Here is a 54182-nt window from a genome sequence, read left to right as displayed (position 1 = left end):
TAGGAGTTATAATAGTTCCTGGGCAAACAGCATTAATTCTAATACCATCCTTAGCATATTGTACAGCTAAAGATTTAGTCAGCCCTAAAACTGCGTGTTTGCTAGTACAATAAAAGTGATTGTTATGTTGTGGTTTATTTTCCGCTCCATTAGTTAAATTAGCAGCAACTAATCCTCTAATAGAAGCATTATTTACAATGGCACCGCCACCATTTTTAAGCATTTCCGGAATTTGGTATTTCATACACAGCCAAACTCCTTTCAAATTAGTGTTAATAATTTGATTCCAATTCTCTTCCGAATCATCCATATTGACTTTGAGAATTCCAGGAGTTCCAGCATTATTAAATGCATAATCTAAACGACCAAAAGTTTTGACTGTTTGGTCTATTAAATTTTTCACTTCTGTTTCTTGCGTAATATCTGTAGGGATAAAAATACTTGAACTACCTGCTTCTTCAATTAAATTAACAGTCTCTTCGCCTTCAGTAATTCTCCTGCCAGCGATCGCTACTTTTGCCCCACATGAAGCAAAAGCTAATGCTGTAGCTTTGCCAATACCAGAATTACCTCCTGTAATCAGAACAACTTTGTCAGTAAATTGCTTCATAATTAAATAGTTTTACCCTTATTTAGAATTTAGTTGAAGTCAAAACTTTTGACTCCCGTGTTAAAGAAGAAGCATTATACTTGGCACTTCATATTCTTTAAAACCTCAGCTATTGTCTTAAGTGTGTAAATTATATAGCGATCGCCTGTAGTTGTATGTATTCTCGTTTATTACAAAACTTTACAATAGTGTGCGAGGTTCTTGTTGGGCAATCGCATGGGGTTCCTGACTTGTATGATGTTTCGCTGCATAAATTGGGCATAATAAGAGTGGCGAATTGCCGATAATAAACCAGTCACTGTCATTTCAATTGATTAAAAACCATGCAAAGAGCGGTGTTTTTTGATATTGATGTTTTGCTTTCTTCTCCATATGTAGAACGTGGCTTAAAACATCACCACAATCAAGTTCCTCCGTGGCTACTAGTAGGAATTAGTCTCCATGTTGAAAATAAGGACGTTAAAGAAGTCACTGAGAAGATGAGAGGTATGCTTGAGCAGTTCTCTCAACGAGCGTGCAGTTTACTTCTGTCCTGATGAACGTGGGTTGGTATGTTGGCGAGTGACAAATAACGGTGCATCTGAAATTACCAATCACCCTCAGGTAGAAGAATTGTCTTTACACGAAGAATACAAATTTAAAATTCCTGGTGCGGGAATGATTTACCTAGCCTCGCTCGATTTTGGAATTGAATTATCAGAATCATGGCTGATAGCACCAGAGAGCGAAGATAATGACAAATTGGCTGTCAATGCCAAGCTGGGGGGCTTAATGCCATCTGATATTTGGCTGAATCGGTTTAAACCGGGTATGCATGAAATTAGGCAGATAACTGTTCCCCAAATTGAATTTTTAGAAGGCTACAGAGCACCAAATAATAATAATTAAAAAGCAAGGAATCTAGGTTTTTCTATGATGGGTTTATGATACAGATGCAACTTCTATCAGTGCTCTCTACCCTTGTTTTATCACAGTCTGTATGGTTAGAAGTTCCAGAAACTAAAGAGTCTTCTCTTGGCGATCGACAGCCTTGGTATGTAGAAAAGACTGTAGAGCGCAACAGCAATAAAGTAAAATTTGTTGCTTTTAGTTCTAGCAACGAATATTTAGTCTTTGAAGGAAATTGTACGAAAACGGCTCTGCGAGTGCTGTTTTTAGGTCAGTTTAATAGTGAAAACAAACTAGAATATCTGACCGTTCCACATAAACTTTGGCACTGGCACAAAGCAAAAGATGTGGAACGCAAGGTTCTTGAGTACGTTTGCTCTACTGATTTGAATCAACTGAGGGGAGCTTATCTAAGTCCAGCCATTCATCAACTGTAAAACCCGCTTCTCGACACTTTGCTCATTTCAGGTCATTTAGTCGAAGATTCACCAAACGCTCGACCGATGCGGGATTTTGCGGGCGATCGTATTTTGTTACCTTCTCACTCACAGTACTATCCCAGGCTTGAAGCGTTACGATGGCATAGAGAAAATGTATTTGGGGAAGCTTGAGATGTAGGACTGGGGAATACAAGATGCAGTATGAAGAGCGACTTTTCCGGATTCGGTTAAATTGGCTGGTCAAAATTTACAATGTTTTTACTTGACCAAAAATCAACTTCTTATGTCCCGTCCCAAGCGTAACTTTCAACCAGGTTTTTGCTATCACGTCACAATCCGGTGCAACAACCGTGAATTCCGTCTCACACGGTTGGAATGTCGTGAAGTACTGCTTTATGCCATCAAAAAAGCACAACAAAAGTATAAGTTTAAACTCTATGCCCTATGCATAATGTCAAACCACGTCCACTACTTAATTGAACCAAACCAACCAGAAGACTTGCCCAAAATCATGCACTGGCTGAATTGGTACACTGCTATGTGCTTCAATCGAATGCTCAACCGTACCGGACACTTCTGGGAAAAGCGATACCACAGCACGGGCTTTGCCAACACAGACCAACGCCGCGCATTAAATACCTTGCGCTACATCCACGCCAATCCAAAAGCCAGTGGGCAGCAGCAGGGCTTTTTCTACGATTTCAGCAACTACGGCATTCATGACCGCTTAAGTGATGACGGTATCACCCAATGGCATCCAGCATTTTTAGCGTTGGGACGGACGCTGGAGGAATGCGCTGCTAAGTACAGGGGATTTTGCAAAAAATATCGACCACAACCAAAACCGGAGAAAAGGAACCACTGGGGAAGTCGTTTTCTCCCGTCAATGAAAAACAAAGGCAAAGCGAAGAAGTCTCCGGGGCAGATGAGTTTGCCTTGGGACAAGCAAAGGGTAACGGAGAGTACGGAGGTGCATGAGGTAGCAGAAAAATTTATTCGGGCAAACTGTTATGACCCGACGGTGCCAGGTATCGAATTTGCGTAATGCTGATTCTACCGTGGAAAGAGGTGCTGTTACAAATATTAATAAAACTGGGAAAGCTTTACAGGTTACAATTTACAAGTCTCGACGCGAAAGAAGAGCCCGAGAAAACCGGAACTCCACCCACCCCAGGGAGATGTCTTCCTAGGGAGATGTCCAAGGGGGGCTTTGGTGTTATAGGTTACCTCATCCATCCTAATCCACGTCTTTCTTTTTACTCTCTCTTTCTTTTTATTCATCCACCATCCCTTTTCTATTTCCTCCTCTATTTCACGTCTCCATCCTATCGCGTCACCAAACTTTTCGTAGTCTTTGCCAACGCTTTCCCAAATGCGCTTTTGCACGCTAAAGCCAAAGCGCCCATTGCTATATTTTACCCAAAGTTGGTCAATAGTGCGTAAGTCAGTACAGGGAAAATTTTCGATAGACTCAACATCTAGCCAACCTTCTGTTTCTCTACCAGCCACTTTGAGCATGACAGCCAGAGTTTCTTCATCTGCTTCTTTCCATTGTCCTGCTTTCAATAAATCTCGGAGTTTGGTGTAGTTTACATCGCGATCGCTGCTTAGGTCATGCGGGGGTGCAGATTCAAGTTGTTCGGCTTTCTCAAACAGAAGGTCACCGCCGCGATCGCTCGGTAGGTCGTCGCCTGATGTATGTTGCTGTCGTCTTGACTCAGGAGTTTCAGCAGGAGCAACTCTGTTCTGATTGGAACTAAAATTATCGCTTGGACTTACGAGAGATTCAGTATTAAGGTCATCATCTGAACGAGCAGTGACAACAGTACTTCGAGTTTCAATAACTACATTTGTCTGTGGGTTAAAATTCTGTTGGTTAGCACTAGGGGAATCTACAATCTGTTTTTTATCCAACAGATTGGGAGTCAGTTCCTCCCCAATCCCCTGTATCTGAATTAGCGTACAACCGAGTTCGTGAGCAAACTCAATAGATCTTCCTGCACCTAAAGCATCATAAAAACCAACTGCGAATTCAATGGCTGCTCTATCCCCAACTGCTTGGCTCATTCCAATGACATAATCAATATGTCGCGCTATTGCCTTAGCTTGAATCTCTGAATAACAAGCATTTAGAACTACACATTTAACGCGGTTGGCAAATAGCTTAAACAGTCTAGCGAGAGCCAAAGCATCGACCAGCTTTACTTGCCCTGTTTCATCTTCAAAAATTAGACCGTCTTGTCCTGCTCCATGCCCGGAGAAGTGAACGATATTTGGGTTGAAATCCAAAATAGAGCGATGAATATCTCTAGGGCGTACTGCTAACGCTGACTTGATTTGAAATTGCTCGCGTTGCCTAGCCCTTTGTAAACCTTGTTCGATTTCGCGTAACTCCTCATCTAAGCGCATTCTACTGGTGTTTTTTGGATTTGCTGCCAAAATCAAAATTTTCTGCTGCTGAGTATTTGGCTGGGTGAGGATGATAGGCGGGGGAACATCATGTGTTTCTGGTGGCAGTAGTTCAGTTGCGATCGCCTCCAACTGAGAATTTCCTGGGTTTTCTTTGCATGCAGCCCGAACTAGCTCAACAAGCCATCCCTCAGCTTGCGCCCTTTGTATCAACTGATAGACAACGGTTTTTAAATTACTATCTTGAGTGATTTGGTTTAATGTTTTATCTAGCTCGTAATCTAACAATTGTTCCAACAATGACCTTTCGGGAAAAGCACTCATTAAGGCATCTTGTAATTGTTTGCGCTGCTGGGAAGTCGGCATTATCTTTTTTCAAAATAAATGATATTTTTTACATATATTTCAGCAAGTAACCATACTAGCTGATCACTTGCCTTCCTTGAGTCTCCAAAGCGGCTACTCGTTCCTCAAGTTCAAGAACTCTACGTATCAGTGGCACATCATCAGCGCAACCCAGGTAATGTGCCAAAGCATCAATCATGACCTTGGTCTTAGTCGTACCTGCTTGCTTTGCATAAGCATTAAGCCGTTCATCCAGTTCTGGAGGGATTCGGACGCTAAATTGAGGTGAAGCCATGTGGTGTGTAGCAGTACATTCAGTGAATGACAATTATATTGTGTACTCTGCAAGAAAGAATTTGCAACGCAGAAGAACATCTGTTGAGCGTGCTTGCTTGTGGGATGGTGGCATCGCCCCACGGTTAATAACCCTGCTTTGATAAACTAGAATAAAGGTGGGGAATGCCCACCTTATAACTATATCTGTGCTATCCAAACGCTACTGCTTATCTACCTCCTTCCCCGGTTCAAGTTGCTTTTCATGGGGTGTGATATTCCCTTTCTGAAATTGGTACTCGATACCCCAAGCTCTGAGGTAAATCAATACTGCGTCTTTGGAGAAAGCAGCGACTAGGGTAGGAGGTACGATCAACGAGGCAATGAGCAGCAGCCGAATCAACCACCAAGGTAAGGGGTTTTTCTGGGGTTGGCGATCTAGTTGAGAATCAGACTTTTTCAGATTGTTCATGGGTATCATGGAAGTAGTTAATGTTGATATGCCTGGTAATCAGCCAGGTTTTTTCCTGGCGTGCATTACTCTTTCATCATGACCTCAAATACTTGGAACCCTGACTGCACAAAGGTTTTACTGTGATTGTGTTTTGAGTTCTTTATGATTGTTCTATGCTTGAGTTGCGATACGGCTCAATGCCGTTAAGCTTCGCTTATCGCCTCCCTTGGGCGCTTCGTGCGATCGCTCCCTCGGCGGACGCAAGATAATCAGTTGCGATAATTATATGCAGCAACCTGAAGTTGTTTATTCATTTCATTAAACTCCTTAAAGATGTGGTTTTTAACCCTCTAGTAGGTGAGCAAGACTTTCTACTCTATCTGTGCAGTTATCCATTTAGTACTTCCTATAAAGAAAAAAGCACTGTTTTGATAGAGCTTGAAATTCAAGATGACTGTGTAGGCTTTTGTTTTAGACAATTCTACTGAGTCAAAAAGTTTTTAGCTTAATGACACTTTTTACTGTAACAAAGCACCATCTATAAATTACCCGATCTAAAAAAACTGTTAATACTCAAATCTTCTAAATATATTTAAAAAAGTCTCTTTATCATCTATTGATAATTATCAAAATTTTGATAATTTAATTTTCCGTTATATCTTGAATATTACCTGTAAATTTGCTAACCTCAAATAGTTAGTGTATTACTTTCCATAAAACCTTATTAGCATATCATAGTTATGAGCAATTGAAAATAATTAGAATCGCCAGAAGATAGATATTTAATGAATATCGGGGTTTATCAAAAATTTGATACTACTTTGTTAAGGGAAATTTAGTGAATTTTGTTAGCATGGGATACATAAAATCTATCTAGCTATCAATAATTCTTGTCTTATGAAAAAGAAAACTATAACTCTTTCCGATATTTCACGCATACAGGAAATCATAATTCTAGCGTTATATCGAAAAGAGCTTTATGGCTTGCAAATTATTAAAATTATAGAATGTGCAAGCTGTAACACACGTAAAGTTGGATACGGTAGCCTTTATCCAGCTTTAGATAACCTTGAAAATAAAGGTCTTGTTCAGTCTCGTTGGGGAGATGATAAACCACAGGAAAGGCATGGTGCAAGAAGAAAGTATTATACTCTTACTCATGAAGGAGAGCGGATATTTACTGAAATTAATGATTTTCACCGCAATCTTCAAAGTCAGGATCTACCATTGGAGGTAATTTAAAATAAAGAAGTTATATATAGGAGAAAAATTATGCGTTTAACTATTAAGATAGATAAATTTTTTCAAATTTGTGTTCACAATATTAATAGAATTTTAACTTCTTTGATAAGAGAAGAGCTTCGAGGTGACTTATGGGAGGCTTATTACGAATTACTGAATCAAGGAAAACCAAAGTTAGTTGCTGAATTGATAACTTTATCCAGATGTATTCAATTGATCTGGTCTATGAGGTCAATTCAGATTTACAATAAAAAACAGCATAAAAAATACACTCGTATTCATTTAAATGGAAATCAAAGTCAAAAACCAGTCTCTCAAGACTATCATTTGAATTCAGGACAACTTAAGTCACAATTAGTTTATCTTTCAGAAGAAAGACAGATAGTTTATATCCCTAAAAAAGGGGAGGAATCTGATGTTATACAATCCAGTTATTTATTTAGATTGACTGTTAAATTTTTCAAGTATTTTTTGTCAGCAGTCTTTGGGTTTGCGATCGCTTACCTTGTCTCAGTAAGTTTTGGGACTTCAGGTGTTGTCATAATCATATTACACTTTATAGGCCCTTGGTTTGGCAGGTTCGCAATTCTCTTATTCTGTTTAATGATTGTGACAACCCTTCTTGAATCTCTACGTTAGGGGTTAGGAGTATCCTTATTAAGACCAACCACCAAGGTAAGGGGTTTTTCTGGGGTTGGCGATTCGGTTGAGAATTGGACTTTTTCAGAATGTTCATGGGTATCATGGAAGTAGTTAATGTTGATATGCCTGGTAATCAGCCAGGTTTTTTCCTTGCGGTGTATCACTCTTTCATGATGACCTCAAATACTTGGAACCCTGACTGCACAAAGGTTTTACTGTGATTGTGTTGTGAGTTCTTTATGATTGTTCTATGCTTGAGTTGCGATAACGCTCTTGCGTTCGCTGTAGGCGAGCAAGTAAATTATTGGCTAAAAACCTAACCGAAGTATGACAAAAAAGAGGATAACTGTCATAGCAACAGCCGAAGGTATAAAGAAAGCTGAAAAGGCTATGATTAGGTTAGGCTTTGATTCAAAGGCTAACTTTGCTAAATCTCAACTACTATCCCGTAGTACTGTGACAAAGTTCTTTCAAAGAGAGCCAATTCAGCGTGATTCCTTTGAAAGGATATGTGAGAAACTGACATTGAATTGGAAAGAAGTTGCTGACATACTAGAAGAAGAGCTAGGAACAAATGAGGGGGAGGAGCAAGTGCAAACAGTTCGTCGAGTGACTGTAATAGATGAACAAAGTCAAACAGTTAAAGCAGCGCTCGTATTGAATGGTGATATAAATTCAGTTTCAAATTTAAAAATTATTGAATCGATTTTACGAGAATATTCAGGCAGCACTATCAAAATTATTGATATTCAAGAAGGCAGTATTAAATTAATTGTAGAGGGTTTTCAAGAGGATATAGAGCGGCTTATATCTCGTATTCAATCGGGAGAACTAGTAGAATTAAACGGTTTTCCTGTTGAAGACATCCAAATTTTAAGTGATGAAAGTACTAAGGTTGATGATAAATGGCAGTTGGTACAGGAGATTGTCAGTCAGCCCGTTGCAGGGCGAGATTTACGGGGTGCTGATTTAAGCGATACAGACCTAAGTGGTGCTAACTTGAGTGGTGCTGATTTGAGCGATGCTGACCTAAGTGGTGCTGATTTGAGCGATGCCAACCTCTCAAATGCCAACTTGATGAATGCTAACCTAAGTAGTTCTGACTTGAGTGGTGCCAACTTAAGTAGTACCAACTTGAGTAATGCTGGTCTAAGGTTTACCGATCTAAGTAGCACCAACCTAACTAGTACTGACCTAAGTGGTAGTGACCTGAGAGATACTAACCTCATCAATGCCAATCTGAGAAATTCTAACTTGATAGGTGCTGATCTAAGAAATGCGATAATTAACACTTCAACAAAACTTGATGATAGGTGGTATTTAGTTTGGAGAATCGTTACTCACGGAGCAGAAGGGCAAGACTTGAAACACGCCGATCTAAGAAGTGCTGACCTAAGAAGTGCTAATTTCAGAGGTTGTGACTTGAGATATGCCAACCTTAGGGGTTCTGACCTGAGAAACGCTAACCTTATTGATGCTGACCTAAGAGGTACAAACGTTCAAAAGGTTCTATTTGGAGATAATGCAGGCATTTCAGAATCCTTGAAACAGGAGCTAATTCGACGAGGCGCAATTTTTCAAGACTTTTCAGGGAACCGTTCTGAAATTTTAGCTACTGGCTAGTGATTATTGCTTTGGCTTGAGAAGGTCTTGTTCTCTTTCCTAGCGATCGCACCTGTAAAAGATACAGCAGCTGCTGTGCGCCCAACAGATAAGTCAAATCTAACACATACGCATTCAGAGCGAGCCCGCCTCAAGAATCCCAATACACGCGGTTTTCGGGGGTTCTGCAATCCCCGATTTTTCCATCATGTCAGTGCAGTAAAGCCGTGACCTTTATCCAGTAAATATTTGCAAGTTTTATACCTGCATAACACCCTTTATGCAGAGTTTTTTGCACTCCTTTTTGGTAGAGTGCGATCGCTGAAACGTTGAGATTACGTTTGTAGTACAACTTGATTATGTATTTTGCACTGTATTGGAGTGTTAAACAGTAAAAAAATTTAGTGCTGCTACAGTAAAAATTGTCTGTCGCCATGCACTCTGTAACACTACTTATAAAAATGTATTGAAATACTCAACTAATCCTCTTCTTCCTGCGTTTTCTTCAGGTCTTCGATGTCCTCATCCGTGATTTTGTAAGTTCCCGTTCTGAGTTGGTGCCACATTTCATTAAAGGTTACACCGCGTTTGTCAGCCAAATACTGAACCTTTCTTCTTCGTTTTTCTTCCTCTTGGTCAAGCATTAAGCACAGTAAGTTAGCAGCCTCTACCGCCCGTGTTTTGTCCTTAAGCGCTGCTTCTACCTCTAGACAATCCATGTAGTACTCACCCAGCCAGGAAACCTGGAATCTTTTGCTTGCCAACGCACTCACCTTTTAATCACTTAATGATGCACTCATCACTTTAGCTTACGTTCGTACTTTATTTTTTAAGCGTTAAAAGCCTAAAATGCTTTACCCGAGCTGGTTTCAGGCATTACGTTATAAAAATAAGCGTAAAGTGAGCGCAAAGTGAGTGCATAGTGCTAAAAACGTGCTAGCATCCAATTAGTGTAAAACAGTAAAAACTTGTTATGCCCAAAACTGAGCCTGACTTGCTTATCGATAAATATCGCAAGCGATTCGAGGCTTATTTAGGTCGAGAACTAAACTTTCCGCAATGGTGTCGGTATAAGACCGAATTCCTTGAAGCAGGACTAACTTTAAACGACAGCAGCTTTAAGTTGTTTGCCCGCTTTAAACGCAGATGTCCTCGAAAAACTCTGGACAAGTCCACACTCGACATCTTGAAGTCCTTTCAGATTCAACATAGGACTAAAGAAGCATGGCTTGGGTCAGAAGTTTTTGACTCTATAAAAAAACTCAATCCTCATATTGGGGAATGGCAACTTTACAGGGCTTTCTACCGTGCAGGGCTTTCTTTTAAGTCTTCACGGGAATATCAGAAAGACCAAGTATTTAGCGTAGTGTTTTATGCTTTAGTGTACGGAGATGCTGCGAATGAGCGAAAGTCAATTCATCGCATATAACTGCCAAAAACAAGCTTCACCCGTCAAATCATTGCTAGACCAATCGGTAGAAGCAGGTCAAGAGCTTATCGATCGCATCGATATCATTGCAGAAAATCTCATTAACTATGCAGGCAACCGGGACGAAATAGCGATCGCAATAACCGATTTGCGTAAAGCCAGTGCTTGCTATCAACGAGAAGTTATCAAAATTTTGAGAGAGGAAAAAAACGATGTCTGAACCTTGGAAGCGTGGGGATGTAGTTTCTTCCACGTACAGAGAAAAACACCTTGACGAATTTCCTCGCTTGACTGTTGTTTCTAATGTTAATGGCTACGTCAAACTTGAATATTATGGTTGGGGTGGAACTCATGGGATGCAAGACAACCTTGAAAAAGATGGTCATTTTAAAGTGGAGGCAACTCCTGACCAAAAAACTTTAGATTATTATCAGGAGTAAATTATGCATTCTGGAACTGAGTTTACTAATTTTATTAAGCGTTTGCAATCAGCGCTTAAACGTCGAAATATAAACCTTACTTCTTCCGAAATTAAATCCTCAATTTCCGATTTAATCTTTGGCAAAGAGCTAAATGACGATTTGCAAGCTACTTGCTTGAATGCTTTACTTGAGAAACATCAATCAACTTCTTTAGTACAGTTATCAGAGCCAGAGTCTGTTTTACAACCCGTTATTCCGCCTAAAGAAACAGAGAATGCTATTGTGCAATCAGAAAGGCTTGCACGCGACCTTGTCTGTTCTAAAGCATCCTCCATGGGTATTGTGCTGTCGGAAGCTGATGTTGTTGCGATCGCAAACCAACTCGACTACCAGGTTGATTCTTCAGTAGAAGACGTTATAGCTGAAGCAGAAGCACTGTTAATCGCTTATGCTGACCACGTAAAGCAACAGAGTAAACAGAAAGTAACAGCAATGATTAATCGTGTTTACTCTCATGTAGGCAATAACAATACTGAAGTTTCACAGCATTTATCAGAAGGTTTACAGCAGTTTGCTAGTGACTTAGGAGTATCGCAGCAAGAATTTAAAAGACAAGCTCAGCAAGCTCTCCGTCGCCTTAAAATTTCAAAGAATTCAGCGTAGGAATGCGTTGATAATTGTGGGTTTTCTTTGGTTTATAACTGGATGTCACTTTATCTACGCAAGGTTTAACACTCAGTTTATTAACCAAAGAAATCGCGAACTAAGAGAGTATCACAGACAATTCACGGAGGATTGGAATGAGCAATAAAAACGAGAAAATATCGACTACTACTCAAGTTGTTTTAGCTGCTAGCTCGTTTGCGATCGCTGGTGGTACAGTCGCAGGAGCTATTGTGGAACCGCAGCAACTAATCAATTCTGTATTGCCCGTCCATGTAGAAATTACTGTAAAGGGAAAATGACAATTAACTGGAAATTAAAAGGGACACGGCTTAATCCTTACGATTGGAATGAGTTTCCTGAACATCATTTTATTGGGATATCTCAAGAAAAAAAAGCTCTCCTTAAAAAAGTTTGGGATTCCAATCCTCAAATTTGGGAAAGCGAACAGCCAAACTTTGAATTGCTTTTTGAACTAGCTAATCGGGAGATAAATTAATGACAAGTGAAGGTTACAACGAAGAGGTTCAATACGTTAGAAACAGAGTTACGGAGGATTTAGAGCGAATACAGAGAGAAATCGACGCAAGAGAAGTTCAACAATCACAAAAAGGACAAAAGACAAGTGAAACTGAAAAACCATGTAGCTAAAAAAGCTAAGCGATTGCAGAACTCAATGAATACGAACTTCGGAATCAGTACCGAATTTCTTATCAAGTGCATGCAAGGCGACCATGAATCTTTGAAAACACTAGGACAAATGGGACGAGAAGGAGCCTTAATCTCCAGGCTTGCTCCCAAGGTTCGCGAAGCCGCAATGAACACTATCAAAGGAACTGAAGACCTTAACGTTGCGATCGCGAACATCGTTACTCAGTCTGCATCTTCGTCTATCAACATTGGCAAAGCTTTAACCGACCAAGTACTAGCACAACAAAGCTATCAGAACCAGCGTCAGGAAATTGCCATTGACTTTGCTAACAGTCGGGACATCGAGCGCTTGCGTCATTCTTTGGCTGTCGATTACCTCAAGCTCCAAGCCTGGATCGATACAAATCTCATGACGGTTGATGGAAAAACTCAAAAGCTCGAACAACTCAACCGTCCCGAATTCAAGCAGTTGGATGCCGATCTCAGATATCAGGAAAAGGTTGCCGAACATTACCTGAAATATGGTGATGCTGAACGAGCCGATCTCATTCCCCAACGAAACTATTTACCTAGTGGCGAGGGTGGATTTGGGGATATTCTTGGAAGGCTTAAGAGAGCAGTTGTAGGATTTTAGTTAATAGAGGAATTAGAAATGCTTGATTGGATTTTTGGCTCGAAACAAGTTTCAGCTATAAATAAGGATGATGCTTTAACCCCTGGAACTGTAACTAGAGTTTATAGAGGGGATTATCTTGAGGCAAGGGAACTAGCTGAAGAAAACGGTGGAGAGATTTCTGAAGTAAAACCAGTTCCAAATAAGTCTCACGAGTTTTATATAAAAGTCAAGAGGAAGAAATAGTCAGTGAATAACACATAAAACTTCCCCTAGTTTACGTTGCTGGCTTAACTAGGGGAAACATCAAAAATTTGTGTAAATCCATGATACCAGAGCAAGAATTCGAGATAAACGACATAGAGCAGAGCGCATACGCTGAAGACACAGCTTTACCCAAGGATTTAGCTGAAGCACTACAACTTGAGAAACAACGCCGTGAAGAAACTCTCTTTCTTAGGAAGAAAATCTTGAGCTTCTTCATCAGCTGGACCTTTCACTCCACTGGAATTGCGATCGCCAAGTGGTGTCTTGTCCTTGGTGGAAGTTCTGCTCTGTGGACGGCGGCGTCTTTATGTTTCACCATTAGCTTTGTCCCTACTGCTTTCTTAGCGACTGGTATCAATATCAACTACACGGACGGACAGTTTCAAGTGACGAATATGCAAAAGCTAAGTAACTTGGGGATAGGTTTGGTGAGTGCCAGCGTTACGACTTATCTTGCTGTTAAAGACTATCAATACCTTCAGGACTTATCGAATCAAACCATAGTACAGCTCTCGGAATCCATTCGCGAGGTTCAGCGTCAGCATCCAGAAACTGACCCATGGCTGGCGATCGCTGTTGCTGGTGCTCTGTTTGTGGGTTCGATGTTCGCAATATTTGGAGGTCGAGGAAAATGAGCAAGGGTACGGGTGCGGCAATTGAACTGGGTGCAATTAGCGCTTTGTTTATCGGTGCTGTAGCCTGTACCCTCTCCTCACTTTCCAAACAACCATACGATTTAGTTGAGATTCGGTTTTGTCCCCCTTCGGCTAATGGTCTTAATTCCAAAGAACAGAAGGAATTAGACGAGCACTATTGTCGAGTCCCCAGATATGTCCTTAAAGAAGCTTGGGATAGTCGTGGGTTATTCGGTAGCAGTGTCCCCGTCAGGGATGACGTAAAATTCAAGCGTCTCCTGCCAACCGATAACCTTTACCAGCACATTGCGCTAACTGGAACTGCGTTGTGCTTGGCGGGAATTAGTTTCGCGATCGCAATTCGCAACAATTTACTCCAGAACAAATATTACAACTGGCTTGAGGAGTTAAAAACTGCTGGGTTTACCACTTGGAATCAGCAAAAGTCTCAACGCGAGTTAATTGCATTTAATCAACAATTGAATACCCAACTAAAAGCGGATGTTGCAGCTGCACTGGACAATCAAACTAGAGTTCAAGCTGGGCTAACTAATGTTGAAAGTCTTGAAAAGCAACAGCAAAAGCAAGAGACTTTGGCGAATACGCAATATGACTTGATGATTGCTGAACTAAGAAGAAAGATAGCCGAAGAAAATAGTAAGGCTGTGAAGGCTGAAAAGGAAATAAATCAAATGACATCTATTAAGGTGACTTTGAGCGAATTACCCACTATAGAAGGTATTGATTGGTGGGATTGGGGATGGCTTGAAACAAAGTCTCCCGACGATTTACCACATCTCCGCTTAATTGGTGCTACTGGTTCTGGTAAAACTACGTTAGCTGATTGGGTACTTGATAAGCTACCAGGTGATTGCAAAGTGCTGACTGTTAAGCGCAAGCCTCAACAGTGGCAAAATAAAGTTGTTGTTGGCGTCCCTGAAGATTTTGAATCAATAGAATCTGAATTGATTGAATTTGAGGCAGACAGAAAGAAGCGGTTGTCAGATGTAGCTGCAGGTATTGAACCCGAATTAATCAACATTTGTATTGATGAATGGAGAGCCATTAAAGAAAAAGTTGAGCCAGCCGTTGACATAATTCGCGACACTCTTGCTCTTTCTAGAGAAGCCAGACAGCGCTTAATCCTTATGGCTCAAGGCAGACAAGTTAAAACATTCGGACTAAAAGACGAGTCGGATTTGGAAGAATGTATGGCTAGTTTCTACATCGGTAAATTCGCGATTGAAGAATCAAGAAGCTATTATTCTTCAGCAAAACATCTCACGGAAGAGTCTAAGAATGAAGTTATTCAACTGCTTGAAAAATCGGGTAACAGGGCTGTGTGGGTAAGTACCAGCTTTGGTGTGTTCCCTGGCGTGATTCCAGAAATTAAGTCGAATTAATCATAGAGGACTGGCATGAGTAAAAACAAGGACTTCTTCACTCATTTGTTGACAGAGATTTTACAAGAACAATCTCGCCCAAATTCCAGCCATGATCCTGGCTACATCTATTTAATTAAAGCTGTCTGTTTCCATGGCATTATTCCTGGGTTTTACCTTGGACGCTACAAGATTGGGCTTTCCCGCAAACCTGAAGCGAGGGTTGATGACTTCTACAGCAATCAGCCGCCTTGCGATATGGAAATTGTCAAAACTATTCATGTTAAAGACATGAAAGCGGTTGAAACTATTTTACACAAGCAATTTCACAAGCGTCGGGTCACGCTTAAAGGCAGACGCAGTAGTGAGTGGTTTGATCTTAACCTCGTTCAGGTTTGGCAGGTCAAATGGGCTTATTCGAGGTGCGAAAGACATCCCAAGCTTGGGACACTAAAACCCTCTCGCATCCCAACTTCAGCTTTGATACTAGCTCTTATAGCTGGTTTGATTGCGATTACAACCCTGTCCAAACAAGTTTCAGTTCAGTTAGAGCCAGTCACTACGGAGCAAAGCAAATGAAAAACTTTTTGTGTGCTGGAATAGCGATCGCAACAATATCGGTATTTTTTATCCAACCAACGCAAGCCCAAACCAGGGGACAACAGTACTGTAGAACTATTGCAGGTTGGAACGGAGTTTTGGAGCGAATATGTAACACCTCCTATGTCGGGACTGGGGACTTTATCGATAATGGACTATTCTTCAACCGAAAACCCACCAAGCACATTCTCAGAATTCGAGTGAGGCAATGCTCAATTATTGGGTATAGAAAAGACGGAACTCCTATTACTAAGTGTAGGAATAGAGTGAAATAATTAAGGAGTTGAAATGAAAGCTAAAAACAGATTTATTTTATCGGTCGCTACTAGTGCCGTATTTTCTTTCTCAGCAGGAGTGTTGGCAGGAAGTTTAATCTGGTTCGCGCAAAGCCAATCTCCTTTCAAAAAAACTCTTACTTATAGCATCATTGCTGGCTCTTTATCTATGGTTGTTTGTGGTGCGTCTCTGAACTTTAAAAATGCGTCGTTGAACTTAGAAAATGAACAATCCGAGCAAAAATATCAAAAAATTATATCGGCACTGGAACGGGCGCAAGAGTACAGAACTAGAGCTTGTAAAGGGTGCAAGTACTGGTATGGCGAGATAAATGGCGGAAATTTATTAGTTTGTGCCATGCATCCTTATGGATGTAACAGTGACACTTGCCCCGATTGGGAAGAGGAATAGCGATTTTATACAGTTTGTGGGAATTATAAATTTAGATTTGGAGATGGTATGACTGGAATTAGCGTAGCTGTGGCTAACCGAATTTTCAACAAGTTTGGCATCAGTTTTAAAAGGCATGATGTTGCTGGTTTCTTGGCTTGTAGAGGAGGTCAACAAATTCATACAAGCACTCTTGTCGAGGCGTGTCAGAAAGTTCTTGAGCAATGGTTTGTTTTGAAAGAATTGGACAGCAATGGCCAGATTGATACTCGGAATAAAAAACCTTTAAAATATGCGCCCGGTGACGAAGAATGAAAATTAGACGGATAACCGCAACTTTCCATTATTGCAACTCAGGCACAAAGGAAGAAAAAACAGTCACTTGTCTGTTTACTGACCGTAATGAACAGTACGAACTAACAAAAGTTTTTGTCGTGGAATTTCAAAAGTCTTTAGTCTTTTCTAAATCTGATAACGAGTTTTTGGTTAACGATTAATTATGGGAAATTCAAAAATTTTGTATTGCCGAAACTGTGCATCTCAAACCAACCATAGAAAAATCCTCAAGTACGACTGGGGATATACTTGCGCTCGCTGTGGTACGTGGCAACATCAAAGCGTACTGCTAGAACTTCAACAAAGCTATGCTGCTAAATCGATCCTTGATGCAATGGGAGATGAGTACGTCAGCTATTGTGATGGAGAGTTAGAAGAATTTATAGAAGCGTCTCACGCCTTAAATTTGGAGTTTGACTATCAAGAAAACGGAGATGGAGGATACGATTTCATGGCGTGGAATCCGTCAGAAGAAAAAATAGCGAGGATTGTTCTTTAAATGAATTATTCAGACATTCCCTATAACAATCCTTTACCAAACAATTCTGAAGAAAATCCGGTTATCTACACGTATGATTCACCGTATTTTGCTGATACTACTTGTTACAAAGGGTTCCGTAATGAAACGGCTACTCCAGAATCTATTCAAAGATTGGAAGACGCAAAGGCAGCCGTAGGGGATAGCCTTTCAAGGGAAGAATCCGCCGTTTAATTACAACTGACTTTAATAGCTGTGCAACTTGCACACTAAAGATTGTGAGTCCAACATCGGGTTTTCTTTTGAAGCGCGATACGGCTGTACTCTGCGATACGGCACCAGCCCGTAGCGTGCCTTATCGCTTCTTTATCGCACAGTTCTTTGATTCAGTGGCTGAATTGCGAATCGCGTATTTGTCACATCTGTTTGCTTGGTAACGGTTAACCGGGTTCCACAGTGAAGTGACATCATAATTAATAATTGCCATTCCCAACAATCTCGTATGTCCGACCAACAAAAACAATCAAAATTTCCACCTACCCAACAGGGCTTGGAATATCACTGCGCGTCACAATCAATTGAATTGAGTGAATGCTCTGAACCTGAATTCCGATTGGAGTTGGTGGAAGGAAAGTTTTTGGTAGGTGGAACTATAGAAGGGAGTCGTTGGCTGCTTAAAGAAGCTTTAATTGGTTGGGGATTGGAAGCAGCCGTTGCATTTGCTCCTTTGCAAAAATGGTGGGAAGCGTTAAAAGTGGCTTATGAAGTTCCCCATACTTTGCCAGATGAATGGTTAACTTGGGCGGAAGATTTACCGCTTTCCCCTGACTACCAAGATAGATGGTATCCACCTCTTGGGTCTCGATTTAAAGGAGAACACCGTTGGGTACTCGATGACCTACGGCAAGGTTTATCCACTGCTATCAGTCAAGCTGGTTTGGGCAAATGCTTTGGTCCCAATTATGGTATGCAGTTGGGAAACCATGTGTTCACACCAGATATCCTCATGTGTACTACCAGCCGCTTGGCAGAAAACACTTGCCATGACTGTTATATGGAAGGGGCGGCTGATTTGGTCGTTGAAATTGTGCTGCCAGAACAAGCACTTCTATACGAACAGGTAGTGAAGCAGTATTACGAACAGGGTAACGTATTGCATTACTGGGTTGTGAATCCGGTAAGCAAACAATTCCAGTTTTGGCGGTGGTCGCCGCAAGGGTATCAGTTGCAATCGTTGGATTCGGATGGCTGCTATCGGGGAGTGAGTGGTCTGACCTTCAACCCGGAGTTGTTCCGGTCAAAAGAACAAGGGCTACCAGCTTTTAGTAGTATTTGGCAACCGCGACGGTGGGAGATGCGGTATGAACAAGGAGAAGAACTGGGTTGGGGTAGTCTTGAGTTGACTCCCATTGTGGAAAAGCAACCTCATGCCATTCAACCCGAACAGTTTATTGCTTGGTGTCCGGAAACTAAGCTTGAGAGTGGACCCTTGATTGGCGGCGGTGAGATTGGGACAAGGAATGCGATCGCTATGCTACTGATGAGCCTGGGTTTGGTTGAAACCGTGAAGCTCATGCCCGGTTATGAATGGGTACGGATTCTGCGACGCATCGAACGTCAACAGCAGCAAGATGCTCGACTCAAGCAAGAATGGTGGCAGTACGCTCAAACATTGGCTCAACAATTGCAATCTGAGTATCAAGTCGGTGGAGTTGGTATTATTGGTGACTTAATAAAAGATTTACCCCTCAACTTTTGGTCAGAAATTCATCTAGTTCTGTGGGAAGTACCCGAACAATTTAAGAAGTGGCGCTTTTTGCAAGGTTTGCCAGACAACCCTCGGATTTGTTTAACGGAAGTTGAACGGGCAACGCCAGCCCAATGGCAAGCTCTTTGTGAGAATATGACGGTTTTGGTCGGGCAATGGCAAGGTATCGAGCAACCGCGTAGAAGGAAAAAACTGCAATTTTATTGGTTAAGCGACTAGACAATAATGAAGGACTTACCTGGAGTTCAAATTGGCGATCGCTCCCAGGACAGCAACCACTCCTTCTAACCCGTCAGAAAAAGTTAGTTTCCGTCAGTATCCGTAAGAAATAGTATCTATTTTATACAATTGACTTCAAAAATTACGTAATCGTCCAGTGGAAGTTGAATCCTAAATCATGAGACAAACGACAACACAAAGGGGATAAGACCAATGGACGCTAACATGATTCTTGAACAATTCCAACTGATTAACAACCAATCCTCGAAAAAGCACATTACAATCTTAGGAGCAGGAATTGCAGGTTTGGTAGCGGCATACGAACTAGAACGCTTGGGACACACCGTTGAGATACTAGAAGGTAGCCCTCGCATTGGCGGACGGGTGTGGACACATCGCTTCGGTAATGAGCCAGATGCACCTTACGCTGAACTCGGCGCAATGCGTATTCCTAGCGACCACGAATTGACATTACATTATGTTCAAGAAATGGGATTAGGTGACAAGCTGTGTAAGTTTATGACCGTGTTCGAGGAAAGCAATGCCAAAATGAACATTAACGGTCAAGTGTTGAAGATGAAAGACGCACCAAGAGTGCTGCAACTTTCAGAAGGTGGTCTGTTAACTGATACTCGTTACAGCGAACAAACTCGCAATTTTGCGGCTTGGCTCAAAACCATCATTAATACGATCGCACCTGGTAATCTTCGTTCTGATTTTGAGCGCGACTTGCAATCTCACTTAATGGATGAGTTGGAGCGCTTGGATTTAGATCCCTATTTCAGTGAAGATGGTGAAACAATAGATTTGCACTCCTTCTTAACTCAAAACCCCAGTTTCCGCGCCAAGTGCTCCCAAGGATTGGATATCTTCCTTGGCGACATCATGACTGAAACCAGCCACGACTTGTTACAACTTAAAGGTGGAATGGATCAATTAATCCAACGCTTGGCAACTTCCATCAAAGCGAATATCCAGTGTAATGCTGAAGTTGTTGCTTTGCGTGTAGAAAAAGACCATACCCAAATCACCTGGAAACAAAACGGTCAACTCCACACCACCAAATGCGACTACGTATTATGCACCATTCCCTTCAGCGTACTCCGCAAAATGGAATTGAGCGGTTTCGACGAGCAAAAGTTAGACTCTATCCACAACACCGTTTACTGTCCCGGTACTAAGGTGGCGTTTCATACCAAGGAAGCCTTCTGGGCAAAAGAAGGTATCAAAGGCGGTGCTTCTTTCAGTGGTGAAGGCGTGCGTCAAACCTACTACCCCTCAGTTAAGTTCAATCCAAAGCGCGGAAGCGTGATGTTAGCAAGCTATACTATCGGTGATGATGCTGATCGCATGGGTAAAATGTCCGAAATTGAACGCTTTGACTACGTACAAAACACAGTTAGCAAACTTCACCCAGAACTGAATGAGACTGGTGCGATCGTAGACAAAGCATCCATTGCTTGGGGTGAGTATAAGTGGAGTGCAGGCGGATGCACAATTCATTGGGATGATAGCGAATCCAATTACTTGGCAGCACAAAGACCCCAAAATACCCTGTTCTTTGCAGGCGAACACTGCTCTAGATTCCCTGCTTGGTTACAAGGTTCTATCGAGTCTTCTCTGGAAGCTGTTCTCGACATTGTGAAGCACAAGCCAGTGACAAAATCCACTACAGCCAACACTATTTCTCGCACCAACCGTCAGTTGGTAACAGTTTGAGCACCTGACCAATGACCAATGCCCAAGATGGAGGTAAGTATTAAGAAAATTTAACAGTTTGTCTGTGTTTTATACCCTTTATTTTGTACCCGCCACGAGCGGGTTTTTTGATATGGGGTGAAAAAGAGAGCGATACGGCACCCATCCGTTAGGCGCTTCGCCTATCGCCTACACCATGTCAGCACTTGGGACGTAGAAGAATCATCGCTCCCCGTTTATAGTATATTTGTATTAATAAAGAGCTAAGGTTAAACTCATATAGAGTAAGACCTCTTGGTTAATTTCCGGGCGAGTCTCATGAAAAATACAGACTGTAAATTAACAGCAGACAATTTTGAGTATGCTGTCAGCCTAAACGCGCTTCTGGTTGCTCTGTTTCGCTTTAATGGCGAAAAGTGGGAGTTTGTACGAACTGCCAAGCGCTCTTATGGAATAGCTATATGCCATCTAGAACAATTTTGTGGTGATGACACCTTGTTAGTTTTCCCAATAGGTATGTTGCCTGACCAGATTTGGGATTTGCTGCACAGGCTGGAAAACAAAAACTGAGGAAAGTTTTTTATACTTTCTGTAATTCTTTCAACAAGAATTAATGAAGCCCCTGGAATGTAGTAGCCGTTAGGGGTTTTTATTTTTTAGAGTTTTCTTAAGACTTGATATTAACAGTGTAATAACTATATGAATGAATTAGAGCAAGAAAAGACAGCATCTCAGGCAATGAGAAGGGATGCGACCTATATATGGGTAACTTGGCTAACACCTCTTTTAGCAGGTAGTAGTTTTTGTCAATGGGCAGCCTGGTTTCAAGCTAACTACACATTTGAAAAACCACAATCTGATTTTAGCGAATGGAGAATCAAGCATGGAAGATTGCTAAATAAACGTGTAAGAAACTTAGAAAATCAGGGGTATGAAGTTTATATAGAAGATGAAAATAAGTTCACTATTACTGGACAAGATGGAATCACTAAAGTAGCTGGTAAAGCTGATATAGTAGCTATTAAAGGAAATCAGGTTATTGTTGAAGATTGCAAAACAGGGCAAAAAAGAGATGCCGATGTCATGCAGGTTTTAACTTATATGTTGTTACTTGCCGCTCCAGGAGGACCATCTCACTGTCGGGGGAAAAAACTTGAAGGACGTTTGATTTATGGCGATGAGGTTATAGATGTCCCTTCCGAGATGCTCGATCGCGATTTCAAAGACTCTTTTCGTGAGATAGTTCATCTTGTCAGCGCTTCTTCTGCACCTAGAAAAGTACCCAGTTTTAAAGAATGTCAATATTGTAAGGTTTCAAGTAAATACTGCCCAGAACGTATAACAATGCAAGAATCCGAGGATCTTAAAGAACATGACCTCTTTTAAATAACAGATTCATTACTTATGCCTGAGCGTTGGTATTAACAGCGCTTTAAGACGAATAGCGATAGCTTTGTAATTAAACACAAAGCAGTATTTGAAAGCAGTCAGGGAAGAATTAAGCGGACTTTCAGTAGAAAAAATTGCTGACTTGCAACTTGCGTTAAGTATTTTTGGCTCGTTGTCAGTACTTTTGTACTTGACTCGTGCTGTGCAACTTGCACAGTAAACCCTGTGACTTGCTCATGGGGTTTGTTTTTGGGCGATCGCTCTTACGGATACCATTAACCCCAACAACAACCGTACACAACCGTAACTCCTGCTACACCCTACGGTTGTGCAATTACTTTCCAGAATATTAGTTTACAGAGTAGTGCTTCCTAGAAGACAATTTCTAGATCCAAATGTCCTCCACCACCTCTGTATCACTGGTTTTGACGGTTCCTTTGGCGCTGACAGAACATCCGGCTGCTGTTTATCTAAACACCTTATCGCCCGGTTCTCAGGAAACTATTAGGCAATCGCTTAACTATGTTGCTGGGCTATTGACTGATGGGAAAGCCGATTACTTAACTTTGAATTGGGCTGAACTTAGGTACAAACATACTGCTGCTGTTCGCGCTGCACTGGCGAAAAAGTACTCACCTGCAACCACCAACAAAATTTTGTCGGCTGTGAGGAGAGTTTTAAAGGAAGCGTTGAGGTTAGACTTAATATCACCAGTCGATTACTCTAAAGCAGTTGACTTAGAAAGTGTTAAAGTCCGCAAAACCCTTAGAGGTCGGGCTTTGAGTCAGGACGAAATCAATAAACTGATGTCCGTTTGTTTCTCTGACCCAACACCAGGGGGTTACCGTGATGCAGCAATGGTCGCAGTTTTAAGAGGTGCTGGGTTGCGTCGCAGTGAAGCAGTTAAATTAAATGTCAAAGATTTCGATCCGGAAACTGGTGAATTAAAAATATTAGAGGGCAAGGGGAGAGTTGACCGGGTTGTGTACTTGCCTGAGACTGCGATCGCAATCGTTCAACAATGGCTGGATATTAGGGGTACTTCGCCGGGTGCTTTGCTGTGCAAAATCAGTAAGTCAGGACGAGTGATTCGGGAGAAGTTGACACCCCAGGCGATCGCATTCCTTTTGAAGAGACGGGGCAACGAAGCTGGGCTTGAACCGTTTTCAGCACATGACCTGCGGCGGACTTTTGTATCGGATTTGTTAGACTCAGGTGCTGACATCGTAACTGTGCAGCAGTTAGCTGGGCATTCAAGCATTACCCAAACAAGTCGCTATGACAGACGGGGTGACGAGAAGAAGCGTAAGGCGGTGCAATCGCTACATATTCCTATAAGATAAAAAACTTATTAATTTACTCATTAGTTCGATTGTATGGACTTAAATTTTTAAGGAATTTCTTTTCAATTAAAAATGTAGAAAGCTTATGTTCAGTGAACTCCGGCTTTTTCAAAGCTGAAATTTAAAGTTTTGTAAATGAGAAAGAGGTAAATATTTATTAAGGAGTTTTTTGTATTAATAGTTGCATTTTTATTTTTGCTTAATTTTTGTCTACAAAGTTTATTCATAGGTATCATTCTTTAGGAACAAGTAGAATCAAGCCATTTCAAGGCTTTATACTCTTGTAACTACTTTTGTAGAACTACGAAAGGTAAAACCCACTATCATAGCAGACCGTTCCCAAAAGAAGAAAATGGCTGAATGTTATACTTAAAGAGCGACAGATTTCTAAAATTCCGTTCCCGTTAGAATAGTAATTAGCGGGACAATTTGTTATTGCCTATGTGCCAACCAAAGCCGTCCCTTTGGGTAATCCCCTCCTGGCGACGGCTTTGCTTGTAGAAGTAGTAGTTAAAGTGAACGGAGTTTTAGAAGTCTGTCGCGATTCTTCAAAAATTCCTCCTCACTGTGACTTCGCTACAAGTCCCGCTTCACAGTTTCTTAGATTGGAGGATGTTACATACATATGAATGTTTTTAGCTGGATTCGTCAGAAAGTTGGTTTAGCCAAAGGAAGAAATTCTACTAAACCAAGCCCTAAGACACTTTTGCTGCTCTTAGGTTATGGTTTGGTATTTTTCTCAGGGTTAGTAGTTGGTAACTTGCAGACTCAAGCTCAAATGCAAAGGCAAGGACAAACGCAAGTGAATAGCTGCAACTTCATTCAAATGACTAACCCAACTCCACAACCTGCTGTGGATACTAGGGTAACGACTAACCCAACTCCACAAGCACCACCACAAGTGAAACAATCCCCTATTCCAAAAAGGGAGGTAAAGGATTAGTCTGTGCGTTCAGGTGATGTAGTTTAACAGCGCCTGATGCTGAATGTAGATTGAACACCTTGCTGTTCAATCTACATTCCACTGCTTATACATTCTTATGTTGAATCCAATTCAATTAAACCTTACTCTTGAAGCGTTTGTAATTTTTCGTTTTTATTTGACGGGATAATAAAGTTTGTCCTTTTCCGAGTAGCGCCACCCCACGCTGTTAGTATCGCGAGATCTGGACCATGATAAAAAATCCTTTGGATTGAGAGTTTCGCGTTGGTTGCGTAGAGTGGCGACAGTGACTGCAAGTCTCTTGACCAGATTTTCTTCTAGCATGGGTTGTAGTTCTATACTGGGCTGTTGATAATGCGAGTAACCGGACGATCTGCGACCCCTGTAACTCCCTGGGTTGCTTTGCATCTGTATTAAGGCAGATTCAACAATTGACAGTCGGTTGGCAAGTTCTTTCATCTGTTGTTCCAATTGACTGAGGCGTTGTAGGGAGGGAGTTTCTGTACCATTGTCTGCACGATTTTCTCTACTATTCGCCAATTGCTTGAGTTCTGCTTCCATCATCTGCAGACGGGTATCCATACCGCTTTCTGTACTGGGAGCCAAATCCAAAACGTGTTCCAACCCCTGAATGACCAAATCGGTAGCGGTGGTGTTGAGTTCGTGAGCTTTTTCTCTAAGTACTTTGGTTAGTGTTTTGGGTAGTTTAAAGTTAATGGACTCCCGTTCAATCTTGGTCATCTTTGCACCACTTTATGTACCAGGTGTAGATAGTGTACAGCTTTTTGGTGGGGCGTAGTAGCAGCATGAACCGAATGAGCGATCGCCAACCCCATTCCCAGTTACTGAGGTTTCTGGAGCAAGAATACGGAATTGGGTAAGGGTTGCGATTCGCTTGTGGCAAAGACAGATGTTACCTTAGTTACAACCGAATATGGGAAAGCGATCGTGAGTAACCAATTAGAAGAGCTAGAAGCCAAGAAATTTTTTGCAACAGCTTTAGACAATGAGACTTTGTTTGAAGAGTTGGAAATTGCTTTGCAAGCTGAGGACTATGAGAGGATTGTCAAGTTGGGTCAGATGTGTGACTATCACTTTACCGTGAAATCTTTGCTCCCAACTTTGAGTAGGATTACCCAACTTCTCTTTCAAAGATCCGCATCATAATCAAAACGTTTTTGTAAGGCGATAGGGCTGCAAGTGACGAAGCGCGAAGCGATAAGCCAACTGCCTACGGGAGTACAGCCGTATCGCATAAGTACATACTACTATTGTCGCTAAATTATAAATGCTGCTGGGGCGAAGTTACGAAATTGGATACTTCAGTTGGGCGATAAGCTAACTGCCTACGGGAAGACAGCCGTATCGCAACTCGCCCTTATTTCATCGGCGGCGCGTAATGAAGTTAAAAGTATCAGTACCTTAATTATCCTGTTGAGGCTCCACTCCTTCATCAATCCAAACATCAATGGCTGCTTTTACTTCTGATTCAGTTATGGCAGACCACTCTCTTTCATTAATAATTGTCCTAAATACGGCTCTTTTACCATGACCAACTTTTTCTATTGAGTGTCCGCGATACACTAAATTTTTAGGCTTAATCATTTTTCTCTCAATTGTACTGACTATTTTAACCGCTTCTAAAAACCTATGAATATCTAAGGCACGAGTCCGGAAATATGGACAAGTAAAAACGAAAGCGTTGTAAGTTTGTAAACAGTGCATTCTTACTGCGAGCGAAGTGCGTGAAGGACGAAACGGCTCATCGCACTTTGCCACAACCTATTCTTCTGCTACCCAATCTCGTAACACCTGATTTAGCTCATCAACCCATTGCTTGTCTTAAGCGGTCAAACACTTCACCTGGGCAGTTGGAGTTGCCACTTTTTTGATGTATCAAATTTTAAGTGTTACCAACAGAGCATTTCCTCAAACCTACAACTCATCTTCCCGGTGCTGCTTGAAATTCGGGCGGTATCCGCACGCATCCTCCCACACTGCCATCAATTCTTCCCACTCCTCCTCGGTTTCCGGCGGTTTATCCTGTAACAACCCAACAAACCGTGCTAAATGCCTCGCTTGGTCTGGATTCTCACCTAGCTCAACCAACTGCTGCTCAAAAGCGGGGTCATAGCCTTTGGCAATAAGGGCTGCATACTCGGTGTCGGTCATGTTGAGGTGTTGGATGGGCGGGTCTGTCATATAGAAGGAGTGCGTCGCTTCGTGTGCAATTCCATTTTGGCAAACGATCTGTGCCACTTGCACAGCTGACAGGTTTATTAGTTACCCCTGTAGACCGTACTTGACGATGAGCAAGCAATTTCTTTCGTCTGTACTTCGTTCGTAGAGAACTTTATCTGCCAAGCGCCTCTGATGTTAGGAGTCTTGCTTTTTGGAGTGTGGGGTACAAGAAAGCAACTGTTTCGCTCGTCAAAAAATATATAAATGCTGTAGTGCAATCCAATTCGCTTGTACTTTCTACATATACTAAGTATGAAAAACTGTTTCATTCCATTGGCGATCGCATAAAAGTACAGTTGCTTCCATTTTGGCTAAAGAAGGGTCTGGAATTAACAACAATACAGATGTAGTTAATGTTCGAGTGTCACAGCAGTCACAGAAAATGGCTAATCGCAAAGCTTGGATAAAGAGCGCAATATCAATGTATACTGAGGTTTTTGAGACATTGGGAGAAGATCCGAGAACGATGCATTTGGGACTTGAAGAGCGCAAACTAGTTGCGGGGCAGTTGGCTTCTGCCTGCATGATTAGCAATGAAATCGCCAAACTGAGAACCGAGATAGGACAAGCTACTGACGATATTGGTAGATAAAGCAACCCCCTTGCTCCGCTCAAACCACCAACTCTTGCAACAGAGCGTCATTCATCTGTTGCACGTTGTCGCCCGTACTCTCCATGACTTGATAAGCAGCTTTGACAAACTCTGGTAGGGACTCAAACTTTTCAATGTTAGCAATTAGAATGCGGCTGCCCGGATACGGAGTAAAGTCTACAAAAAGCTCCATCCCGTATTCCAGCAAAGTTTTACACAATTCGGCAATGGGATGATACCGATAATTGTCCTCGCTGCGATTTATTTCTGATGCCAGGTATCCGCACAACCAACCTATTGAGTCAAAATCGTTGTCTAGAATTTTCAAAGCTCCAGCTAGTATGCGATCGTTTGAGTGGATCGGTAAATTGTCAAAGATTTCGTCAAGTGCTTCTGGATGGCGAGTTTGACAGTAATGAACAACTTGTTTGATTAACTTATCGGTGGGTTGAAATGGCATCGGTTTTTCATCTCTAGGAGTCCAGTATTTTAACAAAATGAGTATAATAATAAACTAGAAATAATACTGAACTTGCCAGAACTGCGGAGCGATCGCTACTCAATCCACCAACTAAAGTGCAATGATGCTTCTACAATGCAGAGCACTTGTGCAAAACGACAAACATTTGGTATGGTCTAGTGTTGGCAATTATTGAAACCTGAAATGCTTTACCCTAACCAAACACCGAACTGGCAACCTGTTAGCAAACTGCCTCTAATTGCACAAATGATTGATGGGGGACTGGCACAAGCTTTAACACAGTATCAAAACCTGCAACAAGCTCAAAGTCGTTCTCATATATTAGATAGCCAAACCGTTGAGCGAGTCCTGAAGGTATTTGGCGAGCAGATGAAATTTACGCAGATCGTCTATTCAGAGCAGCTTTCAAGGTGGAAGGCAGAAAATCTCAATGCTACCCAACAAACAGAAATTGCCAGATTGGAGGGGCAATTGGAGCAGATGGGTCAGGTTATCTCGAACATCTTAACTTTAGCCAATCAATTAAAAGAGGGGACGATAGAAAAGGTTTTTGAGAAGTCCGATATTGAGATAGCAATGGATATTATTTCAGGGAAACAAAATATATAGAGATGGGGAGCGATCGCAGGAGCTTTCAGATGATGCTGACACTAGCCGTAGTCTTGTTAACCCAACTAAAATGTTCGGTTAACATCACAGATTTGCAGTTATAAATTATTCTACGGTTATTATGAATTTAATGGTAGTTGAAGCCGAACATTCAAAGATTTTACTAGCCATATTATAAAAACATAAAGCAAAAAACAAGAACGCAATTTCTACTTATTCATAATACCTATGACACTCATTCGTTACAATCCCTGGAAAGAAATAAACGCAATCCAACGCCTGTTTGAAGAAACAAGAGTCCCCTTTGAAAGAGAGTTCGTTAAAGTTCCTGCTGCCGAACTGACCCAAACTCCGGACGCGGTTCACCTCAAGCTAGAACTTCCAGGTATGGATGCCAAAGACTTGGATATTCAAGTGACAGAAAACACTGTTTCCATTAGTGGCGATCGCAAGTCCGAAACCAAGACTGAAGACAAAGGCATCACTCGGACTGAATTCCACTATGGTAAGTTTCAACGTGTCATTCCTCTACCTGTAAAAATTCAAAATACTGATGTGAAGGCAGAATACAAAGACGGTATCTTGAATCTGACACTGCCTAAGAAGGAAGAAGAAAAGAACCTCGTTGTCAAAGTCAATTTAGAACAGCCAGCTGCTTAGTTGACTGTTTAATGAATAAATTTTCTCACACATAGATAATTCAACCCCGGTCTAGTTAGAGTTACCGGGGTTTTTTCTTGGGAGTGCAAGCTTGCAAGGGATAACGGCTATACTACCGTATCGCAACAATCTACAGATTAACTCCTCTTATGGATACTATTTATTTTTCTATGTCAAGCACTCTTGAGGTTTTGTAACAATATCGTTATATTTATTTACATAAGATAACAAACAAGGAAAAGAGCTATGTATACAACTGTTAACGAAGACGGCGTCCTCAACAACTACCCAACCGAGACTAAAATGTACTTTGCTGAATACCCTGCAATTTGGGAACAGCGTCAATATGTTATCCAAGGCGTGTTTGCGACATTACTGGTTACCACTTTAGTTCTGGTTGCTTTTGCAGCTGCTTAAGACTAATGGATTTCGCTTCAAACTTTAATCGACATTTGGGCTTCTTTTTCTCACCCTGGCTATCAAGGCTGGGGTTTTTGCATTGAAAGTGTCAGTCCAAAGGCAACTGCTTTGAAGAACGCGATCGCTTTTACTCAAACCTGACTCCAGGTCTCCTAAAAAGTTAGAATAAGATTAACTCACATTCATTTGCGATCGCTTACACCATTGGGTGTCATGTGGGGTATAACGTTTTAAGAGATTTAATATACCCTAAGAAGCACCTATATATACCCTGCATGGGTGTTAATTTTCAGAAAAAACTAGTGGGATACGCATAGCCCCTACTTATACCCCATAAATCGCTTGGAACCTGATTTTCAATGAATATTTTAGGCTCACTGGGCAAAGCGCGATGCTGTTTCTTGTAGGGCGATCGCTTCGTGCTTGCAAGGAAGAGCATTGAGCTTTGAGCAAAGGGGCGATCTGTGCCACTTGCACAGCGAAGCTTAACTGCTTGTGCCGTATCGCAACCACCCCTTAACCTTCATCTCTTAGCCTGCCCAATCTTATCTAACCTGTCATTGGCATCTTTAGCAAGTTGAGCGCATCGCACGCTAGCAACCATCCCACTAGCAGCAGTAACCGCACCTTCATTCGCCTTTTCTGTTAGCAGGAGACTTGCACCAACTAAGCCGATTAAGGTAGACATAGCGGTGGCGACTAGTGCTAAATTAAAACTTTGGCGTGCTTGGCGCAGGCGTTCTTTAGTAATTTCTTGGTTAAGATTGGGTTCAGAACTAGGAGGTAGTGTCAACTGAGTCATAAATTTATCCGTCACTCAACTGCTATCAGTTTCACAGTTAAGCGCTGAAGAGTTCAGCCAAGACACAGCATGACTTTTGCCTAGCTTTGACATGACTTTGGCTTTTAGCCTAAAATTAACGTGGTTTGTCACATGAGCTTATGCCGCAAAATTCAATAAAAGCGTGCCAAACAGGTATTGAAAAGGCGAAAAGTGCTCTAGATGGTAAAGGTTTGAGCCGACAAGGGTTAGCAAGAAAGTTGAACGTAAGCCGTCAACCTGTTGATAATTTTTTTACTGGTAAATCAGTTCGCAATGATATCTTTGTCAGTATTTGCGAGAAGTTGGAACTGAATTGGCAAGAGATTGCAGGTTTGGAGGATTTACCTAACTCAGTTGATGTACCAAATAACCAGCCCCCTGAGCCAGTTAAGGTAGAGCAGGACAACAGCGTCGATATTGATGCTTTAGTGCAAGAGATACCCAAAAAGATATTATCCGGTCAGCAACGCAAGGAACTACAGAATGCTCTAGTTAAGGCTTTTCCCGATAAATCATCATTAGAGCAGATGTTGTCACATGAGTTAGATAAGAACTTAGAGGCGATCGCTGGTAGTGGTAAATTAGAAGATATTGTCTTTAATTTAATCAAAAAAGCAGAGTCCCAGGGATGGATTGAAGACCTAATTCGTGCTGCACGTCAATCAAATCCTGGGAACCGTAGTTTGCAAGCACTCGACCTAAGGTGGAGCCAAGTGAAAGAATTTGAAGCCAAAAGCTTTAGTGTCAATGAGTTAGTACAGACAGCACGGGAAAACATCCGCGAGAGCATTAAAGAGCGCTGCGGTACAATGCGAGTGCTGGATATGACACAGCCAATCGGCTTAGACGACATTTACACCAGCGTTAACATTTTAGAGAAAATCACCGGACGTAGAGGATTAAATATAACTGAACTACTTCAAAACATCCCTTTAGAGAATTTTGAGCGCTTCAGCTTGGGTGATGTGCGTGAGAAGAGAGTTCCTGGGTTGGAAGCAGTGAACAAGTACTCAAAGTTAATGATTTTGGGTAAACCGGGAGCAGGTAAGACAACATTTCTCAAGCATTTGGCACTCCAATGCATTGAGGGCAAGTTTCAGCCAAAGCACATTCCTTTATTTATTACACTTAAGGACTTTGCTGACGCATCCAACCAGCCTAATTTATTAGACTATTTGATTCAACTGTTTGCTAAATATGGCATTGCACCCAATACAAAAGTCAAAACTGGGTTCTTAGCATCTCTTTTTAATTGGGGAACCAGTGAGACAAATCAGTTGGTTGATTTAACCGCTGTGGAACAACTGCTCGAGCAAGGTAAGCTGTTGATGCTGCTAGATGGGCTAGATGAGGTAAGAGAGACAGAGAGCAAACGGGTCTTGGAGCAGATTAAAGAATTTACAACTCAGTTCCCTAAAAATCAATTTGTAATAACGTGTCGAATTGCAGCACGGGAATATACTTTTGTGCAGTTTACTGAAGTTGAAGTTGCTGACTTTGACTCTCAACAGATTGCTAGCTTTGCTAACAAATGGTTTCAGGCGAAAGACGATCTAGTGAAAGCTGAGCAATTTATTAAAAAATTGGAAGAAGAAGAACCAATCAAAGAACTAGCAACTAACCCACTGTTGTTAACACTATTGTGTTTGGTATTTGAAGAATCAGGAAGTTTCCCACCAAACCGTTCTGAATTGTATAAAGAAGGATTGGATGTATTGCTCAAAAAGTGGGATGTAAAGCGAAATATTGAACGCGACCAAGTATATAAAAAGTTATCTCTAAAACGTAAGGAAGATTTACTTAGTCAAATTGCTCTAGACACCTTTGAACAAGGTAACTATTTCTTTAAGCAAAAAGAAGTTGAAAGATACATTACTCAATATATTCAAAATTTACCAGATGCAAGCACCGATCCAGAAGCACTGCAACTGGATAGTGAAGCAGTACTCAAGTCAATTGAAGCCCAGCATGGATTATTTGTAGAAAGAGCGAGAGGAATTTACTCTTTCTCACACCTAACTTTTCACGAGTATTTTACAGCAAGAAAGCTTGTTAGCAGTGTTAATTCAGACGCATTGCAAGACTTAGCTACCCATATTACCGAAAAGCGATGGCGCGAAGTCTTTTTACTAACGGTAGGGATGCTGGAGAGTGCAGATAAATTATTGCAGTTAATGCAACAGAAAATTGATACAATTTTGGAAAGCGATGAAAAGTTACAGCAGTTTCTTACTTGGGTTAAAGAAAAATCTGAATCTTTAGAAGCGCCGTATAAACCTGCTGCTGTTCGAGCCTTCTACCTCGACCGAGCCCTCGACCTCGCCCTCGCCCTCGACCGAGACCTCGCCCTCGCCCTCGACCGAGACCTCGCCCTCGCCCTCGCCCGAGCCCTCGACCGAGACCTCGCCCTCGCCCTCGACCGAGACCTCGCCCTCGCCCTCGACCGAGACCTCGCCCTCGCCCTCGCCCTCGCCCTCGACCGAGCCCTCGCCCTCGACCGAGACCCGGAATTAGAGCGATCGCTTCAACAACTCAAAGACCAACTTCCCGATGCCGAAGACATTAAAGCGTACAAGCAATGGTGGCAGGAAAACGGTCAAACTTGGACTGAACAACTTAGAGCCGTAATGAGAGAGCGTCGCAACATCGGTCATGACTGGCAGTTCAGCGACGAACAAAAGGAACTCCTGAAGCAGTACTATGATGCTAATAAACTATTGGTTGATTGCCTCAACAGCGATTGTTACGTCAGCCGCGAAGTAAGACAGCAGATTGAAAATACATTGCTGTTGCCAGTAAAAAGATTACCATTAACATCAAATTAAGTTATTCATCGTATCCCACCCATCCCCCAGAACTGACACAAGCTGTTATGTATCCCTTACTATTGAGTACGCAAGTACGCGAAATTTTGAGTTTTTAGGTACGCAAAGGGGAATCATACTGAAGAAACACGCCCTCAATCGCATGAATGAATATTCAGGTACGCGAATACTTGAATACGCAAAAGCTAACTGTAGGACAGACACTGTGATATTGCTGTAACGTAAAAGTTACCTTTCTTATGAAGATTTGAGTACGCAAATTTTTAAATACTCAACTGAGTTGTTGCTGATGCAATGGTCAAATGGGTTTTGAGTATTTGAGTACGCAAAAACTTAAGTTTTTAAATACGCAATCCAAATCAACTACAGGATTTGCACAGAACAAGATGAGTATTTGCGTATTCAAAAATATGAAAATTTAAATACTCAAGTATTTGAGTACGCAAGAATTTAGAGGAATGCGATAAGCTTCGCTTAACGGCTCAAGCCGTATCGCTTCGGTGCAAGCCCTACCCATCTGATCGCGAAGCTAAAGGCATCCACCCGAATCACTTGCCCCTTCCATAAGTCAATTTCGATTTCACTTATATACTTGATAAGTAACAGTTTTTGATTTATAAGTAATACCTCCAGTCTTTTCTTGCCCAACTTGAGTTTCACGCTTTTTTGTGAAATTAATCTTATATCAAGAGTTCAACATCACGTTATTCTTCGATTTTTGCTTTCTCGCAACAATCTTGAAATTGTTAAGAAATTTAAACCGTTGTTGCGACAAAGTTCCTTAAAACTGGAAAGTGAATAAATATCAGAATGAGGGAACTTATTTAACCTAGTGCGATGAAAGTCCCAGGTTGAAACAACTAAGTGATTGTCAACGTTCCCGCCAAGGAATTTAATTATTTGTGCAGTATTTCTGTTCACTTTCCTACTCTTCACAATTAATAATGCCGCCAAAAGCTGCTTGTGGTTAGTAGGTTCCACATTAACTGCCAAGCAAATAGCATTATTATATTGAATAAAGATTAAGTTCTCTTTTTTTAAGCAATTATCATTGTTGAATGAAATTTTAATCTCTAGTCAATTATCTTCAATTAACTCATTACGTGATAACCAATATGTGTATAGTGCTTTGATTTGAGCATCATCAATTATAACTCCGCTTGGACCAATTAAAGAATCTAGGATGGGTTTCGTGATATTATCAATATCACCAACCTTGTCTGTCTCTTGTCTTTCGACAGCATGTAGATACCAAGTAAAGTCTATATTTACAGAGCCAGAGATTATCCATTTAAACTTTGATAATTCCTTCTGAATTAAATTACATATTTGCTCTTTGTAGGCTTTTTTAGACTGAACACTTACAATTTTTTCAAATGCTAAGTTGATGTAAATAACACTATCTGCACTTTCTTCGATTAAGTACTGTGTGTCATAGCTACAGTTTTCGGTTTGTGTTGAGATTTTCATTTACATATTAATATTTTCATTACGCATAACTATTTATTATATTCAAACTTTTTACAGAACTAGTTGCATAAGGTATTTTTTGGCACTGTTCATGCTTTGAACATCACACAGTTTGTTAACCGACACTAGCGATCGCTCCAAGCGCCTTAGACTTCAAGTACCTAAATACGCGAGTACGCAAATACTCAAGCTTTCAAACCAAAATCAGCAGTGCTTTAATACCAAATTGCCTTATGATAAAAATCTGAGTACACAGGTATTCAAAAACTTAAACATATAAATATGCGAGTACGCAAATACTCATGATTATCACAGTTGCATCATTTAAAGGTGGGGTGGGCAAAACAACAACAGCCGTCCACCTAGCCACTTACTTACAAACCAAGGGAGACACGCTGTTAATTGACGGTGACCCGAACCGTTCTGCTAGTGGTTGGGCAAAGCGCGGCAATTTACCCTTCAAAGTTATAGATGAAAGGCAAGCTGCAAAATACGTTCCAAAGTTTCAGCACATTGTCATCGATACCCAAGCGCGACCAGAAAAAGAAGATTTAGAAGCATTGGTGGAGGGGTGCGATTTACTGGTGCTACCCACCACGCCAGACGCTTTATCTTTAGATGCCCTCATGCAAACTGTTGACGCGCTTAAATCGCTAGGGGCTGAACGCTTTCGCATCCTGATTACCCGCATTCCTCCCAAACCCCGGCGTGATGGAGACGAAGCACGCGATATGTTAACTGAGGCAGGATTACCAGTTTTTAAAGGCTCAATTCGTGATGCTGTTGCATTCCAAAAAGCAGCTCTAGCAGGCGTTCCAGTAAATAAAGTGTCAGATTCAAGAGCAAAGATTGCTTGGCGAGATTATCAAAGTGTTGGTCAGGAGGTGATGAAGTGAGCAAGTTTAAAGGGATTTTAAATGCAGCAAAGGGTAGAGAACCAGAGCCGGAGCCAGAGCCAGAACCACAGCCTACAGTAGATGATTCACAAAAACAGTCATTGGTAGAAACTGCTCAACCAACTAAGAAGACTAAACCACCAGGGAAGCGATCGCATCCCGATTTTGAGCAGGTTAGTGCATATATTCGTAAAGACACTCACAAAAAGGTGAAAATGAAGTTACTGTCTGATGGGAACAACAAAGATTTTTCAGACTTAGTTGAGCAATTGTTGAGTGATTGGGTGCAACAATAATCACCGGACTTACAACACCTCGTCTCCGGCGGCATATTTCATCTAGCGAGACCTACTTAATTATAAAGTAATACTTTTATCAGTGAGTCCGGCGTATAGTATGATAAAGTCTGCTTGCTTACGCTCGGTGGCAACCTGCGGCACACTTTATTGACTGAAAAGAACACACGCAAGTTGTACTTGCTACTCCTGCTCCCTATATTCTATTGATACATGATGTACAGCCGCCCGATCTGAACCCGTTGGCGATCGCAAAATGTGAACTGATGTGGGTTGTGCTTCTAGACTAATCTTTTTGCTAGTTCAGAACTGTACTTGAGGTTAGGGACATTTTAGGTAGATTGTACTATGCTAATCCTTTGCTGAGAAACTATGGCTCTCTGAAAACTCATTCATTTCTCACAAGCCACAACATAGGTATTAAAACTGAGTGAGAGTACCAAGGCTAAGTTGTTAGGAGCGATACAGATGGTGTCGTTAGCTGTAATTGTTGACATCTCATATCAGGAAATTTGACAATGAATCTTGTTTTACTATATAAGTAGTTTTATGGGAGCACACAAATGGGTTTCTGGAAGCGCTTGCGGGAAGTATTTTCAGTACAAGAGAGCTTGAAAACAACGACTGAGGCTAGTAAAGCAGTTTTAGAGGCGGCAAAAACCCTTAAAGAGCAGGGTAATAGTATAGAAGCATTAAAACCTTTATTGCAAAATTCCTCTTCATTGTTAGATGTGTTGTGTTCGCCGCTAGCACAAGTCGTGGGTTCGGGGTTACCGTTCGTATCTGTTGGCATAGCTTTGTTAAATGGTTATCGTCAATTGACTCAGCAAGACCCTTCTTTAGAAGACTGTGTATTTATAGTAAGTCAAGCGGCTTACTTAGAAAGCCTCAGCGAAACTTTATCTTTTTATCCATCTCTGAATCTGGATAATTATAAAAATATTTCTGAAATTCATAAAGAAGTCAGAAAAGTTATTATTCAAGAACTCAACGATTTTCAATTAGATTATGAAAATGCAAGACGTGTAGTTGTTTGTTTCCACGAATCGCAATTAGCAGAAAAATTTAAGAAAATCTTATCACAACGCTTAACAATCTTAAACAAACCAGAAATTGATATTTTAACGGAACGGGTTGCTTGGAATACTCATCGCCATTTGATGAAAGCTTGGATACAGTCAGATGAAACTGTCAAAAAAGTCATTCAGCCTAGTTTTGGTGATTGGCTGAAAGAAGAGGAAAGACTTGTTAGTATTGATGACTACTTGAAAGAGATTGAGCAGAAACCTTTGGAAAAGGTGTTTACTGAAAATTTCTCTTATAGAGATATTTATGTATCCTTAAAAGAAAAACCTGTAAAGGAAGATGGACAGAGGAATAATGATGCACCACCTGTCGATCTATTGAAATGGGCGTGGACAATGCTCACAGAACCAAACCAACCAAAGAAAGTCCTGTTTATCCAAGGCGGACCGGGACGTGGTAAAAGTGTATTCTGTCGGATGTTTGCTGACTGGGTACGCCAGTACTTGCATCCTGTTTGGACACCTATTTTGATTCGCTTGCGAGATATTGACCATTTTGAATCACGGTTGGAAAGTACTTTAAAACAAGAACTGAAATGTGATTTTATTCAAAGTCAAAATGATTCCAAGTGGTTAACAAATAAAAATACCCGGTTTTTGTTTTTACTAGATGGTTTTGATGAATTACAGATTCAGGCAAGAAACAACTTTAATTTAAAAGCATTTCTCGAGCAAGTCGAAGGGTTTCAGAAGGAGTGCAATGATTCTAAAGAGATGGGTCATAGGGTGTTAATCACTGGTAGACCAATGTCTTTGCAAGGTATCTATGACTTACCCCGCATTTTTGAACGGGTAGAAATTCTTGAACTTGATAAAGAACTCCAAAACCAATGGGCAAACAAATGGGAAGCATTATCAGCACGTCAGGGACAAACCGCAAACTTCCAACAGTTTTTGGAAGTTTTACAGAAAGATGATTGTCCAGATGCATTAAAGGAAGTGAAGAAATTGGCTGAAGAGCCGCTTTTACTTTATTTATTGGCTGTGATGCATCGAGAGGGCAAGTTGGCAATTGAAGAATTTGAAAAAGTCACTGCGCGATCGGCGAAAATAGTCATTTACCAGAAGGCTTTAGAATTGGTCTTAGACAGACAACGTTCTGCTCAGGACGATACTAATCTTAATCCCAAGATAACTAAACTAAAATCTAAAGATTTAAGACGTATTCTGACAGAAGCTGCTTTGTGTGTTGCTCAATCAGGTGGCGAACTGGCTTTAATGTCAATGCTTGAAGGTCGTTTTCAAGACGATCCTGTGAAAGAAGCTCTAGAAACAGCTAAGAAAGAAGTTGGTGAAGAAGCTTTAAAAAATGCTTTAGCAGCTTTTTATATTCGTCCTGCAGGTAACCAAGAAGGTGGTATTGAATTCTATCATAAGAGTTTTAGTGAATTCTTGTTTGCCGAGCGTTTGAAAGCTAGCCTAAAAACCTGGACACAATACAAAGAATCAGATGAAGATGAAGACGAAGAAAAACAACCTATGATTTCCACAACCCAGATGAATTTTGAAATTTATGACTTACTGGGTTTTGGTAAACTAACACCGGAAGTTGTGGAATACCTAATGGGGTTGCTCATTGAAAGTAAAAGTTTTGATTGGGAGACGCTATTTACGCGCCTAAACAAATTTTATCGTAACTGGTCTAAGGGCAAGTTTATTGACTCTGGGACAGAGACTTTACCTCAGAAAAAAGTGCAACAACTAGATAGATATAATATTGCAATAGGTCAGCGACAAGTAGACGTTTATGCAGGTTTAAATGTCATGATTTTACTCTTGGAGTTGCACCGTTATGGTCAAGACCAAAATGACGACGCTCTTAAACAAAAAATCTACTTTTATCCACTAGGGAAACCAGATACACCAGATAACGATAAATTTCAACTCTTTTCTATTATAGGTTACAGTGAGTGTCTTAAAGTTGAAAGTTTTGGATCTGTAGTTGGGCGATTTCTCTCTGGCGCTAACCTCGATGGCGCTAACCTCAGAGGCGCTAACCTCAGAGGCGCTAACCTCGATGGCGCTAACCTCTCTGGCGCTAACCTCTCTGGCGCTTACCTCTCTGGCGCTAACCTCTCTGGCGCTTACCTCTCTGGCGCTTACCTCTCTGGCGCTAACCTCTCTGGCGCTAACCTCAGAGGCGCTAACCTCACTAGTGAAGATAAAGGAGATATTATTTGGGATGAAAATACACAATGGGATGGTGTCAATGGGTTGGAAAATGCTACTGTGCCAGAAGCCTTAAAGCAGCAGTTGGGGCTTGCTTAGAGAAAATAAAAGCATTCTCAGTATCCGTGCAAACAGCTTGTAAGTTCTGTTGTATACGATCGCTCTCCCGAAGTTGATGTATTCGCCTTGGTTCTCTTGGGAAACTGAGGCGAGATGCCTCATTATCAAATCTCTGCATCTTTGACGCTCAAAACGAGAAGCTTTAACTCAAACATAGCTCTACGCATTTTAGCCCAAGATGAGTAAGTCTGGGCTTTTACATTATCCAATCGGCTTTGTTGAGCTAAATAACCCTCTGTATCGTTATTGCCCCGAATATATCTGATTTCATAAACTTGAAACTGTTGCACAGCCCTTGCGCTGACTACTTGTGCTGTTTGAAAGTCAGTCCGCGCCTCGTCAAACTTCACTAAGGAAGCTGCAACTTTCTCACGTATTGTGTCAGCTAACTGAGCACGAGAACGTTGTAATTCAGCGATTTTGACTTGAATGTCACTTATCTGTATACTTCTTTGCTGGGCTTGCTCATTACCGCCCGTTAATCCCTGAAACAATGGAACACCAACTACATTCAGTAGCCCGTTTAATAATCCTACATCTCCTCTAAAGAGAGCAGCAATATTGTCTAAGAAACCTTTCGGTCTTTTCTTGGCATCAGATTGTGGTGTAGGCGTTAATAAATATTGTAAACCTGGAGTTAAAATAGCTAATTTAATAGATTTTTGATTTCGAGACTTCGCTTCTTCTACTCTTTGATTAGCCTCAGCAATTCGAGCATCGATCTCTTTAAGTAAAGGCGACTGACCAACAGATCTTTCTTGTAACTGTTGTAAACAATTAGCGGAAGTTTCGAGACATGGTAAACCGCCTTTCATGATTCGCCACATATCATCATTGAATTGTTGCTGTATCAATTTATCGATATCGGGTTTTGCAAAAGGATTTTGTTCAGTTTTTGGTACTACAGTATCAGCTTCCTGCTCAGCTTGTTCTGGGTCAACTTCTGGCTGTTCTTGTTGCTCTGGCTGTTCTTCGTTCCCCTGCTCAACCTGGTTTTGAGGTTGTTCCTCATCTAAATTCACTTCCCCCGTTGGTGCTGATGGCTGTGTCGGGGCTGGTGCGCTATTCGTCGTCGGTTGTGGAACTGGAACTAAAACTGGAGTTTGGGCAACTGCCTGTATATTCCCAATCACCATCAAAGCTATCAATAAATTAATTCGTAATAAGAGATTCGGCATACCAGCTAATTTCATCATCAACCCATCCAGGAGTAGAAAAATAATAATAAAATTCGTTTTCTTTTTCTTCAAACATTATTCCCATAACTGTGCCTTCTTTGGTCTTATTTAAAAACTCAATTTTGGGAGTTTTCTTTATATCATTGTCTGTGGTTAAAAGAATTATTTCTTCCTCTTTTAAAGCAACCTCTTTATCATTCTGCTGAATTAGATAAAAAAAGACATCGTTAAAAATGTAATATCCTTTAATCTTCCCTTGATTAGTTAATTGCCCTATCTCATATTTATTCATTATCTGGTACCTTGCATCATTTCTGTATATAAAGGATTAACCTTTGTAAAAGCCCCATTTACATAATTATATTGCACTCCTTCTCTATTTAACCATCCATTTACATAATGAATTGAATAATTATCTGTATTGATACCATTAGATTTAGCAAACATATATCCAGTCATTTCTGCTTCGGCTTCTTTCATTCCTCTGTTCAGAGGATTAGTAGAAGAACCAGGCTTATGAAGCTCCGCATGTGCGATTTCATGAGCGAGTGTTTTTATCTTTCCTTCCGTTGATAAATTCCTGGAGATAGCAATATCAACAGTTCCATCTGCTTTATAATAGGTCGTTCCATTCGCTCCTCTATCGGAATCGTTTTCATTAACTTTGTATCCCTTTTTATTAGCAAAGTCTTTCAACTTTCCATATAAACTTTCAGCATTAGCTATCTTATTGTAATTATCGTTAGCAGATTGAACTTTCTCTCGCATTTTGTCTACTCCATACTTTTCAAAATAGTTACTATACTTTTGAAAATATTGAGGAGTTAGTTGAGAATTAAAATTAACAACATTAATATCCGGAACTTCCCCTGTCCCATTTCTTCCCCTACCTCCCATGTTTTCTATAGTGAGGATAAAATTTGAAGTTTTGATAGCGATCGCAAAGCTCTTTCTCAAATTTTGTTCCGTAAACGAGGACTGTTTTTGGCTCTAAAACCTCCAGCATTTTCAAAACCCCATTAAAAAAAATAGATTCAGACTCCGACCTTTTTATAATGCCCATTGAGGATATTGCGATCGCACTTCCTTGAGGGATACCCTCAAAACAATAAGAAAAAGATTCAGCATCAGCCCAACTAACACAAGGAATAGTCTTAATCCCTTGATAGTTCCAAAAACTGTTCACCCACCTATTCCTGTAAACATTCCACAATTTCATAGGGCGAGGCATATCCAAATAAAGGCTGAAGTCGGGAGCGATCGCACAGTCAAACCGTTTCAAGTAGCTGATAGACTTTTCTGGATATCGCCAAAGTCCTTCAAACCTACAGTCATCAATAAAGAAATGCAAACCCGTCTTCTGGTCTTGCTTCCTTCGCGATCGCAACTTATAAGGATAAAGAGCCTCTGGAACTTCCTCACAAGAACCAACCATTGGTAAACCTTGCTCGGTTAGTTCTGGTGTGAAAAATGTGTTGAGTGGATAAAGGTACCTTCTTTGCATTTGTATAACCTCAAAAAAGCAACCGCAAGTTGGTTTCTCGTCCTCACTCGCGCATTTCGGGACTAACTGTTTCGTTCGTGCCTCACTCAACAGTCAGTCCCTCGTTCGCTCGTTCGTCCTCGTTGTTCCCCAGTCAGCCGCCAGTTTATTCATCTCCTTGAGAGTCAGCCGCAAGCATACTTCTCGTCCTCACTCGTACTCTCGGTCATTCCTGTTTCGTTCGTCGTTCCTCCTCACTCAACAGTCATTCCCTCGCTCGTTCGGCCTCGTTGTTCCCTAGTCTGGCCTAGCTTGCGCGTCACGACCCCAGGTTTTTTATTTACTTGTTGTTTTATTTTTTTGTTGTGCTACTTGATATTGTGATTGTGGTTGTGTATTTTCCGTTGTTGCCAGTCCATGGTTTTATTCGTCTAATATGTCCGTTTTTTGGAGAGCGTATTAAGGGGATTTGGCTGAGTTTTTCATCTACACTCGCTAGGGATAGTGAGAGTTGCGCTAGTTGATACTCACGCTCTCGTAATGCTTGCTCGTAAATTTGTTGTTGTCTGCTATATTCCTGCTGTAGCTGCTGCTCCTTTTGCGATCGCTCAACTCGGTCAACTGAAGCAGCGTACTCTACAAGTTGCCTCCTATTGATAGCTGCTTGTAACCGAGACTTTGTTAACTCATGTTCTGACTGTGCCAATTGCACAGCTAATTGTAGTTGTTGTAATTGCTGTTGCTGTTCGATAGCAGCTGCATTTAATCTTCCCTTTGCCTGCTCTAACGCCGATCTAGCCTGTTCCTGCTCCCCTTCCACTTGGCGTAGCTTTGCTTCCTCGTGTTGAATAATCTCTGATTGCAACTTTAGATCGCCCATAGACTGTAAAAGCTGTCGCTGCTCCTCAGTCTTTTGAGAAACAGCCTGCAAAACTGCCTCTGCTTTCTCAGCCTCAGCCCTTCTCTCTGGATTATCAGCATTTAAAACTGAGGTTCTTGATTGAAGTAGCGATCGCGATTGAGTTAGCCGTAACTGTGCCTGGGCTATGGCCGCCTGTTCCTCCGCGTAGCTGGCTGGTGGTATTGGGTTGGATTGCTGTGGTGGTGTTGGTTTGGTTGGTTGAAGTATAGGTTTAGACTTGAGGTTGTTAATCTGAAGTTCAACGGATTTACGCTGCTTCAGCAAGCGATCGCGTTCAAGCTTATTATCCGAAATCGTTTGCCCCTCCTTGATTTCGTCGCCTTCCTTGATTAATAAATACGATGGATTGTCAACCGTTATAGACAGCCGTAAACTTCTTGATTTTTCACCTGACTTACCTTTAAACACCTCAACTGGAATATCTGTTTTTGGTTGTGGCGTGATTTGTGCTTGTGCAACTGGTGTTTTTACGTTGACAGTCACAGTTTGCGAGTATGCGGCTACCCCACACACTGCTGCTGTTAAAGTTGCGAATATTCCCCAAAATTCGCGTGTCATAGCTGTTTGATAATCACCTCCCCTGAAAGAATAAAGAACTCATCAAGCGATCGCAAATCTTGCTTAGATGCGTGGTCTAAAACGACACCATCAACGCTACGATTCACAGTTTGCATTCTCCCTGGTTTAGGAAGTGGCAACTCTAAATCGGCTGCATCCTCAAGCTGTAGTGTTCCCACAATTAACGAATCGTTTGAGAGACTGTTTATCCATGATTCTGCTTCAGCTTCCTCAATTTGCTGTCGCTTAATCTTGATTGGGAGTCTGTCGGCTAAAACATCAACCCGTTTAGGACTAATCTCTCCTGCTTCCCCAACTCGAAGGATTTCGCCAGTTGCGGACTTCGCAGTAATCATTGAGCCATTGGCGGCAATCGCCCAAAATATCTCATTTACGAGCGAGCCATCAACTTTGCGATTACCCTCAACTTTGATAGCGATCGCTTTTTGGTTCTCTTGCCTGAGTAACTCTACAGCTGTTTGGGGAGTAGGAAATAACACTTGCGTGACCCACTGATGAACTCCCCCTCCACCTGTTACCACGTAAAAAGCGATACAGAAGATGCAGACAGCACTAGCCAACACAGCATATTCGCCCGGTTTCCCGGTTTGGAGCCTGTTTCGTGGATTTAAACCTCCTACCCAAATATCTTTGTTGATGGGCCAGAAAAACTGACATCCCAACCGAGTAAAACAGTCGCTGAAACATGATAGAAGGTGACCGAGTGGCATAGCCAACCACAATTGCCAACCGTAGAGGAACAGAACAGGCAAGGTGAGGAGTGCGATCGCTAGACTCAGACAAATGCTGTGAGTTACCGATCTGTGAGGGTAGCGCTCTTCAATAAACCTAGCTAATGGGAAAAATGCGAGTCCTACCCATGACTTAGTAGTATCCAAGTCTGGTATTTGTGAGCCGATTCCCGCCAAAAGTAATACGCGAGGATCGGCACTGCCCGTGATACAAACCGATCCAGCCAATGCGATCGCAACGTGGGTAACCGCCATCATAATCAATCGCTCTCTTCAGCGAACAAGAGCTTAACCAAAAAATAAAGCCCAATTCCAATTAAAAAAGCTAAATATTCTCCATTCATCTTCTTCGATCTCCTTTAGGAAATAACAACGCCAAACTTCGGAACGAGAAAAATAGGGTAATAGCGAGACCTCCAACAACTCTCAAAAAGATATCGCCAGTAGCTAAGCCAATAAATCGAGTTGCGCCAACCAAACCAGCAGATGCCAGCAAGAATGGTGTGATATCCCTGTAATTGTTGCCATCATGAGGACTCTCTACACCCTGTTGCAGCTCGAGCACTAAACGCTGAGCTAACAAAGGATTACCTCCTGCTTTGCTCGCTAACTCTGCTGCTTTGGGTGGTGTAACGGCTACACCCAATTTTGCAGCTTCAGTCCAAATAATAGAACGACACTGCTGCTCATCGAGGGCGGGTAGGGGCAGACGAGGAACCTTAAAAAGTACGCCCTCTAAATCCCTTCTATTACCTAGAAGTAATAGAGTATGCCCCTCTTCCCATAACTCCTCAAGCCAACCCTTTAAGCTGGCTGTCCATTTATGGGCATTGTCGGCAATTAAAACAGTTTCACCTAAATTGGCAGCGATCGCATCCTTTAACTGTTTTGCAGTCAATGCCCTTTTCTGCTCTCCTGTTTCCTCATCTATTTCATGAGTGTCAACGCCTAGCCCCTCAGCAATCATTTGCAAGCATTTAGTGTTATCTCCCCGATAAACTCCGTAAGCGCAGTCAAGCTGCTCCTGTATTAGCTTCGCAAGGTGTGTTTTACCAGCACCAGGCTCGCCAAGCACACAAATTGATTTTCCTTGTTGTAAGCTGCTGAGCACTTGTTCGGTAATCTTGGGGCGAAAATCAGCTAATTGCTGAGGTGTGCCAATTGCACAGTCCTCTACTATTGAAGACTGGCGATCGCCCTCGCTACGAAAAAATCAGGATTATATTGCTGCTGTCTAGCGGCGGTTAACTGATTTCCCCTATTTTGCATGGTTTTTACCTGTTGCTTTAAATCATCGGGTAGCTTATCCGGGTTTTCTAAAAAGTAATTGGTTAATACGCTCTCTCCAGCAAGCATTGCAGCTGCTCGTTCAGCGCCACGTCTAGCTACTGCTGCTATATCATCCTCTGGATTCTGGCTATAAGCTCCCGTTCCTGTACCAAATCCTGTACCAGATTCTGTACCGGATGGTGGTACAGAACCATCATCTATTGCAGCTGATTCTTCGGATTGTTGAGAAACAGCGCCCTTTGTTGACACTTCTATTGCCGATCTTTGGTACTCAGCTTTCCATTCTGCTATGTATCGAGACACATCTCTGTCACTACCCCCGGTACAAGCTCGTACCGCATTCCTCGTAATACTTTTTTTTTCTCGCGCCATAATATCGCAAGTTTCAAAAACTTTTTCTTTCAGACTCTTTTCGACTTCCATAGTTTTGATGGTACAGTACACAAGAAAATGGTACAGTTCCAAAGGCAACATGGTACAGAGTGAAATTACGGTGGTACCGTTGAAGATTTTTGTCAGTTATCTGTACCATGGGATTAAGAATTTGAGGATTTTTGTATTATCTACGGACTGAATGTCCGACTGTTTGGTTTGAAGGCGGTAGCCTTAATCTTTCCGACAGTCTGTACCGATACAGGACAGAACAGAACCAGTCTCATGCAAGGACTTCAGGCTACACCGAGACAAAAAAAAGGAGGGACTGAACCCCCCCCCACAACTAACTAGAAAGAAACGTAGAGACAAGGCAACCCACCAGGAACAGCAGGCACCTCAGCAACCACCACAGGAACAGAAACCACGCACCACTCACCAACTGAACGAATAGCACAGAACGGAAACCCACAACGAAATGCAACCGAGTCAGAGAACTCAGCAGCTGCAACCCCAGAACCAAAGTAGACACAGCAAACCCACTGACTGAAGGAACGAGTGGAAGGACGAATGCACAGAAAAGAAGCACCAGCACTAGAACCCAACTCAGCAACCCAACCAATAGAAGCCGCTTCACACGCTGGACTAGAAGCCGCAGCACGAAAAGAAATGGAAACAGGAAGAAAATCAAACTGAAACATAACCTGAACCCCCAACGAACCTGGACACTTTTTAAAAGCGGAGGAGGTCAAGGGCAGCAGTGGGGGGTTTGGGGGAACTCTCCCAAATAACAAAACGCAGTAACAATTGACTGCTGCTCGCGAAGCCCTTGACCCCGGAGCTATAATAGAAAAGCCAGGTTCGGTTCTTTGGATATGACAGAACCAGTCTCATGCAAGCACTACAACCTGCTAGAGATGCGTTAGCCGAGGTGGGTGGCCAACCGGGCGCGCCCCCCACACGCTTGATTCGGACAGGATATCTTTTAATTCAAACGGGGGGAGTGCGATCCGGTTGGGGGGAGGTGGGAGGCAGTCTAGTCTGGCTTGGCTGGCGTTTGTGTAACCTTTCGGAGGACAGGACAGACGCGGGCAAACGCCAGCTAAGCCAGTGAGGGACCCGCCGGAGCGGAGCCACAGGCGAAGCTCGGGCGACGGTGGAAGGATATGCTAGCCAAGTCAAAGGGACAGAAATTAAACCTTTTGAGCGTAAAAACTGGGCGAGATATTAAGACAATATCTGTCGTTTGGGGATTCGCGGTTTTGGGGAGCGCGAGCGAGAATCTGCGTCCTGATTGTGTTGACCGATGGAATCGGCGCGGTATGATTGAAGCGTGTTTACTTTAGAGACTTTGGGCTTTTAACTGTGCAACTTGCACAGACATAGCTATAATTTCTGTAAAATCTTTGATGCCTTTGGTTGGCGTTGAGCAATGAGCGTGTTTGCCAGGTGTAGAACCCCAAGCGATCGCGCCGTTACCTTCGATGCCATTAGGCGATAAACAAAAAAAAGGAGAGCGTTAACTCTCCCCTCAAATTAAGAATTAAAGTTTTATTCATTCATATATTTTCACTTTTTCTGCATCTAAAAAGCTGAAATCCTTGCATCCACTGAACTCGTGCAAGAAACTCTGCTCGATACAGCGAAATTTTAAAGATGCGATTTTATTTCTGCGCTTCAAACCCTCAATAGCCCACTGCCCGTGCTCTGAGTTCAACCCACCTCGTAAATGAAGCACTTTCACGGGACCATTTTTCCCAGGCAGCCATGGTTGGCTGCACATCAATCTATAGTGTGCTTTCTCCTGATTCCATTCCTCAAACTCCTTTGTCCCGTAAGTGGGGCGATACGATAGATTGCTGTAATACTTCTTAATTACTGTGGAAAAAGGAGCGACCCACCCTTCATTTGCGATTGCCTCCACTCTTTTTAAAACTTCCTTATGATGTAGTGGTTTAAACTGTTGTCCATCCCTTTCAACTAAAAACTTATCCTTATCAATTCTTGTCGTAGCAAAACCCAAATTACTTTCAATAAACCCCCTTAACTCAACATTCCGCCATTCCTTACTAAAAGTTCCTATGGGGGTCCATCTCTCCGTCGGGCTTCCCCTCAAAACTGCCGCCACGACCATCCTCTTATTAGCCAAACTCCAAGCTTTTAAGAGAGTAGTCTTTCTTTCCCTTGGATTGTAGATGGTGTTCAGCACATAACTGAACTGCACAAAATCAACTGGTTTCAGCACACCAGTGTCAGGAAAGTAATAGGGGTCATAGCCTGCTGTGTCGTATCCCATTTCCGCCAATTTTTGAAAATCAAAACCTCTTCCACAGCCGTAATCTAAGTAAGATTCTTCAGTAGAAAGTAAGCCAAGTTTGAGTATTAATCTAGCTGTAGAAGATAAACGTTTGCGGGGCATAGCCGCGAGATGCGCCTTATTGTTCATGGTCGTTAATTAAATAGCTAATCATTTCTAACTCTTTTTCTGTAATCCCAGGGCTTTTCAAAATCTCCGCTCCACACGCCTAGGCGCTTTTGCTTAGCGATCGCCTCCGCTCTAGCGAAGACCTCATTATTCGGGCATTTTGCAGCATACTTGGCGTAGTAATAAGCGTTTCCACTGCTCAGTTGTTCTTCGTTTAGCGATCGCTCTTTACCCTGAACTGAGGTAAACACCTCTGCAACTGTTCTCCCATACCTATCCTTCTCAACTTCTGAAATTAGAACTTGTCCGTCAGCTTCATTAATAAGCTTTTGTAGATTAGCTTTTGACTTTTGACCTAGAGGTTGAGATTTTTCTGGGGAGTCTATTCCACAGAATCTAATCTTCTTTTCCTGTCCGTTGGTTTGCCGAACTTTGATAGTATCTCCATCGCTTATCTTCACAACAAACCATGTATCAGCAGGCTCAGGAGTGCGAGTTTCAGCTTTTGTGAGTAATTTATCACACCCACCAACAGTAAAACCAAGTACAAGAGTAGAGACAAAACCCGTTATTCTACGATATTTCCAATAACTCATATCAGTATAATTGACAATTCACAAAGTATTGTTTACATCCGATATTAATCTAAAGTCTATTAATATTCCATTTCCAAAATGAAGTTACTGAGGATTTTAAGCTTAATATCTACTATTGCTGCTACGGCTTCAATAACAGCCCCGGCAATGGCAATTCCCTTTGGTTCCAACACTGTATATAAGGGCGTAGATGGTCTTTATCAAGTCGTTGTCTTCTCCGGCACTCCAGGGAGCAAGATTACAGTCAGCCTGGGGTCAGTTCCAAAAACTACAGCAAAGATTGTGGGTAGCTGTGGAGAAGTCCGTATTTCACCTCCAGCTAGCGGAGCCTTTACGGGTCTTAAGGTTGATGGTACTGCTGTTGATGCCAGTACTTTACCTTCCAATACGTTACCAGCGTGCAGTAACGGTGCGTTCGCTGAACCCCGCACCGCTAACTTTAAGACTCCTAATAATGAAGTGGTCATCGTCGGTAAGACGGCTGGCACGGCAATCTCAATTGAACTTCCTCAGCCCAGTGCTAAAACCGTAACTGTTAACGCCTGCGGTTTTGGTCAGATTAAAGCTACAGCCACTACACCATTACCAAGCACATTCAGTGTAGGCACTACAAACTACACCGTTTCTTCCCTTCCAGACGCGAGCAAGCCACCTTTATGTAGGACTGCAAATGGCATAAGCACTGGCTACGTCCCTTCAACTTGGCCGTAAAGTGCGTCGTCGTTAAACCTTTTCCGATATTGATTTGGCGATTCAAGTTTGAATCGCTATTTTTTTGATATGAAATTATTTGCAGTTATCTCAAGTACAATTGTGGCGATCGCCGCAATCCCTTTAATTCCCACAATCTCACTTGCCCAAATTGTTGGCTACAAGGGCAATGATGGGTATTTCCATATACGAGGTTTAGAAGTTAACAAATACTATCAAGTTAATTTAGGAGGAATGCCTTTAATAAAAAGTGCTGTTGCTAACTCTTGTGGAATTCTTAGAATCGCCTACTCCAAAGGATTTCAAGAGAGCGATAAGTTTGAAATCCGGGATGAGAAAAAGGGCGAAACTTATGGTTTTGAGAATAAAAACCTTCCAATTATTGAGACTTCAAGATGCAACGGACAACCCACAGTCAAGCGGGAACTCTGGAAGGACAATAAGGGTACTCTGTTTATTTCTGGTTTCACTCCCAATGGAGCATTAACTTTAAGGTTATTGTCCATCAATCCTGTTAGAAACTTAAGAGCAAACCTTTGCGGAATGATTTCTTTGAGATTAGATACTAATCCCCCAAAAGCGTTTATTCTCGATGGGCAAGCTTACTCAACTACAGGTCAAGCTAGCAGAGGAATTCGCTGTAGATTAAACACTCTTTACGTCGGTTATCCTGCTCCAACTCCGGTAAATTCAGTTAGCGAAAGTGATTGGAGAACTCAAAATCCACCATCCTTTAGTGGTGGAATTACACTTGTCCAAAGAAGTGGAACGGATTGGATCGAGATAAAGACAGAAGGTAATGGTGGCCCTGGTTACGCTGGGGGTGGAACTGGGAATGGAGGGGGAACGACAGTACAATCTCCACTGCCACCCGTCGGAAGTACTTTCTGTAAGATTGGTTCATCTCAATTACTAGTCACTGGGCTGACTTCAGGAACTAGTTATTATGTTGCCACTCCCGAAGATGATATTTACTCTGAAGCCACTGCTACCAACAACCAAGCAATTTTTAATAACGTTGATTATACCGATACCTGGGAAGGTCAAAGTGCTGATATCGAATTAGGCAAAAATCCCAGCAGGCAGTTTATTAAAGTTTTATCAGTGTTATCCGCAATTCAATCATGTCAATAAAATTAGTTATTTTCTCCTTCTGTGCTACTGTCTTTTATGCAAGTCCCGTACTTGCACAGTCTGTATCTGCCTTTAAAGACTCCTCCGGTCAAGTTTATCTGTTTAATCTCACTCCAGGCTCAACAATTGAAGTCGATCTAACAAAAGACTTGACCCGTGCAGTAGTTGCAAATGCTTGTGGAGTGATATCAGTTAAATCTTCACAATCTTTTACTGTAGACGGTCAAACTTACAATCCGGCTGATAATTTGGAACTTAAGCAAAATGTTCCTAGCAATTGTACCGATCTGGCTGGATATCCTACTGTTTTCAAGACCAATACTGGCGCGATCGCAATAACTGGTAAAACTTCCGGAACAGCGTACACAGTTCAAATCCCAAACAATAAGTCAACTAGAAAGTTTACCGTCAATCCTTGCGGGTTCGTCAGGTTAGGTAAAGAGGTTGTTAGCTCTACGCTGGGACTTCCTACCAGTGATGGAGGAAAAGCGAACTTTGAATTATCCTATTTCCCTGAATCAGCACCGCTTTCTTGCATAAAAGGTCAGTTATACTATCCGGTTGGCTTTAACAAAGGGGCTTCCGTCACGGCTTCTGCTGGTGGTGGAAGTGGTAGTGGTGGTGGTAGTACTGGTGCAACTGCTCCTACCAATCCCTCTGCCGCCAAGAACGGCAATAATTTTATATTGCAAAATCTTATCAATGGAACTTATAAGGTGTCGAATGCCACAAATCCCGTACAGTTTAAAAATGTTTCGGTCACAAAATCATGCTTGGTAGTCGATCGCACGACTATTGGTTCTCCGTCAACGCTGATGGTCACAGGTTCTAGCTTTACGGGTTCTTATCCCTATTCTTGGATTGGACTAACAACAACTTCAATTCCCAGTTGCTGATGAAAAAATTTTACTTGGTTCTAACTGTGCAACTGGCACAGGTATTTTACCTACTACCTGTAACAGCACAACAAGCTACAGTTTACAAGAGTGGTGATGCGGTTATCCTTTACGGTGTTCAGCCAAACACTACGGTCAATATAGACGTGTTCAAGATTGTAGAACGTGCTGCGATCGCTAATTCTTGCGGCGTTCTACTGGTTCGCTCTTCTGAGTCTTTTGCTGTAGATGGTCAAACTATAGACCCAAACTCAAATTTGACAATACGCGAGCTACCAGAAAACTGTAGTCAGCTAACTGGGTATCCCACAACCTTTAGAACCACGACAGGAGCGATCGCAATAACGAATAAAAATTCAGGTTCGGCTTACACCATCAAATTACTTAACCATAAGACGACCCGCCAGATACTATCTAACGATTGCGGGTTTGTGAAATTGGGTGAGGCACAAGCGAGCAAGTTAAATTTACCAACTATCACCGGGGGGCGAGCTGATTTCTTACCCAGTAGCTTCACTCAAGGGAAATCTTTGTTGTGTGTAAAAGGTGCTCTGTATGTACCTTTTGGGTTGAACCTCAAAACTGCCGTTGCCAGTGTAGGTGGTAGTTCAACTACCACGACATCAAACAGTAGCACAACCACAACAACGCAGAACAGTACTAGTGGTAGCACAAGTACAACTACAGTTAGCTCGCAAACCTCACAGCCGAAAGCTAGTAAAAACTCATCCGCAAATAAGTTAATAATCAACAGTGTTCCACCAGGCACGTACATCGTCAAGAATGCAGCTAATCCAGCACAATCGAAGACTTACACGGTCACGGGTTCCTCGTCGTGTTTTGTGGTAGAGCGATCGCAATTAGGGAATGCCTCAAACTTTGTCGTTTCTAGGCAAGGGTTAACGTTCCCTGTAAGCTGGTCATCGGTAGTCGAAACTTCCACAATTCCATCATGTTAGTGTGCAGATGGCACAGGGAAATATAAAAATAAAAGGTTAAAAATATGACAGTTTCCAGAATTCACGTTAACCAACATAACATCCGCGCTAACAACAAAGGCGCTGACTTGCCAGTTATTACGGTAAAGTCTGGCGGTAAAAATATTTACGGAAATACTGTAGAAATACTTGATAATGAAGGCAAGGTTGTTGCTACTGTCGTTTATAGTCGCGATCGCCCTTTAAGCTGTGGTGCAAGAGTTTGGGTCGAAACTCAAAATCAAGTGAATGTAAATGGGGAATCATTACCCCCCGATAAAATTGGCAATTTGGTTAAGCTGACTCCACGGTTATCGGTAATTGAGAGACGGCAAGCGGTCATTAGTTTTTTGGAACTCATCAATCAATTACCAGAGGGTGATGAGCGTAAAAACTGGAGCTGTAGACAGATAGGTGCGTTTTTGGGAGTTCCTTACTCGACTGTGAACAAGATTCGTCAAGAGTATTTTGGTAGGCGTGAAACTCCACTCAGGTATCGAAAAGTGTAGTCAAAAAGAGCAGTGAATGTATTTGAGTAACTTCCACTTTTGTTTATCTATGGACTGAGTGTCCGCCCGTTTGGTGGAAGGCGTGAGCCTTAAAAGTTCCGATACCGAGTACCGATGGACGATACGACTGAACTAGCCCAACGCAACGATTTCAGGCTGTAACTCAATGGAACGACTTGCTTTATGTTACTGTCCTCGAAGAACGTTTTTTACAAAACTTTACTGTTGCAATTGCACAGTACACTGAACGGGTAAAGGTACTTACTCCCGAACCTGCAACGCTACCAGGAGCAAATAAATTGCCCCCGGAGGAAACTGGCTACTACCTACCCAAAAGCTGGGATAACACTTTGGCTATTTGCACTATTGCTTCCAAGATTGGTTGCCAGAACTGGACCATAAGCCCAATCAGTGCAGCAAGAACAGCAACTATTGGTTGCCAGAATCGGCATAGTTGCCTAATTCGCCAGAGCCAAGATTTTCTCTTGCCGTTGAGACGGCGGGTTACTGAATTTTTCGTTTTCATCGGTAAGATTAAGTTGAAACTAATTGAACAATTGCCTGGTGAATCCAGGCTTTTCTTAAATAAAGCGACCCCAAGAGAAATGCGATCGCGCAACAAGTGCAGTAATGTCTCTTCTTCACCCGCAGGAGGATTTTTCAGTAATTCACATAGTGAAGATGTTTGTTTTGCATCTAAAGGTAAGGGGGGGGATTCCTAGTAGTGCCCTTTCTGCAACGTGCCTGCGGTATGATTCCAGCATTTAAGTGTTCTCCATTCTCCAACTATATGTCTTCTATTAGGGATTTTATTTCTCCTTGTTACACTTGTTTGATAACTGTCCGTTCGCTTTTTTTGATCGGAGTTTTCAAATTAATGACGACAGAATTGGTGTTTCAGACTTTCCCAAGATTGCGATCGCAATTTAGTAGTTTTTTCGTACTAGCAATTGTCAATCAAGAGGAAGAGGATAAATCTTCTCCAAAAGTTGAAGTCCTTGTCCCACAAAACTTTTATAAAATTCAACTACTGTGAAAAAATGAGCGAACGGACAGTGATAAAGCTATTTGGACAGAACTTAAAAAACTGGGGTAGATATTACGTCATATCTATCCCACACAGTTCGAAACTCCAGATGTTATTTCCGGCGCGGATACGATCGGTATTCGTCATACATGATGACAACCAACTCTTCCATGCATAAGTGCTGTACGTTCGCTCATTTTGTGAGGGGGGGACGAATTAAAACCTTAGTGTGTAAGGTTTTAACGTGATTCTGGATCT

72 protein-coding genes and 2 pseudogenes (1 of these 74 running past the window's edge) are annotated in these 54182 nt (G+C 41.8%); 48 read left to right on the top strand and 26 right to left on the bottom strand.

Annotation, left to right across the window (positions count from 1 at the left end):
• On the bottom strand, positions 1–610 hold the 5' portion of the coding sequence (locus tag F7734_RS10205) for a glucose 1-dehydrogenase (protein WP_155744559.1). Its footprint begins 179 nt before the window's first position; the window shows 610 of its 789 coding nt (coding positions 1–610); it begins with the start codon at positions 608–610; its stop codon lies off the left edge, out of view.
• A 323-nt stretch (positions 611–933) separates the two neighbouring features.
• On the opposite strand from F7734_RS10205, the gene F7734_RS60635 reads away from it, so the two are divergent.
• From F7734_RS60635 to F7734_RS10185, 4 genes are all read left to right on the top strand, one after another.
• Complete coding sequence (locus F7734_RS60635) at positions 934–1146, top strand: hypothetical protein (RefSeq protein ID WP_166481831.1); 213 nt, start codon at positions 934–936, stop codon at positions 1144–1146.
• Positions 1103–1498 (top strand): hypothetical protein, encoded by a 396-nt coding sequence (locus tag F7734_RS10200; protein WP_155744558.1) that lies wholly within the window; start codon positions 1103–1105, stop codon positions 1496–1498. The genes F7734_RS60635 and F7734_RS10200 overlap by 44 nt, the downstream gene beginning before the upstream one ends.
• Before the next feature lie 35 nt (positions 1499–1533).
• The gene (locus tag F7734_RS10195; RefSeq protein WP_155744557.1) at positions 1534–1935 is read left to right on the top strand and encodes a hypothetical protein; all 402 of its coding nucleotides are present in this window, start codon (positions 1534–1536) and stop codon (positions 1933–1935) included.
• A gap of 286 nt (positions 1936–2221) precedes the next feature.
• Positions 2222–2983 (top strand): transposase, encoded by a 762-nt coding sequence (locus F7734_RS10185; protein ID WP_155744555.1) that lies wholly within the window; start codon positions 2222–2224, stop codon positions 2981–2983.
• Positions 2984–3048: 65 nt separating this feature from the next.
• Here the strand turns inward: F7734_RS10185 and F7734_RS63270 are convergent, their stop codons facing one another.
• From F7734_RS63270 to F7734_RS10170, 3 genes are all read right to left on the bottom strand, one after another.
• The gene (locus tag F7734_RS63270; RefSeq protein WP_243146789.1) at positions 3049–4713 is read right to left on the bottom strand and encodes a GUN4 domain-containing protein; all 1665 of its coding nucleotides are present in this window, start codon (positions 4711–4713) and stop codon (positions 3049–3051) included.
• A gap of 55 nt (positions 4714–4768) precedes the next feature.
• A complete protein-coding gene (locus F7734_RS10175) occupies positions 4769–5020 on the bottom strand; it encodes a ribbon-helix-helix protein, CopG family (protein WP_243146788.1) in 252 nt (83 codons plus the stop codon).
• 168 nt (positions 5021–5188) lie between these two features.
• Positions 5189–5437, bottom strand: coding sequence for a hypothetical protein (locus tag F7734_RS10170; protein WP_155744554.1), 249 nt, complete (start codon positions 5435–5437; stop codon positions 5189–5191).
• Positions 5438–6316: 879 nt separating this feature from the next.
• Between F7734_RS10170 and F7734_RS10165 the strand changes: the two genes are divergently transcribed.
• The 3 genes from F7734_RS10165 (at position 6317) to F7734_RS10155 (ending at position 8926) form a co-directional block, all read left to right on the top strand.
• Entirely contained in the window at positions 6317–6661 is a 345-nt protein-coding gene (locus F7734_RS10165) for a PadR family transcriptional regulator (RefSeq protein ID WP_155744553.1), read from the top strand.
• A gap of 30 nt (positions 6662–6691) precedes the next feature.
• The gene (locus F7734_RS63265) at positions 6692–7300 is read left to right on the top strand and encodes a hypothetical protein (RefSeq protein WP_243146787.1); all 609 of its coding nucleotides are present in this window, start codon (positions 6692–6694) and stop codon (positions 7298–7300) included.
• Between the two features lie 330 nt (positions 7301–7630).
• A complete protein-coding gene (locus F7734_RS10155) occupies positions 7631–8926 on the top strand; it encodes a pentapeptide repeat-containing protein (protein ID WP_207714064.1) in 1296 nt (431 codons plus the stop codon).
• 190 nt (positions 8927–9116) lie between these two features.
• Here the strand turns inward: F7734_RS10155 and F7734_RS61815 are convergent, their stop codons facing one another.
• Together F7734_RS61815 and F7734_RS10145 are read right to left on the bottom strand one after the other, a co-directional pair.
• The gene (locus F7734_RS61815; RefSeq protein WP_155744552.1) at positions 9117–9257 is read right to left on the bottom strand and encodes a hypothetical protein; all 141 of its coding nucleotides are present in this window, start codon (positions 9255–9257) and stop codon (positions 9117–9119) included.
• A gap of 127 nt (positions 9258–9384) precedes the next feature.
• Entirely contained in the window at positions 9385–9669 is a 285-nt protein-coding gene (locus F7734_RS10145) for a hypothetical protein (protein ID WP_155744551.1), read from the bottom strand.
• Positions 9670–9878: 209 nt separating this feature from the next.
• On the opposite strand from F7734_RS10145, the gene F7734_RS10140 reads away from it, so the two are divergent.
• The 25 genes from F7734_RS10140 to F7734_RS10020 all read left to right on the top strand — a co-directional run bounded on the left by F7734_RS10140 (position 9879) and on the right by F7734_RS10020 (position 24407).
• Positions 9879–10334 carry a hypothetical protein gene (locus F7734_RS10140; RefSeq protein ID WP_155744550.1) on the top strand — a complete coding sequence of 152 codons (456 nt, stop codon included), beginning with the start codon at positions 9879–9881 and terminating at the stop codon, positions 10332–10334.
• Positions 10306–10554, top strand: a complete 249-nt coding sequence (locus F7734_RS10135; protein ID WP_155744549.1) for a hypothetical protein — start codon at positions 10306–10308, stop codon at positions 10552–10554. Before F7734_RS10140 ends, F7734_RS10135 begins: the two co-directional genes overlap by 29 nt.
• Positions 10547–10774 (top strand): hypothetical protein, encoded by a 228-nt coding sequence (locus F7734_RS10130; protein WP_155744548.1) that lies wholly within the window; start codon positions 10547–10549, stop codon positions 10772–10774. Before F7734_RS10135 ends, F7734_RS10130 begins: the two co-directional genes overlap by 8 nt.
• Positions 10775–10777: 3 nt before the next feature.
• Entirely contained in the window at positions 10778–11419 is a 642-nt protein-coding gene (locus F7734_RS10125; protein ID WP_155744547.1) for a hypothetical protein, read from the top strand.
• 137 nt (positions 11420–11556) lie between these two features.
• Complete coding sequence (locus F7734_RS10120) at positions 11557–11721, top strand: hypothetical protein (protein WP_155744546.1); 165 nt, start codon at positions 11557–11559, stop codon at positions 11719–11721.
• A complete protein-coding gene (locus F7734_RS10115; protein WP_155744545.1) occupies positions 11718–11918 on the top strand; it encodes a hypothetical protein in 201 nt (66 codons plus the stop codon). Before F7734_RS10120 ends, F7734_RS10115 begins: the two co-directional genes overlap by 4 nt.
• On the top strand, positions 11918–12070 hold the full coding sequence (locus F7734_RS10110; RefSeq protein WP_155744544.1) for a hypothetical protein: 153 nt from the start codon (positions 11918–11920) through the stop codon (positions 12068–12070). Before F7734_RS10115 ends, F7734_RS10110 begins: the two co-directional genes overlap by 1 nt.
• Positions 12071–12095: 25 nt before the next feature.
• Positions 12096–12704, top strand: coding sequence for a hypothetical protein (locus F7734_RS10105; protein ID WP_155744543.1), 609 nt, complete (start codon positions 12096–12098; stop codon positions 12702–12704).
• A gap of 18 nt (positions 12705–12722) precedes the next feature.
• Positions 12723–12929 (top strand): hypothetical protein, encoded by a 207-nt coding sequence (locus tag F7734_RS10100; RefSeq protein ID WP_155744542.1) that lies wholly within the window; start codon positions 12723–12725, stop codon positions 12927–12929.
• Between the two features lie 80 nt (positions 12930–13009).
• Positions 13010–13585 carry a hypothetical protein gene (locus F7734_RS10095; protein WP_155744541.1) on the top strand — a complete coding sequence of 192 codons (576 nt, stop codon included), beginning with the start codon at positions 13010–13012 and terminating at the stop codon, positions 13583–13585.
• On the top strand, positions 13582–14988 hold the full coding sequence (locus F7734_RS10090) for a hypothetical protein (RefSeq protein WP_155744540.1): 1407 nt from the start codon (positions 13582–13584) through the stop codon (positions 14986–14988). Before F7734_RS10095 ends, F7734_RS10090 begins: the two co-directional genes overlap by 4 nt.
• 15 nt (positions 14989–15003) lie before the next feature.
• Positions 15004–15546, top strand: a complete 543-nt coding sequence (locus F7734_RS10085; RefSeq protein WP_155744539.1) for a GIY-YIG nuclease family protein — start codon at positions 15004–15006, stop codon at positions 15544–15546.
• Positions 15543–15842, top strand: coding sequence for a hypothetical protein (locus F7734_RS10080; RefSeq protein WP_155744538.1), 300 nt, complete (start codon positions 15543–15545; stop codon positions 15840–15842). Before F7734_RS10085 ends, F7734_RS10080 begins: the two co-directional genes overlap by 4 nt.
• Positions 15843–15855: 13 nt before the next feature.
• On the top strand, positions 15856–16254 hold the full coding sequence (locus tag F7734_RS10075) for a hypothetical protein (RefSeq protein ID WP_155744537.1): 399 nt from the start codon (positions 15856–15858) through the stop codon (positions 16252–16254).
• 48 nt (positions 16255–16302) lie between these two features.
• Entirely contained in the window at positions 16303–16548 is a 246-nt protein-coding gene (locus tag F7734_RS10070) for a hypothetical protein (protein ID WP_155744536.1), read from the top strand.
• A gap of 184 nt (positions 16549–16732) precedes the next feature.
• Positions 16733–17068, top strand: coding sequence for a hypothetical protein (locus tag F7734_RS10060; RefSeq protein WP_155744534.1), 336 nt, complete (start codon positions 16733–16735; stop codon positions 17066–17068).
• Positions 17069–17281, top strand: a complete 213-nt coding sequence (locus tag F7734_RS10055) for a hypothetical protein (RefSeq protein WP_155744533.1) — start codon at positions 17069–17071, stop codon at positions 17279–17281. It abuts the gene before it with no gap.
• Positions 17282–17325: 44 nt separating this feature from the next.
• On the top strand, positions 17326–17484 hold the full coding sequence (locus tag F7734_RS10050; RefSeq protein WP_155744532.1) for a hypothetical protein: 159 nt from the start codon (positions 17326–17328) through the stop codon (positions 17482–17484).
• Positions 17485–17549: 65 nt separating this feature from the next.
• Positions 17550–19034, top strand: coding sequence for a Uma2 family endonuclease (locus F7734_RS10045; protein ID WP_155744531.1), 1485 nt, complete (start codon positions 17550–17552; stop codon positions 19032–19034).
• Between the two features lie 213 nt (positions 19035–19247).
• Complete coding sequence (locus tag F7734_RS10040; RefSeq protein WP_155744530.1) at positions 19248–20753, top strand: NAD(P)/FAD-dependent oxidoreductase; 1506 nt, start codon at positions 19248–19250, stop codon at positions 20751–20753.
• A gap of 297 nt (positions 20754–21050) precedes the next feature.
• Positions 21051–21302 carry a hypothetical protein gene (locus F7734_RS10035; protein ID WP_155744529.1) on the top strand — a complete coding sequence of 84 codons (252 nt, stop codon included), beginning with the start codon at positions 21051–21053 and terminating at the stop codon, positions 21300–21302.
• Between the two features lie 129 nt (positions 21303–21431).
• On the top strand, positions 21432–22118 hold the full coding sequence (locus F7734_RS10030) for a Dna2/Cas4 domain-containing protein (protein ID WP_155744528.1): 687 nt from the start codon (positions 21432–21434) through the stop codon (positions 22116–22118).
• Positions 22119–22209: 91 nt separating this feature from the next.
• Entirely contained in the window at positions 22210–22341 is a 132-nt protein-coding gene (locus F7734_RS65175) for a hypothetical protein (protein ID WP_279239690.1), read from the top strand.
• A 175-nt stretch (positions 22342–22516) separates the two neighbouring features.
• Complete coding sequence (locus F7734_RS10025; protein ID WP_155744527.1) at positions 22517–23464, top strand: tyrosine-type recombinase/integrase; 948 nt, start codon at positions 22517–22519, stop codon at positions 23462–23464.
• A 625-nt stretch (positions 23465–24089) separates the two neighbouring features.
• The gene (locus tag F7734_RS10020) at positions 24090–24407 is read left to right on the top strand and encodes a hypothetical protein (RefSeq protein ID WP_155744526.1); all 318 of its coding nucleotides are present in this window, start codon (positions 24090–24092) and stop codon (positions 24405–24407) included.
• A 153-nt stretch (positions 24408–24560) separates the two neighbouring features.
• Here the strand turns inward: F7734_RS10020 and F7734_RS10015 are convergent, their stop codons facing one another.
• The gene (locus F7734_RS10015) at positions 24561–25148 is read right to left on the bottom strand and encodes a hypothetical protein (RefSeq protein ID WP_155744525.1); all 588 of its coding nucleotides are present in this window, start codon (positions 25146–25148) and stop codon (positions 24561–24563) included.
• Positions 25149–25304: 156 nt separating this feature from the next.
• On the opposite strand from F7734_RS10015, the gene F7734_RS10010 reads away from it, so the two are divergent.
• Positions 25305–25574, top strand: coding sequence for a hypothetical protein (locus tag F7734_RS10010; RefSeq protein ID WP_155744524.1), 270 nt, complete (start codon positions 25305–25307; stop codon positions 25572–25574).
• 255 nt (positions 25575–25829) lie between these two features.
• Here F7734_RS10010 and F7734_RS63260 read toward each other — a convergent pair whose 3' ends face one another.
• From F7734_RS63260 to F7734_RS63255, 3 genes and pseudogenes are all read right to left on the bottom strand, one after another.
• A complete protein-coding gene (locus F7734_RS63260) occupies positions 25830–26186 on the bottom strand; it encodes a hypothetical protein (protein WP_243146786.1) in 357 nt (118 codons plus the stop codon).
• A gap of 156 nt (positions 26187–26342) precedes the next feature.
• A complete protein-coding gene (locus F7734_RS10000) occupies positions 26343–26609 on the bottom strand; it encodes a hypothetical protein (protein WP_155744523.1) in 267 nt (88 codons plus the stop codon).
• Positions 26610–26690: 81 nt separating this feature from the next.
• Positions 26691–26777: pseudogene (locus F7734_RS63255) on the bottom strand (anti-sigma regulatory factor); the annotation flags it as partial.
• A 178-nt stretch (positions 26778–26955) separates the two neighbouring features.
• On the opposite strand from F7734_RS63255, the gene F7734_RS09990 reads away from it, so the two are divergent.
• On the top strand, positions 26956–27240 hold the full coding sequence (locus tag F7734_RS09990; protein ID WP_155744522.1) for a hypothetical protein: 285 nt from the start codon (positions 26956–26958) through the stop codon (positions 27238–27240).
• 19 nt (positions 27241–27259) lie between these two features.
• Here the strand turns inward: F7734_RS09990 and F7734_RS09985 are convergent, their stop codons facing one another.
• Positions 27260–27700, bottom strand: a complete 441-nt coding sequence (locus F7734_RS09985; protein WP_155744521.1) for a hypothetical protein — start codon at positions 27698–27700, stop codon at positions 27260–27262.
• A gap of 204 nt (positions 27701–27904) precedes the next feature.
• Between F7734_RS09985 and F7734_RS09980 the strand changes: the two genes are divergently transcribed.
• The 3 genes from F7734_RS09980 (at position 27905) to F7734_RS09970 (ending at position 29407) form a co-directional block, all read left to right on the top strand.
• A complete protein-coding gene (locus tag F7734_RS09980; protein ID WP_155744520.1) occupies positions 27905–28330 on the top strand; it encodes a hypothetical protein in 426 nt (141 codons plus the stop codon).
• A 228-nt stretch (positions 28331–28558) separates the two neighbouring features.
• On the top strand, positions 28559–28990 hold the full coding sequence (locus F7734_RS09975) for an Hsp20/alpha crystallin family protein (RefSeq protein ID WP_155744519.1): 432 nt from the start codon (positions 28559–28561) through the stop codon (positions 28988–28990).
• 246 nt (positions 28991–29236) lie between these two features.
• Entirely contained in the window at positions 29237–29407 is a 171-nt protein-coding gene (locus tag F7734_RS09970) for a ssl1498 family light-harvesting-like protein (protein ID WP_155744518.1), read from the top strand.
• A gap of 526 nt (positions 29408–29933) precedes the next feature.
• On the opposite strand, the gene F7734_RS09965 is transcribed toward F7734_RS09970, so the two are convergent.
• Positions 29934–30212 carry a hypothetical protein gene (locus F7734_RS09965; RefSeq protein WP_155744517.1) on the bottom strand — a complete coding sequence of 93 codons (279 nt, stop codon included), beginning with the start codon at positions 30210–30212 and terminating at the stop codon, positions 29934–29936.
• Between the two features lie 140 nt (positions 30213–30352).
• Between F7734_RS09965 and F7734_RS09960 the strand changes: the two genes are divergently transcribed.
• Positions 30353–33058, top strand: a complete 2706-nt coding sequence (locus F7734_RS09960) for an effector-associated domain EAD1-containing protein (RefSeq protein ID WP_243146785.1) — start codon at positions 30353–30355, stop codon at positions 33056–33058.
• Between the two features lie 474 nt (positions 33059–33532).
• Here the strand turns inward: F7734_RS09960 and F7734_RS61810 are convergent, their stop codons facing one another.
• Both F7734_RS61810 and F7734_RS09955 read right to left on the bottom strand, forming a co-directional pair.
• The gene (locus tag F7734_RS61810) at positions 33533–33718 is read right to left on the bottom strand and encodes a hypothetical protein (protein ID WP_207714063.1); all 186 of its coding nucleotides are present in this window, start codon (positions 33716–33718) and stop codon (positions 33533–33535) included.
• Positions 33719–34135: 417 nt separating this feature from the next.
• Entirely contained in the window at positions 34136–34528 is a 393-nt protein-coding gene (locus F7734_RS09955; protein WP_155744516.1) for a RusA family crossover junction endodeoxyribonuclease, read from the bottom strand.
• A 302-nt stretch (positions 34529–34830) separates the two neighbouring features.
• On the opposite strand from F7734_RS09955, the gene F7734_RS09950 reads away from it, so the two are divergent.
• The 3 genes from F7734_RS09950 to F7734_RS09940 all read left to right on the top strand — a co-directional run bounded on the left by F7734_RS09950 (position 34831) and on the right by F7734_RS09940 (position 39073).
• A complete protein-coding gene (locus F7734_RS09950; protein WP_155744515.1) occupies positions 34831–35424 on the top strand; it encodes a ParA family protein in 594 nt (197 codons plus the stop codon).
• The gene (locus tag F7734_RS09945; protein WP_166481830.1) at positions 35421–35720 is read left to right on the top strand and encodes a hypothetical protein; all 300 of its coding nucleotides are present in this window, start codon (positions 35421–35423) and stop codon (positions 35718–35720) included. The genes F7734_RS09950 and F7734_RS09945 overlap by 4 nt, the downstream gene beginning before the upstream one ends.
• Before the next feature lie 563 nt (positions 35721–36283).
• Complete coding sequence (locus F7734_RS09940) at positions 36284–39073, top strand: pentapeptide repeat-containing protein (protein WP_155744513.1); 2790 nt, start codon at positions 36284–36286, stop codon at positions 39071–39073.
• Positions 39074–39198: 125 nt separating this feature from the next.
• Here the strand turns inward: F7734_RS09940 and F7734_RS09935 are convergent, their stop codons facing one another.
• The 9 genes from F7734_RS09935 to F7734_RS09895 all read right to left on the bottom strand — a co-directional run bounded on the left by F7734_RS09935 (position 39199) and on the right by F7734_RS09895 (position 46350).
• Entirely contained in the window at positions 39199–40272 is a 1074-nt protein-coding gene (locus F7734_RS09935) for a hypothetical protein (protein ID WP_155744512.1), read from the bottom strand.
• A complete protein-coding gene (locus tag F7734_RS09930) occupies positions 40247–40564 on the bottom strand; it encodes a hypothetical protein (RefSeq protein WP_155744511.1) in 318 nt (105 codons plus the stop codon). Before F7734_RS09930 ends, F7734_RS09935 begins: the two co-directional genes overlap by 26 nt.
• A complete protein-coding gene (locus tag F7734_RS09925) occupies positions 40564–41229 on the bottom strand; it encodes an ImmA/IrrE family metallo-endopeptidase (protein WP_155744510.1) in 666 nt (221 codons plus the stop codon). Before F7734_RS09925 ends, F7734_RS09930 begins: the two co-directional genes overlap by 1 nt.
• On the bottom strand, positions 41159–41776 hold the full coding sequence (locus F7734_RS09920) for a DUF4417 domain-containing protein (RefSeq protein WP_155744509.1): 618 nt from the start codon (positions 41774–41776) through the stop codon (positions 41159–41161). The genes F7734_RS09925 and F7734_RS09920 overlap by 71 nt, the downstream gene beginning before the upstream one ends.
• A gap of 331 nt (positions 41777–42107) precedes the next feature.
• The gene (locus F7734_RS09915; protein WP_155744508.1) at positions 42108–43235 is read right to left on the bottom strand and encodes a hypothetical protein; all 1128 of its coding nucleotides are present in this window, start codon (positions 43233–43235) and stop codon (positions 42108–42110) included.
• Positions 43232–44245, bottom strand: a complete 1014-nt coding sequence (locus tag F7734_RS09910; RefSeq protein ID WP_155744507.1) for a metal-dependent hydrolase — start codon at positions 44243–44245, stop codon at positions 43232–43234. The genes F7734_RS09915 and F7734_RS09910 overlap by 4 nt, the downstream gene beginning before the upstream one ends.
• A gap of 82 nt (positions 44246–44327) precedes the next feature.
• Positions 44328–45098, bottom strand: coding sequence for an AAA family ATPase (locus F7734_RS09905; protein ID WP_155744506.1), 771 nt, complete (start codon positions 45096–45098; stop codon positions 44328–44330).
• Positions 45099–45163: 65 nt separating this feature from the next.
• A complete protein-coding gene (locus tag F7734_RS09900) occupies positions 45164–45700 on the bottom strand; it encodes a DNA-binding protein (RefSeq protein WP_166481829.1) in 537 nt (178 codons plus the stop codon).
• A 299-nt stretch (positions 45701–45999) separates the two neighbouring features.
• On the bottom strand, positions 46000–46350 hold the full coding sequence (locus F7734_RS09895; protein ID WP_155744504.1) for a hypothetical protein: 351 nt from the start codon (positions 46348–46350) through the stop codon (positions 46000–46002).
• 191 nt (positions 46351–46541) lie between these two features.
• On the opposite strand from F7734_RS09895, the gene F7734_RS61805 reads away from it, so the two are divergent.
• Positions 46542–46763 carry a hypothetical protein gene (locus F7734_RS61805; protein WP_207714062.1) on the top strand — a complete coding sequence of 74 codons (222 nt, stop codon included), beginning with the start codon at positions 46542–46544 and terminating at the stop codon, positions 46761–46763.
• A 441-nt stretch (positions 46764–47204) separates the two neighbouring features.
• Here the strand turns inward: F7734_RS61805 and F7734_RS09890 are convergent, their stop codons facing one another.
• Together F7734_RS09890 and F7734_RS09885 are read right to left on the bottom strand one after the other, a co-directional pair.
• A complete protein-coding gene (locus F7734_RS09890) occupies positions 47205–48095 on the bottom strand; it encodes a methyltransferase domain-containing protein (protein WP_155744503.1) in 891 nt (296 codons plus the stop codon).
• 17 nt (positions 48096–48112) lie between these two features.
• Positions 48113–48670, bottom strand: coding sequence for a thermonuclease family protein (locus F7734_RS09885; protein ID WP_155744502.1), 558 nt, complete (start codon positions 48668–48670; stop codon positions 48113–48115).
• A gap of 78 nt (positions 48671–48748) precedes the next feature.
• On the opposite strand from F7734_RS09885, the gene F7734_RS09880 reads away from it, so the two are divergent.
• The 5 genes from F7734_RS09880 to F7734_RS60615 all read left to right on the top strand — a co-directional run bounded on the left by F7734_RS09880 (position 48749) and on the right by F7734_RS60615 (position 52897).
• Positions 48749–49381, top strand: coding sequence for a hypothetical protein (locus tag F7734_RS09880; RefSeq protein ID WP_155744501.1), 633 nt, complete (start codon positions 48749–48751; stop codon positions 49379–49381).
• 69 nt (positions 49382–49450) lie between these two features.
• The gene (locus tag F7734_RS09875) at positions 49451–50515 is read left to right on the top strand and encodes a hypothetical protein (RefSeq protein ID WP_155744500.1); all 1065 of its coding nucleotides are present in this window, start codon (positions 49451–49453) and stop codon (positions 50513–50515) included.
• Positions 50506–51411, top strand: a complete 906-nt coding sequence (locus tag F7734_RS09870) for a hypothetical protein (protein WP_155744499.1) — start codon at positions 50506–50508, stop codon at positions 51409–51411. The genes F7734_RS09875 and F7734_RS09870 overlap by 10 nt, the downstream gene beginning before the upstream one ends.
• Positions 51411–52370, top strand: a complete 960-nt coding sequence (locus F7734_RS09865) for a hypothetical protein (protein ID WP_155744498.1) — start codon at positions 51411–51413, stop codon at positions 52368–52370. The genes F7734_RS09870 and F7734_RS09865 overlap by 1 nt, the downstream gene beginning before the upstream one ends.
• Positions 52371–52414: 44 nt before the next feature.
• Positions 52415–52897 (top strand): helix-turn-helix domain-containing protein, encoded by a 483-nt coding sequence (locus F7734_RS60615; RefSeq protein WP_166481828.1) that lies wholly within the window; start codon positions 52415–52417, stop codon positions 52895–52897.
• A 574-nt stretch (positions 52898–53471) separates the two neighbouring features.
• On the opposite strand, the pseudogene F7734_RS09855 reads toward F7734_RS60615, so the two are convergent.
• Positions 53472–53661 (bottom strand): annotated as a pseudogene (locus F7734_RS09855) (hypothetical protein); the annotation flags it as partial.
• Positions 53662–53774: 113 nt separating this feature from the next.
• Between F7734_RS09855 and F7734_RS09850 the strand changes: the two are divergent.
• Positions 53775–53933: a hypothetical protein gene (locus F7734_RS09850; RefSeq protein ID WP_155744497.1), complete on the top strand. Its 159-nt coding sequence runs from the start codon at positions 53775–53777 to the stop codon at positions 53931–53933.
• The last annotated feature ends 249 nt before the right edge of the window (positions 53934–54182 follow it).

It is taken from the genome of Scytonema sp. UIC 10036 (genome assembly GCF_009725235.1).
Note: the sequence above shows the minus strand (reverse complement) of the source record. Positions and strands in the feature narration are given on the sequence as shown.

What these genes read in the sequence shown, in the direction of transcription:
- F7734_RS09880 (WP_155744501.1), top strand. Translation starts at nt 48,749, where the DNA reads ATGAAGTTACTGAGGATTTTAAGCTTAATATCTACTATTGCTGCTACG.
- F7734_RS10030 (WP_155744528.1), top strand. Translation starts at nt 21,432, where the DNA reads ATGAATGAATTAGAGCAAGAAAAGACAGCATCTCAGGCAATGAGAAGG.
- F7734_RS10070 (WP_155744536.1), top strand. Translation starts at nt 16,303, where the DNA reads ATGACTGGAATTAGCGTAGCTGTGGCTAACCGAATTTTCAACAAGTTT.
- F7734_RS60635 (WP_166481831.1), top strand. Translation starts at nt 934, where the DNA reads ATGCAAAGAGCGGTGTTTTTTGATATTGATGTTTTGCTTTCTTCTCCA.
- F7734_RS09850 (WP_155744497.1), top strand. Translation starts at nt 53,775, where the DNA reads ATGACGACAGAATTGGTGTTTCAGACTTTCCCAAGATTGCGATCGCAA.
- F7734_RS10125 (WP_155744547.1), top strand. Translation starts at nt 10,778, where the DNA reads ATGCATTCTGGAACTGAGTTTACTAATTTTATTAAGCGTTTGCAATCA.
- F7734_RS10195 (WP_155744557.1), top strand. Translation starts at nt 1,534, where the DNA reads ATGATACAGATGCAACTTCTATCAGTGCTCTCTACCCTTGTTTTATCA.
- F7734_RS10120 (WP_155744546.1), top strand. Translation starts at nt 11,557, where the DNA reads ATGAGCAATAAAAACGAGAAAATATCGACTACTACTCAAGTTGTTTTA.
- F7734_RS10015 (WP_155744525.1), bottom strand. Translation starts at nt 25,148, where the DNA reads ATGACCAAGATTGAACGGGAGTCCATTAACTTTAAACTACCCAAAACA.
- F7734_RS10055 (WP_155744533.1), top strand. Translation starts at nt 17,069, where the DNA reads ATGAATTATTCAGACATTCCCTATAACAATCCTTTACCAAACAATTCT.
- F7734_RS09875 (WP_155744500.1), top strand. Translation starts at nt 49,451, where the DNA reads ATGAAATTATTTGCAGTTATCTCAAGTACAATTGTGGCGATCGCCGCA.
- F7734_RS10095 (WP_155744541.1), top strand. Translation starts at nt 13,010, where the DNA reads ATGATACCAGAGCAAGAATTCGAGATAAACGACATAGAGCAGAGCGCA.
- F7734_RS09920 (WP_155744509.1), bottom strand. Translation starts at nt 41,776, where the DNA reads ATGCAAAGAAGGTACCTTTATCCACTCAACACATTTTTCACACCAGAA.
- F7734_RS10000 (WP_155744523.1), bottom strand. Translation starts at nt 26,609, where the DNA reads ATGACAGACCCGCCCATCCAACACCTCAACATGACCGACACCGAGTAT.
- F7734_RS63265 (WP_243146787.1), top strand. Translation starts at nt 6,692, where the DNA reads ATGCGTTTAACTATTAAGATAGATAAATTTTTTCAAATTTGTGTTCAC.
- F7734_RS09940 (WP_155744513.1), top strand. Translation starts at nt 36,284, where the DNA reads ATGGGTTTCTGGAAGCGCTTGCGGGAAGTATTTTCAGTACAAGAGAGC.
- F7734_RS09980 (WP_155744520.1), top strand. Translation starts at nt 27,905, where the DNA reads ATGCTTTACCCTAACCAAACACCGAACTGGCAACCTGTTAGCAAACTG.
- F7734_RS10040 (WP_155744530.1), top strand. Translation starts at nt 19,248, where the DNA reads ATGGACGCTAACATGATTCTTGAACAATTCCAACTGATTAACAACCAA.
- F7734_RS09970 (WP_155744518.1), top strand. Translation starts at nt 29,237, where the DNA reads ATGTATACAACTGTTAACGAAGACGGCGTCCTCAACAACTACCCAACC.
- F7734_RS10020 (WP_155744526.1), top strand. Translation starts at nt 24,090, where the DNA reads ATGAATGTTTTTAGCTGGATTCGTCAGAAAGTTGGTTTAGCCAAAGGA.
- F7734_RS10045 (WP_155744531.1), top strand. Translation starts at nt 17,550, where the DNA reads ATGTCCGACCAACAAAAACAATCAAAATTTCCACCTACCCAACAGGGC.
- F7734_RS09890 (WP_155744503.1), bottom strand. Translation starts at nt 48,095, where the DNA reads ATGAACAATAAGGCGCATCTCGCGGCTATGCCCCGCAAACGTTTATCT.
- F7734_RS09865 (WP_155744498.1), top strand. Translation starts at nt 51,411, where the DNA reads ATGAAAAAATTTTACTTGGTTCTAACTGTGCAACTGGCACAGGTATTT.
- F7734_RS09915 (WP_155744508.1), bottom strand. Translation starts at nt 43,235, where the DNA reads ATGACACGCGAATTTTGGGGAATATTCGCAACTTTAACAGCAGCAGTG.
- F7734_RS10090 (WP_155744540.1), top strand. Translation starts at nt 13,582, where the DNA reads ATGAGCAAGGGTACGGGTGCGGCAATTGAACTGGGTGCAATTAGCGCT.
- F7734_RS10140 (WP_155744550.1), top strand. Translation starts at nt 9,879, where the DNA reads ATGCCCAAAACTGAGCCTGACTTGCTTATCGATAAATATCGCAAGCGA.
- F7734_RS10100 (WP_155744542.1), top strand. Translation starts at nt 12,723, where the DNA reads ATGCTTGATTGGATTTTTGGCTCGAAACAAGTTTCAGCTATAAATAAG.
- F7734_RS09895 (WP_155744504.1), bottom strand. Translation starts at nt 46,350, where the DNA reads ATGTTTCAGTTTGATTTTCTTCCTGTTTCCATTTCTTTTCGTGCTGCG.
- F7734_RS09985 (WP_155744521.1), bottom strand. Translation starts at nt 27,700, where the DNA reads ATGCCATTTCAACCCACCGATAAGTTAATCAAACAAGTTGTTCATTAC.
- F7734_RS10035 (WP_155744529.1), top strand. Translation starts at nt 21,051, where the DNA reads ATGAAAAATACAGACTGTAAATTAACAGCAGACAATTTTGAGTATGCT.
- F7734_RS10130 (WP_155744548.1), top strand. Translation starts at nt 10,547, where the DNA reads ATGTCTGAACCTTGGAAGCGTGGGGATGTAGTTTCTTCCACGTACAGA.
- F7734_RS61805 (WP_207714062.1), top strand. Translation starts at nt 46,542, where the DNA reads ATGCAAGCACTACAACCTGCTAGAGATGCGTTAGCCGAGGTGGGTGGC.
- F7734_RS09955 (WP_155744516.1), bottom strand. Translation starts at nt 34,528, where the DNA reads ATGAAAATCTCAACACAAACCGAAAACTGTAGCTATGACACACAGTAC.
- F7734_RS10085 (WP_155744539.1), top strand. Translation starts at nt 15,004, where the DNA reads ATGAGTAAAAACAAGGACTTCTTCACTCATTTGTTGACAGAGATTTTA.
- F7734_RS10025 (WP_155744527.1), top strand. Translation starts at nt 22,517, where the DNA reads ATGTCCTCCACCACCTCTGTATCACTGGTTTTGACGGTTCCTTTGGCG.
- F7734_RS09870 (WP_155744499.1), top strand. Translation starts at nt 50,506, where the DNA reads ATGTCAATAAAATTAGTTATTTTCTCCTTCTGTGCTACTGTCTTTTAT.
- F7734_RS63270 (WP_243146789.1), bottom strand. Translation starts at nt 4,713, where the DNA reads ATGCCGACTTCCCAGCAGCGCAAACAATTACAAGATGCCTTAATGAGT.
- F7734_RS09930 (WP_155744511.1), bottom strand. Translation starts at nt 40,564, where the DNA reads ATGAATAAATATGAGATAGGGCAATTAACTAATCAAGGGAAGATTAAA.
- F7734_RS10110 (WP_155744544.1), top strand. Translation starts at nt 11,918, where the DNA reads ATGACAAGTGAAGGTTACAACGAAGAGGTTCAATACGTTAGAAACAGA.
- F7734_RS09910 (WP_155744507.1), bottom strand. Translation starts at nt 44,245, where the DNA reads ATGATGGCGGTTACCCACGTTGCGATCGCATTGGCTGGATCGGTTTGT.
- F7734_RS09965 (WP_155744517.1), bottom strand. Translation starts at nt 30,212, where the DNA reads ATGACTCAGTTGACACTACCTCCTAGTTCTGAACCCAATCTTAACCAA.
- F7734_RS09975 (WP_155744519.1), top strand. Translation starts at nt 28,559, where the DNA reads ATGACACTCATTCGTTACAATCCCTGGAAAGAAATAAACGCAATCCAA.
- F7734_RS09950 (WP_155744515.1), top strand. Translation starts at nt 34,831, where the DNA reads ATGATTATCACAGTTGCATCATTTAAAGGTGGGGTGGGCAAAACAACA.
- F7734_RS09935 (WP_155744512.1), bottom strand. Translation starts at nt 40,272, where the DNA reads ATGCCGAATCTCTTATTACGAATTAATTTATTGATAGCTTTGATGGTG.
- F7734_RS10060 (WP_155744534.1), top strand. Translation starts at nt 16,733, where the DNA reads ATGGGAAATTCAAAAATTTTGTATTGCCGAAACTGTGCATCTCAAACC.
- F7734_RS10155 (WP_207714064.1), top strand. Translation starts at nt 7,631, where the DNA reads ATGACAAAAAAGAGGATAACTGTCATAGCAACAGCCGAAGGTATAAAG.
- F7734_RS09960 (WP_243146785.1), top strand. Translation starts at nt 30,353, where the DNA reads ATGCCGCAAAATTCAATAAAAGCGTGCCAAACAGGTATTGAAAAGGCG.
- F7734_RS10115 (WP_155744545.1), top strand. Translation starts at nt 11,718, where the DNA reads ATGACAATTAACTGGAAATTAAAAGGGACACGGCTTAATCCTTACGAT.
- F7734_RS09885 (WP_155744502.1), bottom strand. Translation starts at nt 48,670, where the DNA reads ATGAGTTATTGGAAATATCGTAGAATAACGGGTTTTGTCTCTACTCTT.
- F7734_RS10135 (WP_155744549.1), top strand. Translation starts at nt 10,306, where the DNA reads ATGAGCGAAAGTCAATTCATCGCATATAACTGCCAAAAACAAGCTTCA.
- F7734_RS09900 (WP_166481829.1), bottom strand. Translation starts at nt 45,700, where the DNA reads ATGGAAGTCGAAAAGAGTCTGAAAGAAAAAGTTTTTGAAACTTGCGAT.
- F7734_RS10105 (WP_155744543.1), top strand. Translation starts at nt 12,096, where the DNA reads ATGAATACGAACTTCGGAATCAGTACCGAATTTCTTATCAAGTGCATG.
- F7734_RS10170 (WP_155744554.1), bottom strand. Translation starts at nt 5,437, where the DNA reads ATGAACAATCTGAAAAAGTCTGATTCTCAACTAGATCGCCAACCCCAG.
- F7734_RS10165 (WP_155744553.1), top strand. Translation starts at nt 6,317, where the DNA reads ATGAAAAAGAAAACTATAACTCTTTCCGATATTTCACGCATACAGGAA.
- F7734_RS10185 (WP_155744555.1), top strand. Translation starts at nt 2,222, where the DNA reads ATGTCCCGTCCCAAGCGTAACTTTCAACCAGGTTTTTGCTATCACGTC.
- F7734_RS10080 (WP_155744538.1), top strand. Translation starts at nt 15,543, where the DNA reads ATGAAAAACTTTTTGTGTGCTGGAATAGCGATCGCAACAATATCGGTA.
- F7734_RS60615 (WP_166481828.1), top strand. Translation starts at nt 52,415, where the DNA reads ATGACAGTTTCCAGAATTCACGTTAACCAACATAACATCCGCGCTAAC.
- F7734_RS10075 (WP_155744537.1), top strand. Translation starts at nt 15,856, where the DNA reads ATGAAAGCTAAAAACAGATTTATTTTATCGGTCGCTACTAGTGCCGTA.